A 57,041-nucleotide genomic window follows, 5' to 3' on the forward strand; every position below is an offset into this window, starting at 1 on the left:
CCGTAATACGCACCATTTTCTTCTACATCCGCCTCTAAAATTGACCGCACTTTTTCACGATCAGCCACATCAAATTGGAGTACTCTTGCATTTTGCCCTAAAGCTCTCACCTCTTGTGCCACATTCTCCGCCTCCGCTATACGAGAACGACAATGCACCACAATATCATACCCCTGTGTGGCAAGGTTTAAAGCAATCGCTTTGCCAATACCGCGACTTGAGCCGGTAATAAGCACTGTATTTGCCATTATTGTTGTTCCTCCTTAGGACTAAACACATTCAATGCCCCTTCCAAAATCACATGATTATCGGCTAAATCAATAAGCTGACAATCAAATACACCAAACCCCGTCGCATCTTGAATGGACATGTTTATTTTAATCTGAAGACGGCTACCGATCGCAATCTCATCTTGGTAAATATGTAATTTACGCGTGCCGAGTAAATACCCTAAACGCACCAGCTCATTGGCTTGAACAGCCATACATCCCGCCCAAGCAGCCACACCTTGAGCCATAATTTCGATACCGGAAAATGCACTGAGTTTACCTTCTCGAATAAGAATATTATCGCTTTTAATCCTTGCCTCGGCGATCAAAAAATCTTCGCCAAAATCCGTAATAAGATCAAGCAACACCATATCGTTACTATGCGGCAGCAAGGGAGCCACTTGCGTAATCGGACAATGCAAATTAACCATGCTACTCCCCCAACACCAAAACCGAATTATTCCCGCCAAAGGCAAAAGAACTGCTTACACCAATACGTCTATCCATTTTCCAATAACTATCCCGATCTGTAATAGCAAGTGCGGGCAGATTTTCATCTTTTTCTTGATCCCACAATTGTGCGGGAAGTTTACCCGTTGGATTATAATCTCGACTGATCATACCCCACAAAATCGCCGCTTCAATAGCACCTGCCGCACCCAGCGTATGTCCAGTATATCCCTTAGTTGTGGTACAAGTGGTCTTATCTCCGAAGATCCTTTCAACCGCAAGGCTTTCCATGTGATCATTTTGAACCGTGCCAGTACCATGCAAATTAATCCAACCAACCTGTTCAGCCTTAACATTGGCGTTTTTTAAAGCATTCTCAAAAGCGGAAATTGCTCCCTCGCCTTCAGGATGCGGAGAAGACATATGATAAGCATCACTACTCGACCCATAGCCGAACAATTTTAGGCTTTCATCATTTAACCTTGTTTTCGTCATTAAAAAGACCGCCGCACCTTCACCAATATTTATCCCGTTGCGATAACGAGAAAACGGATTAGTACGCTGTGCAGAAAGCACGGATAAAGAATTGAACCCGCTCACCGTTAGCGGTGAAAGCGTATCTACACCACCACAAATTACCGCATCACACAAATTATTTTTCAATAACCGAGCCGCACTGATTAACGCTCTAGCACCCGAAGTACAGGCGGTAGAAATACCATAGACTAAACCGCTTAAACCATAAACTTCCGCCACAAAATCTGCTGGAGCGGAAAATGAAACTTGCTGAAAATTGAAAGGTGCTAACGACCAATCTTGTTGGCTTGCTCCACCTTTGAAAACAGGGATATTTTCATCTACACCCGTTGTTGAACTACCAATAACCACAGCAATACGTTGCTTGCCAAACTGCTGAACAGCTTGCTCAATTTGCGGTTCAATATCTGCCAATGCATGCCACAACACCTGATTATTACGACTACGGTGTTGTACACTAAGCTTTTCCGGAAATGGGCGTAATGATAAATTTATCTCGCCGAAGACACCGATTTTACCGGCAATGTGATGCCGACTAAACACCTTATCGGAATGCACTAACGGGGAATGCTCCGCATTCAATAACATTTCTATATGCGTTTTCAGCCCTTCGCCCATAGCACTGATTATCGCAGGTTTTGATAAATATAAGGTTTCCGTCATTTTATTTTCTGATAATTAGTACAATTTTAATTCAGTCTCAAAGGTTCGACAAACCAAACAGACTTATCCCCCAACTCAATATTAACGCCGTGTTTTTGCGGAGAAAATCGCCATATTAACCGATGGTTTTGTGCATATTCATTTTCCGAGATCTGCTGGACATCGAAAATCATAGTCGACATAAAATACGTCGCAATCGCAGAAAAAAGCTGTTTTGCCTGCTTATTCGGCATAACGAAACCGTCGTTTTGCCACCCCGCTTTACTCAAAATAAGACGAGCAATAGGTGCACCGAGCGGATCTGTTTGCACCCAACGCCATTGATGAGGTTGAACTTCAATCGCCAGCAAACTTTTTTCCGATTGAGGAAATTGTTGTGTAATCACAAAAAGTCTGCTGTCTGTTTTTACTTGTGGTAATTCAAGCACTTTTAACGAAGATGCACAAGCCGTTAGCAACATCGGGATGACAAGTAAAATGAATTTTTTTAACATATCCTATCGCATTAATATTTAACAACTCTTTTATATCTATATGAATCAAGGCATACTTATTTTGCTCATATAATACAAAAACTCTTGGTAAAAATGCTAGTGAAAAATACATTTCACAAGCAACGTTTTGTTTAGCAACAATATAGTTCATTCAAATAACTTACTCTTTCCATAAAAATGATTAAAAAACTTGACAGTTAGGGCATTTATAATTATAAGAACCATTCTCATTTCTATTATATTTTTTACAGGGAGATTTTCATTTTGAAATCTAAGTATTCTATTATTCTCAACCAATTATTTCTTTCAAGTAGCTTGATGTTTCCTGCATTAAGTTTTGCCGATTCGAATCCAGCAAAAACAAAACCCCACAAAGCGGAAGAATTGGGTGAAATATCCGTTGTGGCGAATGTTGAGCCTATTTTTTCCTCTACTCAATCTTCCGAACAATTGCGGAAAAATATGGTGTCTAATGAACGTGATTTATTTCGTCATGAAGTGGGGATTGGCGTGCCTGAAGGCGGTCGTTCCGGTAGTAACGGCTTTGCAATACGTGGTGTCGACAAAGATCGCGTTGCGGTGATTGTTGACGGTATACCGCAAGCCGAATCAACAATGTCCACTTCCGCACGTTATTCTACCGAACGTCACAATGGCAATATCAATAATACGGAATATGAAAATATTAGCTCGGTAAAAGTACAGAAAGGGGCAAATTCTGTCATGAATGGTAGCGGTGCTTTAGGGGGTGCGGTTTCTTTTACCACCAAAGAGATTGAAGATTTTGTCGAACCTGACCGCACTTTCGGCTTCTTATCCAAAACCGGTTATACCTCAAAAAATAGAGAATGGCGTCAAGTGATAGGGGGGGGGTTCAAGACTGATCGCTTCTTCGGTTTTGCACAATTAACCAAACGTTGGGGGCATGAAACAATCAATAATGGCAAAGGTGCGGATATTACCGGTCCGGGTCGTGGCAAACCCAACCCCCTCAGCTACCACACCACCTCATGGTTAACAAAAATCGGCTACGATATTAATAACACCCATCGCTTTACACTATTTTTAGAAGATCGTGCAGAAAAGAAATTTACCGAAGAAAAAACATTGGGATTGAACGATGAGAACCGATTTGCCACAGACAGAACACCATACCGCCGTTATGGTCTCGAATATCGATATAATGGCTTATATTGGTTAGAAACAGTAAAACTCTTTGTGGCAAAACAGAAAATTGAGCAACTTTCAGCTCTTCGTGGTATTAACTCATATAACAATAACTTATTTCAACTTGCTTCCTATCAGTACATTCAAGATCAAACTATTACTCGTGGAGAATTATCAACTTATCCATTAGCATTATGGCGAACCACGCATCGCTTATCCAGCAAAGTGGAATTTCGTGATCAATTTTTGGAAAACAGTAATTCTCAACGCTACTTTGTCTCGTATTTAATGAAAAAAAATCGCCCAAATTATACGGAAGTTGTTCCGGTAAAATCTCGTATTTTTTCCCTATCGTTGCTTGATGAAGTCGCTTTAACCGATACATTGAAAGCCACTATTGGCGGACGTTATGATCGTTATAATTACGCCCCTCAAAACGTTACAAAAACTCTTAATGGAGCCAAAATCAACTTCCCCTCAAGAAAACTATCCCATCTGTCTTGGCAATTGGGGTTGGAATATCAAGTACACCCATCACATCAAATTGGCTACCGCCTAAGCACCGGTTTTCGAGTGCCTCGTGCTGAAGATTTATATTTTGTAAGTCGTTCTGAGAGTACAGATATTGAGTATATTCCAAATCCGTTTCTACAACCGGAAACTGCACTGAACCACGAATTAACCTACCGTTTCCAAAACCAATATGCCCATTTTAGCGTCGGGCTTTTCCGCACACGTTATCATAACTTTATCCAAGAGCGTGAAAGATGTAAGCCAAATCGGTTTTGGGATCCAGATCCTAAGAAAAGTTATGGGGCAAAGTGTACACATATTTCGTTAGCTCAATTTGTCAATGAGCCTAAAGCGGTAATTAAAGGGATAGAAGTTAGCGGTGCTGTTAACGGCTCGGCATTGGGACTGTCGGATGGATTAACATTCCGCCTTAAGGGGAGTTATAGCAAAGGGCAAAATCATGATGGCGATCCGCTTAAATCCATTCAGCCTTGGACAGTGGTTGGGGGAATTGATTATGAAACGGAAAAATGGAGTATCAGTTTAACCGGTCGTTACAGTGCGGCTAAAAAAGCCAAAGATGCTATAGAAACAGAATATACTCATGATAAGAAAGTTGTCAAACAATGGCCTTTCTTAAGTCCTTCTTACTTTGTAGTGGATTTAACGGGACAAGTTAACCTGAGTAAAAATGTTACATTAAATATGGGGATTTTTAACTTATTCAACCGTAATTATACAACTTGGGACAGTGCCTATAACTTGTTTACCAGAGGCTTTACTTCTCGCAGTGTGTTAAAAAATCAACCGAGCGGACTTAATCGTTTTACCGCACCAAAACGCAATTTTGCCGCTTCCGTGGAAGTTCGTTTCTAGTCTATTGACATCCGCCCTGCCTGAAGGCAGGGCGGACGTCAACACGCTAACAAAATAAAATCACTCCCCAAGTAAATAGTGCAAGGATTATGGCGACAAAAACTGCTGCTGAGCCTTGGTCTTTGGCTCGTCCGGATAACTCATGATATTCCGTTCCAATACGATCAACCACAACTTCAATTGCACTATTCAACAATTCGGTAACCAGCACCAATAATAAAGAACCAATCATAAGCACAAACTCAATTTTGCTTTGTGCAAAATGAAACGCTAAAGGAAATAAAATACAACAAACCACAAGCTCATGACGAAAAGCACTTTCATGTTGAATCGTGCTTTTCAACCCTTTTAAGGAATAGACTATTGATTTTATAAAATGCTCCAATCCGGTTGTTTTTTTCATTATCTTTACCTTTATCTTTACCTAACTTATCTAAAGACGTTTTGCCTCAATTATGTCATCTAATTTCGCTAATCTTGCCAGAATTTTACTTAAAATTTGTACATTATTTAATTCAATTTCCATATTAATAGTCGCAAGTTGTTTTTTCGTATCTGCACGACTTGATACACCCAAAACACTAATTTTTTCATTAGCTAATACTGTTGTAATATCTCGCAATAAACCGTTTCGATCACTGGCGATAATACGAATACTGATGCGGAAACCTGTGGCATAATTTTCGCCCCAAACTGACTCAACAACACGTTCAGGGTGTATATTTTGCAACTCTATAAACTGTTCACAATCGCCACGGTGAATAGAAATCCCTCTTCCCATTGTGATATAGCCCATAATATCATCACCTGGAATAGGTTGGCAGCAACGGGCGATATGGTACATTAAGTTACCTACCCCCTCAACAATCACGTAACCTTTTTTCTCTGTTTTTTGTTTTTGACTCACATAATGAGCACCTTTATTGGCTACATAACGCAAAATTTCTTCATCTGTTTGTTGTGCACTCACCTTAATTAATTTATTTTGTAGAAAGTTAATAAGTTGATTTAGACGAATATCTCCACCACCAATACCGGCATACAAGTCTTCTAAATTCTTCAGGTTATAGCGAGGCAATCCGTGTTGCTCTACCTGCTTTAAGGAAATACCTAAACGGGCAATTTCAACTTCAAGCAATTCTTTTCCGGCAGGAATATTTTTATCGCGATCTTGTTTTTTAAACCAGTTCTGAATTTTAGCACGTGCTTTCGCCGTGTGCGTAAAACCTAAGTTCGGATTTACCCAATCACGGCTTGGATTCGGGGTTTTCTGAGTAATAATCTCAATTTGATCACCCATTTGAAGCTGATAAGTAAAAGGTACAATACGCCCACCAACTTTCGCACCAATACAACGATGCCCAATTTCACTATGAATAGCATACGCAAAATCCAAGGGGGTAGATCCTGTTGGTAAATCCACAACTTCGCCTTTTGGCGTGAAGACATAAACACGATCATCAAAAACTTGACTACGCATTTCCGCCATTACTTCGCCAGAATCTGTAATATCATCTTGCCAAGCTAATAATTTGCGTAACCATGCAATTTTTTCTTCATAGCCGGAACGTCCTCCACTTACACCCTCTTTATATTTCCAATGTGCAGCAACACCTAATTCTGCATCATCATGCATTTGTTGAGTACGAATTTGCACTTCAATAGGCTTTCCACCTTTGCCCAACACGACAGTATGAATAGATTGATAACCGTTCGGTTTCGGGTTAGCAACATAATCATCAAACTCTTTAGGCAAATGTTTGAAATGAGTATGTACAATGCCCAAAGCGGAATAACAGTCTTGCAATTTTTGTACAATAATTCTGACCGCTCTTACATCATATAAGTCACTAAATTCCAAGTGTTTTTTCTGCATTTTACGCCAAATACTGTAAATATGTTTTGGTCGTCCATACACTTCTACTTGATCCAAATTCTCATTCAGATAACCACGTAACTCCTGCACAAAATCCGCGATATATTGTTCTCGGTCCAAACGACGTTCTTTTAATAAGTTTGCAATCGCATGGTAAGTATCGGGGTGTAAAGTGCGGAAACAATAATCCTCTAATTCCCATTTCAATTGACCAATACCCAAACGGTTCGCAAGCGGTGCATAAATATTAGAACATTCTTTTGCAGCCAGTACTTTTTCTTCTTCAGAATACAAGCGGTCTACATCCCGTAAATAGCTAATACGTTCCGCAAGTTTAATGATGACACAACGAAAATCATCCACCATAGCTAATAACATACGACGAACATTATCCACCTGCAAACTGTTGGCTGAATGACTAGCATTAAGTTGGCGAATGTTATCCATTTCCACTACGCCTTTCACTAACTTGCTAATATTACTGCCAAAATCTTCTTTGATTTGCATAAGGGAAGTCATTTTATGGTTCACCAATGGATAAAGCATTGCAGTAATCAAACTTTCCGCATCCATATTCAAACTATGCAGAATTTCCACCATTTCCACACCAGCTTGCAGAGAACAAACAATTTTTTTCTCCGATTCACTTTGTACAATAAGACACTTTTGCTGTGCATAACGCCAAGCCTGTATTAATTTTTGTTCAACATCCTCAGGTAAAGATAAACTTTTACTCCATTGCTCAACCACAAAATCTTGCAAATTAAGTAAATGTGAACCACGCACTGCAACCATAACTTTACTTCCTATCTGTTCCTTTCAAATAAGCTAATACTTTCCAGATGACTTGTATGTGGGAACATATCAATCATTGCAACTTTTTTTAATTGATAACCAAACTTAAGCAAAAGCTCCACATCACGCACTAATGTCGCCGGATTACAAGACACATACAATATTTTTTCAACCATTAAATAACACAATGCATTTAAAGCAAATGCGGCACCGCTTCTCGGCGGATCCAGTAAGATTTTGTCAAAAGGAACCTTTGCCCATTCTTGCTCAGTAAAAGATTGACTTAAATCGCACTGGTAGAATTGGACATTATGACAATGATTTCGTTCCCCATTACGACGGGCTTTTTCGACCATAGGTAAAACACCCTCAATTCCTACCGCACTTTTCACATATCGGCTAATCGGCAAGGTAAAATTTCCCATACCACAAAATAAATCCAACACATTATCCTTCTTCTTCAAATCCAACCAATCCAGTGCAGTATTGACCATGTTTTGGTTAAGTTGGCGATTAACCTGAATAAAATCACGAATATCAAAATGTAAAATAGAACCATCATCTAATTGGTAATAAGGCAAATCTCCTTGTAAATGACAAATCTCTTTTTCATCTTGTACAAATAACATCAGCTGATGATTAAATGCAAAATCCAACAATAAAGTGCGGTCATGTTCAGCCAATTTTTCTGTTACTCTCAATAACATCGCTACGCCATTATCTGCGGCAACTAATTCAATATGTCCTAGTGTTTTCGGTTTAGAGCACGTACTCAACAACTCATGCAATTTAGGTAATAACTCATTTAACAAGGGATCAAGCACATCGCATTGACGAATATTCACGATTTGTTGCGAATTTTTTTGCCGAAAGCCTATCTTCAATTTTTTACTTTTAGCGTCCCAGTACAAACTTAAGCGTACTCTACGGCGATAATGCCATGCTTCGCCACTTATCATCGGCATAAATTCTATAGCCTCTTTTTGCAGTTTGGTTAAACGCTGAAATAACGCTTTTTGTTTCGTTTCACGTTGTAAATGTATAGGGATATGCTGAGATTGACAGCCGCCACAAATTTGATAATAAGCACATCTTGGAGTTTGTCGCAAAGGGCTGGCTTGTAAAATATTTTGAACTCGACCCAGTCCATATTGACGTTTTTCTTCAATAACTTGAACCTGTACTTGCTCTTGTGGTAATGCGTTCTCAATAAACCACGTTTTTCCTTGAATTTTTGCTACACCTAATCCTTGATAATCCAAATCTTGAACAATGGTCGTAAAAGCTGCTCTCAATTTTTTTTGTTTCTTTGGCTGATAAAGTAAAACCATAAATTTATATCTAGTAAAACTTATTTTGTATGTAAAATATTCTGCGTAAATAATTCACGACTTTTTAAAGGTTTATTACCCAAATAATATTTTAAAGCAATACGGCTAAAACGTTTCGCCGCCTGCAAGACGGTCTTATCGACGAATTCTCTACGCTCAAAAGCTAATAATTCACGTCCATAAAAAGTCAGGTTATCCTTAATTAAAGAAGCAATAAAGCCTTTTTCTTCTCGATAGCGATAAGTCATCTTTTCATCAACCGGTTTCCCCGAACCAGCACAATGACAAAAATCCACGGCATAACCCAAAACCTCCAACAGTTGAAATTCAAAAGTGCGTAAACTTTTTTCGATTTCTTGCGGTGAGCTTGCCAATGCAGTTAAGCATTGCAAATAATATTGAAAAAGATCCGGATATGCGGTTTCCGGAGCCAATAGACGAGCAATTAATTCATTAACATAAAATCCACTATAAAGTGCGGTGGTTTGTAGCGGTAAAGTTAATGATATCGCCTCTGCTTTTATTAATATTTTTAATTCCCCACGACCTGACCAATTAAGTAACAAAGGTGTAAAGGGTTGTAGCAAAGATTTCCACGCCGATCGTTTCGCACGAGCCCCTTTCGCCAATACTGTTAAACGTCCGTGTTCTTCAGTGAATAACTCGACCAACAAACTGGTTTCACTATAATCCCGTCGATGTAAGACAAACCCACGTTTTAAGTTACTAATAATTTTATCCTTTAACCCATTTTAAATAGCACACAGTTTAACAGATTTTTCATCTTGCATAGTCTTCATTTTATTTTTATTTACAGAAACCCAAACTGTTGGGAACAGGGAAATTTCAATTTAATTACAGCATCAACAACGAAAAAAAATTGATGATGTTCTTATTTATCGAGCTAAACAACTTTGCTTGATGAATAGCGGACAAGATCCTCAATTGTTACCACTGGGTAATTAAATTTTTTGCCAAATTCTACGATCTCCAGTGTTCTTGCCATGCTCCCATCATCATTGGTTATTTCACAAATTACCCCGGCAGGCTTATGACCTGCCCAAGAAGCTAGATCAACTGCGGCTTCAGTATGTCCCCGCCGTGCTAACACACCGCCCTTTTTAGCCCTTAATGGAAATACATGTCCCGGACGGCTAAGGTCTTGCGGCTTAGCATTATCAGCAATGGCGACTTGAATAGTCGTTACGCGATCTTGTGCAGATACGCCGGTAGATACACCTTGTGCCGCTTCAATACTCACAGTAAACGCTGTTTGATTAATACTTGTGTTATTTTGTACCATCGGTGGCAAATCGAGCTGTTGGCAAAGTTCATCAGTGATACATAAGCAAACAATTCCGCTCCCATAACGAATTAATTTTGCCATCTGTTCAACTGTGATTGTTTCAGCCGGAAAAATAAGATCACCCTCATTTTCCCGATCTTCGTCATCAAGGACAAGAACTCCGTTCCCTCTTTTGAAAGCTTCAATCGCACGTTTAACTCGTTCTTCAGATGTACCAAACTGAGATAATAATGACTGATTCATAGTAAACTCCTTTAAATAAATTAATAGATACCAGAATCAGGGCTGATGATAAAAGGATTTTTTCTATCAGATAAATAGAAAAACAACAACGATAAGTATAATACCTCGCTCTATTCTCTTTCATCCAGACTATCACTGTCGGCTTTGGATTTTCACCAAATCTGCTGACCTTACTAAGATAAGTAAGCGCTCGTGGGCTTATATCGAAATATTTACCACCGGTAGGGAGTTTCACCCTGCCCTGAGAATGCATGTATAGTATATCTTAACGTTTAATAAGAAAAAATGTTTTTATTTTGAATAAGATTGCATACAATGGGGCAATTTATATCAAAATGGAGCTTATTATGCTAAATCCTAAAAAAATAGAACAAATTATGCAACAAATTCAAGATTCTCTCCCTCAAGGTGTAAAAGACTTAGGGCAAGATGCCGAAATGAAACTAAAACAAGTCTTACAATCTCAATTATCTAAACTAGATATAGTGACAAGAGAAGAATTTGATGTACAAACACAAGTTTTAATAAGAACTCGTGAAAAGCTGATTGAACTAGAGAAACGTTTAGAACAATTACAAGAAAAATAAAAAACTTACTAAGTGATTACCACACTTTTTATGCTACTCATTAAATATTCCCTAAATAGAAAAGGAGAAAATAATGTCGAGTTTCAGCTATCTGCAACAAAAACGTAAGCAATTAAATCTGAAGGTTAATGAGCTTTGTACACAAGCCAATATCACTCGTGCTTATTTTAACCAATTAGTGAGTGGAAAAATTAAAAATCCAAGTGCTACAAAACTTTCAGCATTGCATAAAGCACTACAGATCACTGAACAAGATAACAAAAAAATAGGCGTTATTTTCGGCAAATTTTATCCCGTTCATACCGGTCATATTAATATGATTTATGAAGCATTTAGCAAAGTAGATGAGCTTCATGTGGTTGTATGTAGCGATACAGAACGAGATTTAAAACTATTTTATGACAGTAAAATGAAACGAATGCCAACTGTACAGGATCGCTTACGTTGGATGCAACAGATTTTTAAATATCAGAAAAATAAAATTGTTATTCATCATCTTATTGAAGATGGTCTACCAAGTTATCCCAATGGCTGGTCTGCATGGGCTGAACAAGTAAAACGTCTATTCAAGGAAAAAAACGTTAATCCTAGCGTGGTTTTTAGCAGTGAAATCCAAGATAAAGTACCTTATGAAAAATATTTAAATTTACAAGTCGAATTAGTTGATCCAAAACGCCGATTCCTTAATATTTCTGCAACAAAAATTCGTAACAATCCATTTCACTATTGGAAATTCATTCCTAAAGAAGTTCGCCCATTTTTTGCAAAAACAATTGCTATTTTAGGTGGAGAAAGTAGCGGTAAAACAACACTTGTTAATAAACTGGCTACAGTATTTAATACTACATCAGCTTGGGAATATGGACGTGAGTTTGTTTTTGAAAAACTGGGGGGTAATGAACAAGCTATGCAATATTCTGATTATCCACAAATAGCATTAGGTCATCAGCGTTATATTGATTATGCCCTCAGGCATGCACACAAAGTTGCAATTGTAGATACAGACTTTATTACAACTCAGGCATTTTGTATTCAGTATGAAGGAAAAGCACACCCTTTCTTAGACTCCATGATCAAAGAATATCCCTTTGATGTGACCATTTTATTAAATAATAATACCCAATGGGTAGATGATGGCTTGCGTAGCTTAGGAAATGCTAAACAACGTCAACGCTTCCAACAACTCTTAAAAAAATTATTAGATAAGCATAGTGTACCTTATATTGAAATTGACTCACCCAGTTACTTGGAACGTTATAATCAAGTGAAAAATATTGTTGAGAAAGTACTCAACGAAGAAATTTTGGACTTAGCCGTGGAAACAATCACACCTTCAATTTTTAAGGAATAATATTATGATTTTATTTGCTGGTGATCCACATGGAAGTTATTCCCATCTTTACCCTTTTATTCAAGAACATGCAAATGTATCTCTTATTATTTTAGGTGATTTACAATTAACTACTTCTGATGAACTGGATAAACTGGCACAGTTTTGTGATCTTTGGTTTATCCATGGAAATCATGATAGCAAAACAGTTTCAGCATATGAGGCCTTATGGGGTACAAAATGGAAATCACGTAATTTACACGGTAAAGTTGTCGACATTCAAGGAATAAAAATTGCCGGATTAGGAGGCGTGTTTCGTGGACAAATTTGGATGCCACCAAATAAACCGCTCTTTTTTGATCATATCCATTATTGCCAATACGCTCCTCCGGAAAAAATTTGGCGAGGAGGTATTCCATTGCGTCATAGAACTTCAATCTTTCCTTCTGATATTGAAGCATTAGAAAAACAAAAAGCAGACATACTAATATGTCATGAGGCACCAAAACCTCATCCTTTAGGATTTTCTGTTATTAATAATTTAGCCACATCAATGCAAGTAAAGCATATTTTTCACGGTCATCACCATGAGAGCTTTGACTACACAAAACGTCCAAATAAAAATCCTTTTAAAATTACCAATGTTGGATTCAGAAGTTTATGTAATATAAACGGAAATTTTTTATTGATAGGAATTGATGATAGGGAATAGAATAGAAAATAAATATGATTAGTACAAAAAAGCCCACATTTTACTGTGGGCTTTTTAAATGAGTTATAAATTACTCTGTTTTAGCTTCTTCAGCCAAGGCTGGACGATCAACTAACTCAATGTACGCCATTGGAGCATTATCACCAGCACGGAAACCACATTTCAAAATACGAGTATAACCACCCGCACGTTGTGCAAAACGTGGACCTAATTCATTAAATAATTTCGCAACTGTCTCGATGTTGCGTGTACGAGCAAAAGCTAAACGGCGGTTTGCAACACTATCTACTTTCGCTAATGTAATTAACGGTTCAACTACACGACGTAATTCTTTTGCTTTAGGCAAGGTAGTTTTGATAATTTCGTGACTAACCAATGCACTAGCTAAATTACGGAATAGTGCCTGACGATGGCTACTATTACGATTTAGTTGACGTCCACTCTTACGATGACGCATGACCTTATCCTTCTCAGAAAAATCTTTAACCTATGACCAAACTAGTCTTCAGCAATACTTGCTGGTGGCCAATTTTCGAGGCGCATACCAAGTGATAGACCGCGTGAAACAAGCACATCTTTAATCTCTGTAAGAGATTTTTTACCTAAATTAGGTGTTTTCAGTAACTCAACTTCAGTACGCTGTACCAAATCACCGATATAATGAATTGTTTCTGCTTTCAAACAGTTAGCAGAACGAACTGTCAACTCTAAGTCATCAACAGGACGCAATAAAATCGGATCAAACTCCGGTTTTTCTTCCTTAACTTCTGGTTGACGAACATCTCGCAAATCAACAAAGGCATCTAGTTGCTCTGCTAAAATCGTTGCAGCACGACGGATCGCTTCCTCTGGCTCGATTGTGCCATTTGTTTCCAGTTCAATGACCAACTTATCTAAGTCAGTTCGTTGTTCAACACGTGCTGCTTGTACATTATAAGCAATACGATCAACTGGACTATAACAAGCATCAACTAACAAACGACCAATCGGACGTTCTTCATCTAAAGAATGAACTCTAGATGATGCCGGCACATACCCTCTACCACGCTGTACACGAATACGCATATTAATAGACGCATTTTCGTCTGTTAAGTGGCAGATAACATGATCAGGATTTACGATTTCAACATCACCATCATGAGTAATGTCAGCTGCAACAACAGGGCCAATTCCAGATTTGCTTAGTGTCAGAAAAACATTATCCTTATTCTGTACTTTAACCGCTAGACCTTTTAAGTTCAGAAGTACCTCAATAATATCCTCCTGAACACCTTCCTTACTACTATATTCATGCAATACGCCATCTATTTCCACCTCGGTAACTGCATAGCCCGGCATAGAAGATAGAAGAATTCGACGCAATGCATTACCTAGAGTATGACCAAAGCCACGCTCTAACGGTTCTAAGATCACTTTAGCATGAGTAGAACTAATTTGCTCAATATCAACTAAACGTGGCTTTAAAAATTCTGTAACAGAACCCTGCATTTTATCCTCTCTTTGCTACAAAGCCTTAACTATTATTTAGAGTAAAGCTCTACGATCAGATGTTCGTTAATGTCTGCTGATAAATCAGAACGCTCAGGAACACGTTTGAACACACCTTCCATTTTAGCTGCTTCGACTTCCAACCAAGTTGGTTTTTCTCTCTGCTCTGCTAATTCTAATGATGCTTTAATACGTGCTTGCTTTTTAGATTTTTCACGAACAGCAACAACATCATTAACTGAAACTTGGAAAGATGGGATATTAACTACACGACCATTTACAACAATCGCTTTATGACTCACTAATTGACGAGCCTCAGCACGAGTTGCAGCAAAGCCCATGCGATAAACAACGTTATCCAATCGTCCTTCCAATAATACCAGTAAATTCTCCCCAGTATTACCTTTTAAGCGGTTTGCTTCTTTATAATAGTTACGGAATTGACGTTCTAAAATACCGTAAATACGGCGAACTTTTTGCTTTTCACGTAATTGACTACCATAATCTGACAAACGCGGTTTACGAGCACCATGCTGACCAGGTGCTGTATCAATTTTACATTTTGTATCAATAGCACGCACACCAGACTTAAGGAATAAGTCAGTGCCTTCACGGCGGCTTAGCTTGAGCTTAGGACCCAAATATCTTGCCATTTTCTTTCTCCAACTATCCTATGACGTCATTAAACACGACGTTTCTTCGGTGGACGACAACCGTTATGTGGAATCGGAGTCACATCTGTAATATTCGTGATACGAAATCCCGCTGCATTTAAAGCACGGATTGTTGATTCACGACCAGGACCCGGCCCCTTAACCATAACTTCCAAGTTCTTTAAACCGAATTCTTTTACAACTTCGGCACAACGTTCTGCCGCAACTTGTGCAGCAAACGGGGTAGATTTACGAGAACCACGGAAACCTGAACCACCTGCAGTTGCCCATGCTAGAGCATTCCCTTGACGGTCAGTAATTGTAACGATTGTATTATTGAAAGATGCGTGAATATGAGCAACGCCATCTACAACTTGTTTTTTTACACGTTTACGTGCACGAACTGGTGTTTTAGCCATTTAACCTTACCCCGACTATTTTTTGATCGGCTTACGTGGACCCTTGCGGGTACGCGCATTAGTTTTAGTACGTTGACCACGTACTGGTAAACCACGGCGATGACGTAAACCACGATAGCAACCTAAATCTAATAGGCGTTTAATGTTAAGTGTTACTTCACGACGTAAGTCACCTTCAACGGTAAATTTACCAACTTCGTCACGCAGTTTATCAATCTGCTCTTCAGACAATTCTCTGATCTTTACATCTTCAGCAATACCCGCAGCTGCACAAATTGCCTTAGCTCGAGTCTTACCGATACCGTAAATTGCAGTTAAAGCGATTACAGTATGTTTTTGATCAGGAATGTTAATGCCTGCAATACGGGCCACTATGCACTCCTATTATTTTATTGATTAAATTTGATATACTGATCTTGAAAAGCCCGTTTCAGGATACTCAAACAGCATATCAAGGACATAAATGAGCTGAGTATTATATATACCCAGCTGGTTCTTTGCAAGAAAAATATCAATTAACCTTGACGCTGTTTATGCTTAGGGTCGCTACATAATACACGAACAACACCTTCACGTTTAACAATTTTACAGTTACGACACATTTTCTTGACTGAAGCACGAACTTTCATTACTTATCCTTTTTACTATATGGACATTTATTGTCCAAAACCTTTAAGGTTTGCTTTTTTCAACGCAGATTCATATTTGGTTGACATTAAATGACTTTGAATCTGTACGATGAAATCCATAATTACAACTACAACAATCAACAAAGACGTTCCACCAAAATAAAACTGAACATTCCAAGCTGATGTCATAATATAAGGAACTAAACATACAAACGTAATATATAATCCGCCAATTAATGTAAGGCGAGTCATAATTTTATCAATATAACGCGATGTTTGTTCACCTGGTCTAATTCCGGGTATAAATGCGCCAGACTTTTTCAAATTATCTGCTGTATCACGCGGATTATATTGCATTGCGGTATAAAAGAAACTAAAAAATATAATAGCCACAGCATAAACAATCAGATATAAAGGCTGTCCTGGATGTAATAATAGCGATAATTCAGTTAACCATTCCAAATTAGAACCTTGTCCAAACCAAGATGTTAACGTGGCAGGAAAAAGAATAATACTTGAAGCAAAAATTGCCGGAATAACTCCCGCCATATTTACTTTTAATGGTAGATGAGTTGAATGACCACCTACTATCTGACGACCTTGTTGACGTTTTGCATACTCGACTTTAATTCTTCTTTGCCCTCTTTCAAAGAAAACAACAAAATAGGTCACCGCAAAAACAATTACTGCGATCAATAAAAGAACTAATAGATGCATTTGCCCTTGACGAGCTTGCTCAATAGTTTGACCAATTGCTGAAGGCAACCCTGCAACAATACCTGCAAAAATAATTAAAGAAATGCCATTACCTATTCCACGCTCCGTAATTTGTTCACCTAACCACATTAGAAACATAGTCCCTGTTACAAGACTAATTACCGCTGTAAAGTAGAAACTAAAACCTAAATTAGGAACTAACCCAGGTAGCATATTAGGTAGACCAGTAGAAATACCGATTGCCTGAATAGTTGCTAATGCGAGAGTAGAATAACGTGTATACTTACTAATTTTACGTCTTCCCGCATCTCCCTCTTTCTTCAACTCTGCTAAAGCAGGATGAACCGTGGTCAATAATTGAATAATAATCGATGCTGAAATATAAGGCATGATACCTAATGCAAAAATTGACGCACGACTCAACGCACCACCAGAGAACATATTGAACATATCAATGATAGTGCCTTTTTGTTGTTCAAGTAATTGAGCCAGCACGGCCGCATCAATACCAGGAACCGGAATGAAAGAACCAATGCGGAAAACAATCAGTGCACCTAGCACAAATAATAATCTGCTTTTTAGTTCACTAGTACCGCTTTGAGTACTTCTATTTTGATAACCTGGTTGCTTAGCCATTTGTTAATTATTCCTCAATTGAACCGCCAGCAGCTTCAATAGCTACTTTTGCACCTTTAGTTACACCTAAACCACGAATGGTTACCGCAGTTTTAACTTCACCAGCAAGGATTACTTTCGCAAACCGGATATCCTTTGTTAAAACATTCGCTGCTTTTAATGTATCTAAAGTAATAATATTACCTTCTACTTTGGCTAAGTCGTTCAAACGAACTTCTGCTGTTACAGCTGATTTCATTGAAGTAAAACCAAATTTCGGTAATCGACGATACAAAGGCATTTGACCACCCTCGAACCCACGACGAACACCGCCACCAGTACGAGCTTTCTGACCCTTATGACCACGACCACTTGTTTTACCTAAACCAGAACCAATACCACGACCTAGGCGTTTCGCATTGTGCTTAGCACCTTCAGCCGGAGATAGAGTATTTAAACGCATTCTCTTACTCCTCCACTTTGACCATATATGAAACTTGGTTAATCATACCACGTATAGCCGGAGTATCAATTAACTCAACAGTATGATTAATACGGCGAAGACCTAGCCCACGTAAAGTAGCTTTGTGTTTTGGTAAACGAGCAATAGAACTACGAACTTGTGTTACTTTAATAGTTTTTGCCATCATCAATTACCCCAAGATTTCATCAACGGTTTTGCCACGTTTGGCAGCAACCATTTCTGGTGATTTCATATTTGCTAATGCATCAATAGTTGCACGAACAACGTTAATTGGGTTGGTTGAACCATATGCTTTAGAAAGAACGTTACGAACACCCGCAACCTCCAATACAGCACGCATAGCACCACCAGCGATGATACCCGTACCTTCACTTGCTGGTTGCATAAATACGCGAGAACCAGTGTGAGAACCTTTAATTGGATGCTGTAATGTGCCTTCATTTAAAGCCACAGTAATCATATTGCGACGTGCTTTTTCCATCGCTTTTTGGATAGCTGCCGGAACTTCGCGCGCTTTACCATAACCAAAACCTACTCGACCGTTACCATCACCTACTACTGTCAAAGCAGTAAAGCTCATAATACGACCACCTTTTACAGTTTTTGATACACGGTTTACCGCGATTAGCTTCTCTTGCAGTTCACCAGTTTGTTTTTCGATGCTTGCCATCTAAAATTACCTCTATTAGAACTGTAGACCAGCTTCACGGGCAGCATCCGCTAAAGACTGGACACGACCATGATACTTAAAACCGGAACGATCAAAAGCAACACTTTTGATACCTTTTTCTAATGCACGCTCAGCAACAATTTTACCAACCACTGCCGCTGCATCTTTATTTCCAGTATATTTAACTTGCTCACTAATTGCTTTCTCAACTGTAGAGGCAGTAGCAAGCACTTCTGAACCGTTTGGTGCAATAACTTGTGCATAAATATGACGCGAAGTGCGGTGAATAACTAAACGAATTACACCTTGCTCTCTCATCATATGACGTGCACGAGCTGCACGACGGATACGAGCTGATTTCTTATCCATAGTGTTACCTTAATTATTTCTTCTTGGCCTCTTTCATACGTACAACTTCATCAGCATAACGTACCCCTTTACCTTTGTAAGGCTCAGGACGGCGATAAGCGCGAATATCAGCTGCAACCTGACCAATCAATTGCTTGTCAGCACTCTTCAGAACAATTTCTGTTTGTGATGGACATTCAGCAGTTACACCAGCTGGTAACACATGGTCAATAGGATGTGAAAAGCCTAAACTTAGCACAAGTACATTGCCTTTCATTTGTGCTCTATAACCAACACCCACCAACTGTAACTTTTTAGTAAAACCTTCATTAACACCGATAACCATCGCATTGACCAATGCACGTGCTGTGCCTGATTGTGCATCAGCATTAGCAATACCTACACGAGGAGAGAATGTTAATTGATTATTATCTTGTTTAACTTCAACTGAGTTATGAATGGTGCGAGATAACTCACCATTTTTACCTTTTACTGTTAGTAGCTGACCGTCAAGTTTTACCTCAACGCCGGCAGGAATACTAACAGGTGCTTTTGCAACACGAGACATTTTCCTACCTCTCTTCTTAAGCTACGTAACAGATTATCTCACCGCCCAAGCCCGCTTGACGAGCTTTACGGTCAGTCATAATACCTTTAGATGTAGATACAACAGCAACACCCAATCCGCCCATCACTTTTGGCAATTCGTTTTTACGTTTGTAAATACGAAGGCCAGGACGGCTTACGCGCTGAATACTTTCTACAACCGGTTTTCCTTGGAAATATTTTAATGTAATTTCCAATTCAGGCTTAACGCCTTCCGAAACTTTAACGTTAGCAATATAACCTTCTTCCGCTAATACATTGGCAATAGCCACTTTTAGCTTGGATGAAGGCATACTAATCGCAACTTTATTCGCAGCTTGACCGTTACGAATACGAGTCAACATATCTGCGATTGGATCTTGCATACTCATTGTGCTTTTACTCCGATTCCAAAATAAAGTGGTAAATTACCAACTTGCTTTCTTAAGACCTGGTATTTCGCCACGCATAGCAGCTTCACGAACCTTAATACGGCTTAAACCAAACTTACGAAGAACTCCGTGAGGACGACCAGTTTGACGGCAACGATTACGCTGACGAACTGGACTAGAATCACGTGGAAGCGTTTGTAACTTCAACACTGCAGCCCAACGTTCTTCATCAGATGTATTTACATCAGAAATGACTTTCTTTAGTTCTTCACGTTTTTCGTAGAATTTATCAGCTAATTTAGCACGTTTTACATCGCGTGCGATCATTGATTGTTTTGCCACGATAACCTACCTTATTTACGGAATGGAAAATTGAAAGCCGCTAATAACGCTTGACCTTCTTCATCACTTTTCGCTGTTGTGGTAATAGTAATATCTAAACCACGCACACGATCTACTTTATCGTAGTCGATTTCAGGGAAAATGATTTGTTCACGAACACCCATGCTGTAATTACCACGACCATCAAATGACTTGGTGTTTAAACCACGGAAGTCACGGATACGTGGAACAGCGATAGTAATCAATCTTTCAAAGAATTCCCACATACGTTCACCACGTAGGGTTACTTTACAACCGATTGGATACCCTTGACGGATTTTAAAGCCTGCAACAGATTTGCGAGCCTTAGTTACTAAAGGTTTTTGACCACTGATTGCTGCTAAATCCGCTACTGCGTTATCTAGCAACTTTTTGTCGGTCAATGCTTCACCCACTCCCATATTCAGGGTAATCTTTTCGATTCGTGGGACTTGCATGACAGATGAGTAGTTGAATTTTGCTTTTAATTCATTGACTACCGTATCTCTGTAGTAATCATGCAGTTTCGCCATCACATTACTCCAGTTATTTAAATAATTTCATTATTAGATTTGAAGAAGCGTACTTTCTTACCATCTTCAATTCTAAAACCTACACGGTCAGCTTTATTTGTTGTCGGATTAAAGATTGCAACGTTTGATACATCAATTGCCGCTTCCTTTTTCACTAACCCACCAGCTTTACCTAAAGCAGGAACTGGTTTTTCGTGCTTAGTGATAATATTAACACCCTCAACAAAAACTTTACCGTTTGGTAACACTTTAGTTACCTTACCACGTTTGCCCTTGTCTTTACCTGCAAGAACAATTACTTCATCGTTTTGACGGATTTTTGCAGCCATTACATTTTCTCCTTATAGTACTTCTGGAGCTAAAGAGATGATTTTCATAAACTTCTCAGAACGAAGTTCACGAGTCACCGGTCCAAAAATACGAGTACCGATTGGTTGCTCAGTGTTATTGTTCAAAATCACACAAGCATTACCATCGAAACGAATAACTGCACCATCTGGGCGACGAACACCCTTCTTGGTGCGCACAACAACTGCTTTTAACACATCACCTTTTTTAACTTTACCGCGTGGAATTGCTTCTTTCACAGTAACTTTGATGATATCACCGATAGCAGCGTAACGACGGTGCGATCCACCTAGAACCTTGATACACATTACGCTACGAGCCCCTGAATTATCAGCAACATCCAGCATAGTCTGTTCTTGGATCATATTAGTGCTCCGTTAAAATAAAAAACACCCTTTCGGGACGAACCCATCTACCCTATGGTAAACAGGTCGCAGAGTTTAGCACAATAGCACCGCACTTATCAAGTAACTTTTGGAAAAAGATAACAGGTTTCGTTAAAGAAAACATACTGCGGTTATTTTGCAAAAAACAACCGCTCTTTGATATCCTCACGAACAACTAGAATGTTACCCCGACATTCAAAATAAAATTTCTGCCCATTTGCGGTACATAAGGCAAATAGGAGTTATGAATATAGATTTTTTGATTCAACAAATTATTCGCACTTAATGTCGCACTATATTCTACTCCATCTATTTTACGTGAATAATTGAGAGAAAGATTCAGTAAGTGATAGCCTTGGGTAACATCTTCAGGGACAAGTTCTGTATAATGACCGTCATACCCAAGCCCTTTCGCATTTTCTCTTCGCTTCTCTGCTTCCTCACGATCAATCTCTTTGATCACGGTATTAATGGATATGCGTTTTTGTGCAAACATTCTCGTATATTCCAATGAACCGGACCAATTATCGTTAAACTGGCTCTTTAGACGAAATCCCAAGCGCATAGGGGGAACACGGGCTGCATTGCGGTTGGGACGTTCGATAGTTTGCTCTCCAATTTTATGATAGCTCCATTCCTCCCCCCATTCTTCGTTCTCAACACATTTCTCGAGATTATTTTTTCTATCATTCTCAAGTTCACATACCCTTTTAAACTTCGGATTACCATAGAATTTTTTAAAACCAAAGAGTTTACCATTGACATAATCGCCAAAGAACGTAATTCTATGATTAGGCGTTATCTGATAACCGATTTCGCCCTCAAAACCATAGAACCTTGCCTGAGATTGGTTATAGCGACGCATAAATAAGTTGCCCTCGCGATACAAATTCTCATTGTGGATATAATTCTTAAAGCGTTGGTAATAAGCACTGACTTTAAAATCCCATTTGTCGGAAATACGCATCAGACCGATTTCTACATTATTTGACCGCTCTTTCTTTAAATCCTTATTGCCATATTGAAAGGAATTTGTTGCAAGATGTTTACCATGATAATACAGCTCCATTGGTGATGGAATTCTTTCATTATGCGAGCCAGTGATAGACAGTCGATAAGCCGGATGAAAATCCCACATTAGAGTACCTGAATATGACAAAGCATTTTCAGTATAAGGAGATAAATCTGGTAGACGAACTTTAGAACCTGCAGCTTTATCAAGACGTAATTTATGCGGATCATATTTGATTGGAATGCGTTGTTTCTCCCATCTTGCCCCCACTTCAACAATAAAATTACGCCAAGTAAATTGCTCTAATGCAAATACACTGAATTGCTTATTCGTGTGCGGTACCAATGGATTACGTTCAGACTCTTTTCTCTCACCACTTAAATCTTGTCCATTATTATTTAAACTAGGCGCTAAACGCTGCACTTTAGTTTTTTGTGTTTGATACTGCATCCCTACTACACCATTAAAATGCTCTGTAGGTTGATGATAAATCTCTAAACGGCTATTAAATCCACGATTAGCATAAAAAGCTTCTGGTTTTCCTGACATAATGGCAGCCGTATATTTCTTTCTATCTTTTATGCCCTGCGAATCATTCTTATCAATATGTGCCTTGCCATCATGCTTTTCATCGTGATAATAGTCTGCATAAGCAAGCGAGAGTTTTACTTTGCTAATCCCTGGAATAGGTGATTTCCACTCTCCTCTTACATCATAACGCTTAGAACGCATATCCACAACAGGACCTGCTTCACTAATATCATGATCATGTCCATAAATACTTTCATGGCTATGCTTATGCCCTTGGATATCCGCACCACAATGGAAATGTAGAGAAGAAATCATATCAGCATCTGTCATCAAATGTGGGTAAGCATTAAGATAAGGTGCCTCACCATCCCCCCCTGTAATGGCTTTCAAATTATCTGTATCAAACAAATGCCCTGAACAATAATCAAACGCATGATTATGCCCAGGAATACCGTAACGGTCTTTACGATAACTTACGGAGGCGCCTAAATAGCCTTTATCGCCTATCCAAGTTGTGCCTAGCGTTCCTACTTTTGATTTATGATGACTATCCGGTAGGTAGTTTAATTTTTGACCAATAAATACCTCTGGCACATGGTAATTCTCTGATTTGCGTGTCAGCCCCTCGGCACGAATCAGGAAATTATCGCCTGCTGCTAAGGTAACCCCTGCGGTCAAGACTTTTTCTTTACTCGCTGTATCAAAACGTGAAACGATCTCTCCCTCATACCCTTTCTCAGGACGAGAAGTCGGAATACGGTTATCGACAATATTCACTACACCAGCAGGTGATGCCATACCATACATTAAGGTAGATGTCCCTCGCACCAATTCGACCTGCTGTGCTAAAAGTGTATCAGCGACTACAGCATGGTCAGGCGAAATATTGGACATATCGACAATATCCGACCCATTTTGCAAAAGCTTAATACGCACCCCTTCTTGCCCTCTAATCACAGGAGCACTTGCTCCGCCTCCAAAGGGGTTAGAATGCACGCCCAATTCTCCGGCTAAAGCATTACCTAAGGTGGCAGAACGTGTTTTAAACTCTTTACCCTCAATAAATACATCACTAGCTTTACGACCACCTTGGAAAGCGAGTGATTGAAAATCAGCTACACTGCTACTATCAGATACGACAACTTCATCTAATTCCGCAATGATCTCTGCTGAGATACTGTTGCCGGAGACTAAAAGAGTCAATACAAATAATTCTTTTCTAAATTTATATAGTTTCATTTTTTATCCTTAAATAATTTTAAGGTTAGAATCAGATTTTCTTACAAAACTAAAAAACAATAATCATTTTTAAAATATAGTTATAATTTATATTAAATATCGTGCTTATCAGCAGTAAAATTTTAAAAATTTCTATAAATCAAAAAAACCAAAAACCTAGCATTTCTGCTAGGTTCTTACTTATATACGTTGTCAATTAAGCCTGTGCTTTCTCAACAACACGAACTAAAGTGTGCGATTTAGTTTTGGAGAGTGGACGACACCCTCTAACTTCAACTACATCACCCAATTTTGCTTCGTTATGTTCATCATGTACGTGCAGTTTAGTAGTGCGACGGATAAACTTACCATAAATAGGATGTTTAACTGTACGTTCGATAGCAACCACAAATGACTTATCCATTTTGTCACTAATCACTTTACCCTGTACTGTACGAATTTTATCAGTCATTATGCGCCCGCCTTTTCGGTTAATACAGTTTTTACTTGTGCAATACTGCGACGCACTTGTTTTAACTGATGGGTTTGTTGAAGCTGACCGGTGGCTGCTTGCATACGCAATTTGAATTGCTCACCTAACAAGTTAACCAATTCAGCATTCAGCTCTTCAACAGTTTTTGTACGTAGTTCTTGAGCTTTCATTACATCACCGTTTTAGTTACGAATGTTGTCTTAATTGGAAGTTTTGCAGCTGCCAATGCAAACGCATGACGAGCAACTTCTTCAGATACACCATCCATTTCATACATTACTTTACCCGGCTGGATTAAAGCTACCCAGTACTCAACGTTACCTTTACCTTTACCCATACGGACTTCTAATGGTTTTTCAGTAATTGGTTTATCTGGGAATACACGAATCCAGATTTTACCTTGACGTTTAACCGCACGAGTCATCGCTCGGCGTGCAGCTTCAATTTGACGTGCTGTCAAACGACCACGACCAACTGCTTTTAAACCAAAGGTACCGAAACTAACTTCTGTACCAGCAGCAATACCACGGTTACGACCTTTGTGGACTTTACGAAATTTTGTACGTTTTGGTTGCAACATTTAGCAAATCTCCTTACTTACGACCTTTACCACGTGGAGCCTTTTTAGGCGTGGCTGGTTGTTGTTCCGGTTGTTGTGCAATTGCAGCCATTCCACCAAGAATTTCACCTTTGAAGATCCATACTTTAACGCCAATTACGCCGTATGTAGTATGAGCTTCTGAGGTGTTATAATCGATGTCCGCACGTAATGTATGTAGTGGTACACGACCTTCGCGATACCATTCAGAACGTGCAATTTCTGCGCCACCTAGACGACCACTTACTTCAACTTTGATGCCTTTAGCACCTAAACGCATTGCGTTTTGTACTGCTTTTTTCATAGCACGACGGAACATTACTCGACGTTCAAGTTGTGAAGCAATACTACCTGCAACTAATTTTGCATCTAATTCAGGTTTTTTCACTTCAGCAATGTTGATTTGAGCCGGAACGCCTGCAATAGCAGCTACTGCGTTACGTAATTTTTCAACATCTTCGCCTTTTTTACCAATTACGATACCTGGACGAGCTGTGTGAATTGTTACACGGATGCTTTTCGCCGGACGCTCAATAGTAATGCGTGAAACTGAAGCATTCGCTAATTCTTTATTCAAGAATTGACGTACTTTGAAATCACCGTCTAAATTATCAGCGAAATCTTGTGTATTCGCAAACCAAGTAGAGTTCCAAGGCTTAACAATACCTAGGCGAATACCATGTGGATGTACTTTTTGACCCATTGTTATTCCTCTACTATTATCGATCTGACACAACCACTGTAATGTGGCTTGTACGTTTTAAAATACGATCTGCACGACCTTTAGCACGTGGCATAACACGTTTCATGCTTGGACCTTCATCAACAAAAATCTTCGCAACTTTAAGATCGTCAATATCTGCACCATCATTATGCTCTGCATTAGCAATTGCAGATTCAAGCACCTTTTTCACCAAAGCTGCCGCTTTTTTGTTAGTGAAAGTGAGAATTTCTAAGGCTTGTGCAACTTTCTTACCACGGACTAAGTCCGCAACTAAGCGAGCTTTTTGCGCTGAAGTGCGAGCGTAACGATGTTTAGCAATAGTTTCCATCTCTTACCCCTTACTTCTTAGCTTTCTTATCCGCAGCGTGACCGCGGTATGTACGAGTCGGTGCAAATTCACCTAATTTATGACCGATCATTTCATCAGAAACATAAACAGGAACGTGCTGACGACCATTATGGACTGCGATGGTCAATCCGATCATTGAAGGAATGATCATTGAACGACGGGACCAAGTTTTAATTGGTTTTTTATCCCCGCTTTCCACCGCCTTCTCTACCTTCTTCAACAAGTGTAGGTCAAGGAAAGGACCCTTCTTGAGAGAACGTGGCATGGCATATCCTCTTAATTTAATTAATATTATTTGCCACGACGACGTACGATATATTTATCGGTACGTTTGTTGTGACGAGTTTTCTTACCTTTGGTTTGAACACCCCAAGGTGTAACAGGATGCTTACCGAAGTTACGACCTTCACCACCACCATGAGGGTGATCTACTGGGTTCATTGCTGTACCACGAACTGTTGGACGAACACCTCTCCAACGGTTAGCACCAGCTTTACCAAGTACGCGAAGCATATGCTCTGAATTACCAACTTCGCCAATAGTAGCTACACATTCAGATAATACTTTACGCATCTCGCCTGAACGAAGACGTAAAGTCACATAATTACCTTCACGAGCGATAATTTGTACATAAGCACCAGCAGAACGAGCAATTTGTCCGCCTTTGCCTGGTTTTAACTCAACGTTATGTACTGTTGAACCAACCGGAATATTACGCATCGGTAACGAGTTACCAATTTTAATTGGTGCATTAATACCTGATTGGATTTGATCGCCTGCGGATAAACCTTTAGGTGCCAAAATATAGCGACGTTCGCCATCTTTGTAAAGCACCAAAGCAATGTTTGCAGAACGATTCGGATCATATTCAAGACGCTCAACAACCGCTGGGATATCTAACTTGTTACGTTTGAAATCGATTACACGGTAATGTTGTTTATGACCACCACCAATATGACGAGTAGTGATACGTCCTAAATTATTACGACCGCCAGTTTTAGATTTGGTACCTAATAACGGTGCGTAAGGCTTGCCCTTATGTAATTCAGGGTTTACGATTTTAACAACGTGACGACGACCAGCGGAGGTCGGCTTACATTTAACGATAGCCATTTATTTTTTCTCCTCCGAAATTACTCAGCTGCACCTTCAACGAAGTCAAGCGATTGACCTTCTTGAAGAGTAACATAAGCCTTTTTCCAGTCACTACGCTGACCCATTTTAGCACCGCGACGTTTAGTTTTACCTTTAACAACCACTGTACGAACTGAGTCTACTTTCACTTCAAACAATTGCTCAACAGCATTTGCAATTTCGACTTTATTTGCATCTAAAGCAACTTTGAAAACAATTGTATTTGATTTTTCAGTATTATTTGTTGCTTTTTCTGATACGTGAGGGGCTCTCAACACTTTTAACAAACGTTCTTGTTGAATCATGCGAACATCTCCTCAATTTGTTTTACCGCTTCTACAGTTACAACAACTTTATCGAATGCGATTAAGCTAACCGGATCAATAGCTTGCACATCACGAACATCAACTTTATATAAGTTACGTGCCGCTAAGAATAGATTCTCATCTAAACTTGCAGTGATGATAAGCGCGTCAGTTAACGCCATATCTTTTAATTTTTGTACTAAAACCTTAGTTTTTGGTACATCGATCTCAAATTTTTCAACAACCACTAAACGATCTTGACGAACTAATTCAGAAAGAATACTTTTGATTGCGCCACGATACATTTTCTTGTTTACTTTTTGGCTATGATCTTGTGGTTTAGCTGCAAAGGTCACACCACCTGAACGCCAAATTGGCGATTTAATGTCACCTGAACGAGCACGACCAGTACCTTTTTGACGCCAAGGCTTTTTACCTGAACCAGACACTTCAGCACGCGTTTTTTGTGCACGAGAACCCTGACGAGCACCTGCTGCATAAGCAACAACCACTTGGTGGATTAACGCTTCGTTAAACTCACGTCCGAAGGTAGTTTCAGAAACAGTGAGTGCGTTTGCACCTACAACTTGTAATTCCATCTCTATCTCCTAGACTTATGCTTTAACTGCTGGTTTAACGATAACATCACTATTAGTTGCACCAGGTACAGACCCTTTCACTAATAATAATTTACGTTCAACATCAACACGAACAATTTCAAGTGATTGAACAGTAACGCGTTCAGCACCTAAATGTCCAGCCATTTTTTTACCTTTAAACACACGACCTGGAGTTTGGTTTTGACCAATAGAACCAAGCACACGATGTGATAAAGAGTTACCATGAGTTGCATCTTGAGTACGGAAATTCCAACGTTTAACACCACCTTGGAAACCTTTACCTTTTGATGTCCCAGTAACATCTACTTTTTTAACATCTGTAAAGATGTCAACATTGATTTCTTGACCTAAAGTGAATTCTTCACCCTCAGTACGAAATTCCCATAAACCGCGACCAGCTTCAACACCTGCTTTCACGAAATGACCTGCTTCAGGCTTGGTTACACGACTTGCTTTTTTAAAACCAGTAGTAACCTGAACTGCAGTATAGCCATCGTTTTCAAGAGTTTTAACTTGAGTCACACGGTTGGCTTCAATTTCGATTACGGTAACTGGAATTGACACCCCATCTTCATTGAAGATACGAGTCATACCAACTTTACGACCGACTAAACCAATCATTGTAATAACCTCTTAATTAACCTAGGCTGATCTGCACGTCAACGCCGGCAGCCAAATCTAAACGCATTAATGCATCAACAGTTTTTTCTGTTGGCTCTACAATATCGACTAAACGTTTATGTGTGCGAATTTCATATTGATCACGTGCATCTTTATTTACATGTGGAGAAATCAATACTGTGAAACGTTCTTTGCGAGTTGGCAAAGGAATTGGCCCACGGACTTGTGCACCAGTACGTTTAGCTGTTTCTACGATCTCCGCTGTAGATTGATCAATTAAACGATGATCAAAAGCTTTTAAGCGGATACGGATTCTTTGGTTCTGCATTAGACCAGAGCTCCAATAAAATTAGCTATAAAAAAACTGACACCATCACCTTTAACATCTTAAATAAAGGGAAGTGCAGCGAACCTACTTAGTCCTCCAAATTGGGGACATTTTATCTATTACATACCGTAATAGTACGTTCAATAAATGATTACATCAAACGACTTTCATATCGAAAGTGGTGAGATTATACTCATGATCTCAAAAAAAGCAAGTTATTTTATAAAAATCACGAAATAATCACCGCACTTTTTATTGATGTCACATAATACTGGACTTCCATACTTTTAAATTTGTTTTTAATTCTCCACTAAACAACGCAGAACCAGAAACAATCCAATCAATTTGATGAGTTCCTTGCTTGAAATATTTTGCAAGTTCCAGCGTCATTGAGCCGTCTATATTGATTAATTTTTCCACACGTCGATTACCCAATCGCTTTTCTACCTGTATTACACGATCTAAAATCAACTCGGAAGGGTATTTTGTTCCGTTTCTCGGATCTAAAGTTAATAATTGAATTACATCAATTTGATCCAAATAAGGTTCCAATTCAGAAATCGGCGTTTCCGGACATAAGCAGGCTCCAATTAATACAGGATATACCTGATTGGCATAAGTTGTTTTCTGTTTAGCAAGCCATTCTATCGTTAAAGCAAAATCATGATATTGCTCTAACTGCAATGTCACTAAATTTGCACCATTTGCTACAACAGCTTTTGCTACTTCCAACTGATCTCTTACCATTAAATGCACATCTTTAAAACAATGTGTTGGAAAATATTTAATTCCTATTGCTCCAACTGTAAATAACGAACTAAATTGCCCATCAGCAATATCGAAGTGCAGTACATTAATCTGATTCTCCAACAATGTTGTTACCTCTTCATTAAGTTGAAGCCAATTTGCAGATAAGATACCAACACTCAGTTTTTGCTGCTTTAACTGCTGAATAAGTGATAATTTAGACATAAGGATTCGGTAATATCCATTCAAAGATTTTCTTACTTCTTGAACCAGTCATTAAAGATTCTAATTCTCTTACACAACGGCGATAATGTTCAGTTTGCCGATGAAAATTTAGTGCTGTTTCATTTTCATACACTTCGTATGCATAAAAACGAGTACGTATTTCCGGATCTCGTAATATGTCAAAACGCAAATTTCCCAGTTCTTGGCGAGTGCCAATATGGTTACGTTCAAAAACCTCAAGAAATTCTTTTTCTTTACCTTCTTTTATATTGATTTCAACAAGCATAGCAAACATAAGCTTCTCCTTATCATAGAAAACGTGGGAAAAATAGGTTGGCTAACTTAGCCAACCTAATTAACTTAGTTGTTTTTCTCACTTAAATAGAGTTGGTAGGCATCTTTTGCATTTTCTCCACCGTGAACAACCGCTTGCACCGCCTTGATCATCGCAATTGGTGCTTCAGATTGAAAAATGTTTCTGCCCATATCCACACCAGCTGCACCTTGATCAATCGCTTGATAGCACATTTCAAGAGCATCCAATTCCGGTAATTTTTTACCTCCGGCAATTACAATCGGTACAGGGCAACCTGCTGTAACCCGCTCAAATCCCCTATCAACATAGTAAGTTTTAATAATGTGAGCCCCCATTTCTGCGGCAATACGAGTCGAAAGTGAGAAGTAGCGTTGATCACGAGCCATATCCTTCCCTACACCAGTTACTGCCATCACAGGCATTCCATAGCGATTACCCTGATCGACCAATTGAATAATATTTTTAATCGATTGATGTTCATATTCAGAACCGATATAAACCTGTGCAGCCATGGCGGATACATTTAATCTCAAAGCATCCTCAATACTAACTGCAACTGCTTCGTTAGAAAGTTCTGTCAAAATAGAATTTGCACCAGACGCTCTTAAAGCAATAGATTTCCGGGTATCCGGCGGTACAACGCTTCTTAAAATACCACGGGTACACATCAATACATCGGTATAATCAAAGAGCGGTGCAATATTGAGGTCAATGCGCTCAAGACCCGTCGTCGGACCTTGGAAATAGCCGTGATCAAAGGCTAACATAATTGTCTTACCTGTTTTGGGATTAAAGATATTGGCAAGACGTGATTGCATTCCCCAATCTAATGCACTGGAACCTTTGACGAAAAAAAGCTTGTTAGTTTGAGGAATACCAATACCAAAATCTTTACCGTCTTTAATATCATCTAAATCTGCCATAGATTGTCTCCTATATAATTAGAAATCATAGTTATCAATATTATCTTTAGTGAATACAACACGCTCAGGTAGTAACACAATACCGTTTCCCTTTGCTTCAAACTCATAGCCTTGTACTTTATTTGCTGATACTTCTACTTCACCAATACCATCAACATTCAATTTATCGCCAACCTTAAGAGAATTACCTTTTAACAATTCATTAGCTACTGCAACAGAGAGTTGACCTTGCTTCACAACATCCCATAAACCAAACTGATTTACTGTGCCTCGTTTTACGTAAGGACGCATTACATTCGGCGTACTGAATCCGACAACGATTGTACCTTGTCGTTTAAGGTTCTCAACTGCTTGAGCGGCAGCCGGCAAAGCATTGGCATCTGGAGCAATAATCGCATCTAAATCAGGATAGGCTTTTAAGATCCCCTCGGCAGTTTGCAGCGATTTAATTGCATCGTTATAGCCAAATTGTGTCGTCACAATTTCCCATTTGGGATGTTCTTTTTCAATTTTTGCTTTGGCCTCTTTAACCCACTGGTTTTGGTCAGTCACTGTTGGACTGGAATAGAAAAATGCAACTTTTGCTTTTGGTTTAGAAATTTGACTTGATACCATTTCAACTAGCATTGAGCCAAGTTGAGTAGGTGTTCCTTGATTAATATAGTAGCTTCGGCACTCAGGCTGAGTATCGGAGTCCCAAGTTAATACTTTTACACCTTTTTTCATCACTCTTTTTAAGGTAGAGCACAATCCATCAGGCGATACTGCTGAGACGATAATGGCATTATAACCCTGGTTCACAAAGTTATTGATCATCTGAACTTGGTTCGATACGCTCGGTTCTGCCGGACCGTCATAGGTTACATCCAAACCTAATTTTTTTCCCATTTCGACCGCACCTTGCCCACCACTGGTAAAAAAACCAACGCCAACTAATTTTGGGATAAATGCCACCTTATCCATAGCCTGTGCTATGTTAAAACCGGTAAAACCTAACGCTACGGCAAGAGCGGTTGTTTTTAAAAGTGAGTATTTCATAGAACGTCTCCTCAATTGAGTGTATGATTAAAAAACATACCAAAACAACAAGTATGCAGGGGTTTTATCGCAGTCAATTTTGACAAAAATCATCATAAACTAACCGCTTATTTTAAACTGCTCGGATTCGATTCCACCATTGAATCACTACTGCCCGATGTGTATTAAGCGATTTCCCGATAAGTACAATAATCAACAATGCTCCGGACAAGGCACTGGATGTTTCATTCGAAATTCCAACCATCTGCAACCCTTGTTGTAAGTAGCCAATCAATAATGCAGCTATTGCTGTACCAATCACTGAACCTGAACCACCGTAAATATTCGCACCACCAAGTACAACTGCGGTTAGTGCCGGCATTAACAACGAACTCCCTAAGTCCGAACGAGCTGAACCAAAGTAGGATACCAGCAACACACCGACAAAAGCCGCAATCAAACCAATTAACGGATAAATAATAAATAGAGTTTGATTAACTGGTACAGCACTATACTTAGAGACCCGTAAATTTTGCCCAATTAAAAATGTGCTACGACCAATACGAGTACGATGCATCAACAGCCAAAACAGTGATGTCATTATTAAGAAATAAATAATCGGTGTTGGAATAATACCAAAACTGAGATTTGCAAAATCAAGTAACACATCGGGAAATCCACCAATACCCTCATAGCCCGTTGCACCAGCAAAACCTGATAATAACAATGCACCACCACCAAACAGATACATTGTGCCAAGCGTAATAACCAGCGGGTTAACTTGAGTATAGATAATGAGTACAGCATTAATCGCACCACACAATGATCCGACTGCAAATGTCACCGCAATTGCTACACTTAACGGTATTCCTAGTCTAAATAATACGCCGAGAGTAATGGCACATAGCCCCACTACAGATCCAAATGAAATATCCATCCCTCCACTGACTATAATCAGTGTTAGAGGCAATGCCAACATTCCGATATAAATAAAATCGCTGGTGCTGTTAAATAAGACATTGAGATCCAATAACCGAGGATTAACCAAACCGAACCCGATAATTTCCAGTATCAGTAGACAAAAGAGAGCTATTTCCCAGCTGTATTTCTTAATCATTTTTGATTCTCCTGCAATGAATTATCTTTAAGAAAACGGGCATAACGCTGTTGTTTGATATTATTAACAATCATTACTCGGATTCTACCGTCAAATACCAATACAGCTAATAGAACCACACCAGCAACAAAGTTATTCCAATAGGCAGGCACTTTCATCAGTACTAAAATCGTATCAATTTGAATCAGGAAATATGCCCCTAATACAGCACCAATAATATTACCTGCACCACCCAGTAAACTTATTCCACCTAATACACAAGCCGCAATTGCTTTCATTTCCAGCCCATTACCAGTTGAATTTGGCACAAAACCGATTTGAGAAGCAAAAATAATTCCAGCTAAAGCAGCCATTAGACCGTTTACTGCAAATGCACTAATGCGAATAACATTCACCTTTACACCTAATTGCAAGGCACCTTGTAAATTATCCCCCACTGCATAAAAACAACGACCAATATAAGTGTGAGTAAAAAAGTAGTACGTGACTAAAATGAGGAAAAGAACAGCTAACCCAATAGGCGAAAACCCCAATACAATTTCTTCTGACAATGTTTTCAATGAATGTGGCAAACCTTCAATCCACTTACCGCCAGTTAATACTAACATTAAGCCTTTATATAAACCCAATGTCCCCAATGTCGCCACAATAGCTGGTATTCTAAGTACTGAGACTAATACACCGTTTACCCCACCTGCAATAATCCCGCACAGTAAAGTAATAGTGCACGCAATCAGTAGGGAATAACCTGAATTTAGCACTAATCCAACAACTACTGCACTTAATCCCATAATTGAGCCGACAGAGACATCAATATTACGAGTTAAAATCACAAAGGTCGCACCAATAGCTAACAAAGCTAATATTTGGGTCGAGTTAAAAATCATCATGAGAGTTTGTAAGCTAAAGTCATCCGCCACACCTAGCAATCCAAATAACAACAAAATGGCAGCTAAAATAGTTAATTCACGATTGTTCTGAATAAATTTCCACATAATGCCTCCTAACTACTGAATGCCAGTCGCATAATATTATCAGTATTGATATCTTCACCTTTCAACGATTGACTAAGCTTACCGTCGTGCATTACCAAAACTCGACTAGACATTTGTTCTATTTCCTCCAAGTCAGATGAAATGAACAACACGGCTACATTTTGTTTGGCAATACTTTTTATTAATTGATAAATATCTGCTCTCGCACCAATATCAACGCCACGAGTTGGCTCATCAACAATCAACAACCGAGGATCGGCTTCCAAACATTTTGCGATCAAAATTTTTTGCTGATTACCACCTGATAAGGTACGTACCGATTGCTCAACATGATTAAATTTTATTCCGATAGCATGGTAATAGCGTTCTAAAATTGCTTTCTCCTTGGACTCATCAATCCAAAAGCCCATATCATGATAGGTTAATCCGCAGGTATTCCAACTTAATGGTGAATCCAAATGCAATCCAGAGGCTTGCCTATCTTCGGGCAAATACACTAAGCCTCGTTTAAGCCGTTGCTTAACGGACAGTGAATTAATTAGCTCATCACAAAATATCACTTTACCGGATTTGGCTTTACGCAAACCATACAGCGTTTCAGCTAATTCGGTTCTACCTGAGCCGACTACGCCTGCTAATCCTAAAATCTCGCCAGGATAAATTTCAAAGTTGATATCTCGGAATCCTTCACCAGTGAAATTTTCTACTGTCAATAATGGAAATTCGGTCGATTTCACCCTCTTATGCCCTGGTAAATCCAACCACAACTGCTGACTTTCTGTTAATGATGCATTTTTAGCTCGAGGAGTAATCGCCTGAATAACATCGTCGTGATTGATCTTGTCAATTGGCTCGCTTAAGGCAATGTAACCATCTCGCATTACACTCACCCAATCAGCAATTTGCCAAACTTCAGACAATTTATGCGAAATAAAAACAATCCCTACCCCTTTGACGAGTAAGGAATTTATCTGTCCGAATAAATTTTCGGTTTCCACTGGTGTTAATGAGGCGGTAGGTTCATCTAAAATCAGAATCTGAGCATCTCGCATTAAGCCTCGCATAATTTCAACTAACTGCTGATCAGCAACATCTAATAAACCAGCCTGCATATCCAAATTTAAATGTGAGTTTAGTTCCGTCAACAACGCTGTGAGCTTTGACTGTAAATCCATTGTTCTTGGCAAACCGAATAAAATATTCTCTTTGACACTCAAATTAGAAAATAACAAAGGTTCTTGCGGAACAAGGTAAATACCTAATTGATGTGCCTTGCTTGGTGTTAAATTGGTTCGGACTTTGCCATGAATTTTTAACGTACCGGTATCTTGCAGCTGAATACCGGCAATAATTTTCATCAAGGTTGATTTGCCAGCACCGTTTCCACCAAGTAGAGTATGCACCTGCCCAGAATAAAGGGAAAAGTTAATGGATTTTAGTACTTCAACACCAGAGAAAGCTTTACTTACATCACAAGCTTCCAGTAAAGGCGTAGGATTAGATTCTGTCTCTTTCATTTTCGCCCCTTCAAATTGAACAAATGAAAATTTTAATTGTCATTTGTTCCAAATCATAACCCAAAAAATTCTATTTTTTTGTGATAAACTTCACATTTTTAAGAATTTTATGTCTTTTTTTCACATTAAATGTAAAATGTGATCGAATTCACACTTTAGAAAAAGAACATTTGATTAAAATTAAAATCAGATGAATAATAAAAACAGGGTAAAAAAAATGATAAATTTAGATAATCACTACGAGTCTGGCTTTAACGAGGAAGAGTTATTAGCACGCATTGCGTGGTTCTACTACCACGATAATCTGACACAAAATGAAATTGGTGAGAAATTGGGCTTGCCCCGTTTAAAAGTTTCACGCTTACTGGAAAAAGGGCGACAAATCGGCTTAATCAAAGTTCAAATCAACTCTCGTTATAAAGGATGCTTGGAACTAGAAGAAGCTTTAAAACAGCGATTTCATTTACAGCATATTCGTGTGTTGCCAGAGTTACAGAATTATGAAGTCAATGCCCGCTTAGGTGTCGGAGCCTCTCAAATGTTGATGGGATTACTCAAAGCAAAGCAAGTTCTCTCTTTTGGGTTTGGTGACACCGTGATGCACACGGTAAAGCACTGCAATGATTTTATTAAACAAAACCAGATTAAGTTAATCACCTTAACCGGCGGTGTTGGACCTTATATGCAAAGTATTGGGCAACTTGATAGTAGCTGTGCTATCAGTATTATTCCCGCCCCTCTACGAGCTTCTTCACCTGAAGCTGCACAACTTTTCCAAAAAGAGGGGTATGTACGAGATATTATGTTAGCAGCCAGTATGGCTGATGTTGCCGTCGTTGGTATCGGATCTACGGTTCAGAAAACACGCTCCACTTTGCTTCAAACAGGTTATATCATCAATGAAAAACAACTAGATGAATTTCGTCAAAAAGGTGCTGTGGGGGATATTTTAGGCTATTTCTTACAAGAAAATGGAAACATTCAACCGGATATGCCGATTCACGAGGAATTAATCAGCGTTTCATTAGATAGTATCAAGCGAATACCGACTATTATTGGCGTTGCCGGTGGTGAAGATAAAGTTGAAGCAATTATTGCCGCACTTTTAGGACAGCATATCAATTCATTAGTCACAGAGGAAAAAACCGCACGCACTATTTTAGCTAAAGTAGTGTAACGATTTTCCTCAGATAATCGGAGGAAAACATAATGCAATTATCCCGTTATTTAATGGCATTAGATGCCGGCACAGGTAGTATTCGTGCAGTTATTTTTGATCTTGAAGGAAATCAAATCGCTACGTCACAAAAAGAATGGACACATATTTCCGACCAAAATATCCCAGGCTCAATGGGCTTTGATTTACAAAATAACTGGCACCTTGCTTGCTTATGTATTCAAGAAGTTTTAGCTACCAGCCAAATAGATGCTAAACAAATTATAGCTATATCGACTTGCTCTATGCGTGAAGGCATTGTTTTATACGATGCCAATAAAAACCCGATTTGGGCGTGCGGTAATGTGGATGCCAGATCTGTAGAAGAAGTTATTCAATTAAAGTCTCTAAACCAGTATCAGTTTGAACAACAAGTTTATCAATCCTCCGGTCAAACACTGGCATTAAGTGCATTACCCCGTTTACTTTGGCTTGCACATCATCAACCTAATCTTTATGCTCAAGTCCATTTTCTCTCTATGATTAGCGATTGGTTAGGATTTATGCTTAGCGGAGAACTGGCCGTCGAACCTTCAAATGCTGGCACAACCGGCATTCTCAACCTAAAAACCCGAAAATGGGAGCACACTTTACTAGAGATGGCTGGACTCAATCCTGCTATTTTACCGAAAGTAAAAGAGACAGGTGAAATACTCGGTCAAGTAACCGCCCATTCTGCACAGCAAACCGGGTTAATAGTCGGCACGCCTATTGTTGTTGGTGGTGGTGATGTGCAATTAGGTTGTATCGGACTAGGGATCACAGAACCGGGGCAAGCTGCTATTATTGGAGGAACTTTCTGGCAACAGGTCGTAAACTTACCACAAGCAATGACAGATCCTAAAATGAATATACGCATCAATCCGCATGTCATTGCACCGATGGTACAAGCAGAATCTATCAGCTTCTTTACAGGGCTTACTATGCGTTGGTTTAGAGATGCTTTCTGTGAAGAAGAAAAAGCCGTCGCTCATCGCTTAGGTGTTGATGCTTACACATTACTGGAACAAATGGCAGAAAAGATACCCGTAGGTTCAAATGATGTTATTCCTGTATTCTCTGATGCTATGCATTTCAAATCTTGGTATCACGCAGCCCCATCATTTATTAACCTTTCGATTGATCCTGAAAAATGTAACAAATCAGTCCTGTTTAGGGCATTACAAGAAAATGCAGCAATTGTATCTTCATGTAATCTTGATCAAGTCCAGCAATTCAGCCAAGTTAATCTTACCAGTATTGTTTTTGCCGGAGGTGGTGCAAAAGGGAAATTATGGAGCCAAATTCTAGCCGATGTAACAGGATTGGTTGTTAATGTACCTGTAGTAAAAGAAGCAACTGCTCTAGGATGTGCCATTGCAGCTGGAGTAGGTGCTGGTATTTATACTTCATTACATGAAGCAGGTAAAACATTAGTAAAATTTGAAAGACAACATCAACCAAATGCAAGAAATCATAATTTATATCAAATACATAAAGAAAAATGGCAAGAAATATACCAGCAGCAATTGAAATTGGTTGACAGAGGACTAACCATTTCGCTTTGGAAAGCTCCTGGGATTAAATAAATATCTAAAACGACAGCAACGTAAACTTAAAAAGAGTATACCAATTTTTCTTTACGTTGCTACTTCACTTTTCCAGTCAAGTGACTAAAATCTACCGGAATTTCTTCACCTCATGAAATTACCTTTCATATTAAATCTAAGCAATAACCCGATTATTCTCTCTTAGACATACCGTATTAGCTCAGATATTGAGTGGTAAGTACGCAATCCTTAAACCAACAATAACAACTCATCAAATTGGCTTGATTTAAGCATTCATTGATTGTATTGTAACGGCTTTTGTTTCACGCCAAATTAATCCTGTATTACTTTATCATTTAGGCGTGGGCGTTTCCGTCGGCATGCACAAAAAGAGAAAAGCTCACGAAAACGCTAAACCCTAACCGTTTCAATTATCAAACAAGTAAAAAATGAAGCAAAATCAACCGCACTTTTATCGAGGTCGTTTTTCCGTTGCTCCTATGCTGGACTGGACTACACGCCACTGCCGTTTTTTCCATCGGCAGTTCAGCCGGTATACCTTACTCTATACAGAAATGGTTACTACCGGTGCAATTATTCATGCCAAATACGATCATCTTGCTTATGATGTATCGGAAAACCCCGTGGCATTACAACTCGGCGGAAGTGATCCTGAAAAACTGCAATATTGTGCAAAAAAAGCTGAAGAACGTGGCTATCAAGAAATAAACTTGAATGTAGGTTGTCCATCCGATCGGGTGCAAAATGGGATGTTCGGTGCTTGCCTGATGGCAAGGGCTGCTCTAGTAGCAGAATGTGTGAACGCAATGCAAAGTGCGGTCAATATTCCAGTCACAGTAAAAACTCGTCTTGGTATTGATGAGTTTGATAGCTATGAATTTCTATGTGATTTTATCGAAAAAGTACATAATATCGGTTGCCAAGAATTTATTATTCATGCTAGAAAAGCATGGTTATCAGGGTTAAGTCCAAAAGAAAATCGTGAAATTCCGCCACTTAATTATGAGCGAGTTTATCAGTTGAAAAAGGATTTTCCTGATTTATTGATCAGCATTAATGGCGGAATTAAAACGCTTGAAGAAATTCAACGACATCTCAATTATGTGGACGGAGTAATGGTTGGGCGTGAAGCTTATCAAAACCCGTCTTTATTGGGCTATATTGATCAAGCGTTATTTGATCCGTCTTGTGCAATTATCACGCCAAGACAAGCAATAGAAAATATGTTTCCTTACATAGAGCAACAATTGAGTCAAGGCGTTTATCTTAATCATATTGCTCGCCATTTATTAGGTGCATTTCAACAATGTAAAGGGGCAAGGCAATGGCGACGCTATATGAGTGAAAACATCCATAAATCTCATGCCGGTGTGGAGGTTATTGAAAAAGCCTTAACTTTCATTGAGGAAAAATAAAACCTATAAAAATGCCCTTAACAATGATTTTTAAGGGCATTTTTAACAATATACTTAGGATTTTTGTTCTAAAAGGGCGGTCGGATTTTCTGCTGTTTTTTTGGTTTTATTTTCCGACTCTTTAATTGACATCGCATTTCTCAATCCTTCCTCACGAACTTTTTGTGCTAATTCAAGCTCTCCAACCTGTTCGAAAACATAAGCCGCCATAGTAATATCATTTGCTTGTAAGCTCGCTTTATTCTCTATCACTTTCTTGAATGCTTCTGCCGCTTTAGCGAAATCATCATTACGCACATAAAGGTAACCTAACGCACGTTCAACACAGCAACAATCTTTACTGTTTGACTGTTTTGCACGTTTTTCCAAAAGTTTTAATAACTTACTGTTATCTTCTGGTTGTAAACGAGTAATTTGAGTACAAAGAGCAACATTAGCTTCAACACTATTTTCAACTTTTTTCAGAGCATCAATAGCTAACTCATAAGCACTTTCATGATCATCACTATCTAGTAAACGACGAATTAAACCAACCTTAACATATAAATCATTACGGCGTTTACGAGGCTGTTCATCCCACCAACGTAATAACCCATCAACACCCTCTTCGTTCATTTTCTCGTCTAATAAACCATCTTCGACTTTACGTTGAAGTGCGGTGAATTCATCGGAAGAATATAATCCAACTTTTTCAATTTGATCTAGAATTTTATCCAATGCGTGGAAGGCGGCAGATTTCAGGTAAATTTTCACTGCCAGCTTTAATACTTCTTTATTACGAGAGGTCATCTCCAGTAAACTATCCACCGAACTACGAGCTGCCGGAAGTTTATTTTGTTGCAATAAAATTCTAGTACGTGCAATTTCGACAATTAAACTGTCTGTACCTGCTAATTCTGTTGCTTCAATTAAATAGCGATTGGCAACAAAATCATCGCCTCGCTGTTGTGCCGCTTCCGCCGCTTTAATTAAATTCAATATCGGTTTATCTGAATGTCTAGCATTTTTTCCAATCAATTTCTCAGCTTTGGAATAATCGCCCTCATTCATCTTCACTAAACCTTCCAAAGTTTGACGTTGTGCCTTAACACGTTTACGACGAGAGAACCAACTATAGGTATTATTACTCAAACGGAAGAAACGTGTAACCACCCATTCAATCAGATAAACAATGGCCATTAAAATCACAAAGAAAATAACCAACATCGTGATTGACATTTCGATGTTATAGCTTGCCGTTTGAATTAACACATATCCCTGTTTACCTGATAAATAGGGACCGCCAATTAATCCAGCCAATAAAACCAGCATTAAAAATAGAACTCTGAACATACGCTATTCTCCTATTACTGTGCTTGCTCAACAGGCTGTTCAATTGGCTTTTCATCAGATTTTTCAACAGCTTGATCTGTTTTCCCTTCCTCAGATACTTGATCTGTTGAGCTAACCAAGTCTTTATCTACTGTCATTTCAATTTTTTGTACAGATGACTGTTCCTTATTCAATAACTTATCCAACAAAAGCAAACTTTTTAATTGGTTAGGAACATCAACATAGATAGATTTCTCAGCAAGTTCATCAATCTCTTTCAAGAAATTTTGTGCCACTTCAGTGCTTGTATCAAAATAGCTTCTTATCCAAGAACCTACAATTTCAAGTGATTGTTTATATAAATCATTTTGCTGACGAGGTACTGCCATAATCGCAATTTGCAAACGTAAACGAATATTTTCACGTAAATAAATATCTTGATTTGGTGCAAGTAATTCCTTTGAGTTCACATGGCGAGGTTTTACACGAATAAAATGATTTAAAAAAGATACCGCACTTTTTTCTACGTTTTCTTTCCAATCCTGTAAGGAATCGCTTAATTGAGTATTTTCTTGCTCATCGAAATTCACATTTAATACAACTAATTCATCAATACCGTTTGCTAATTGAGATAAATGTTGCATGATGGCATTTTGATCTACATTATTTACTGATAATAACTGTTTTAAATCTGCATTAATTGCCTGACGAATGTTAATGACTTTAGGATCATTAACCTTAACGAGTGTTTCATCCGCCACTTTCAATAACGCAATAGCTGTCTCCACATCATTATCCAATACGATTTTACGTAAAGCATTATTCAACAAATAATCTGTTTCAAACAACAACCAATCCGTCGATTGTTCAACTTTACCAACCGCATCCAATTTATTTACTTGTGCTTGTAAACTTTGAATAAGCTGGTTTTGTTTTGTCATTTCATTTTCCAGTCGCTCAATCTTCTGTATAAAAGTTTGCTTATATTCTTCAACTGTTGCCAACAAAGTATCATTGTTTTCCGGCGACACAGCTTCCGACGGTTGGCTAAGTGCGGTCAACTTTTGCTGAATTTCTTCTACTTTTTGTTGACCAAAATAATAGCCAGCTCCCCCAATACCCAATGCAATAAGCAAAGCTAATAGAGCAATGACTGTCCCTCCTTTTTTCACCACTACAGTTTCAACTTGAGCTGCTGTTCTTTTTTCGCCAACTTGTTCATTCTCTCTTTCCATAAAATGCTCCTGATTTGAAAAAGTTTCCTGTTTAGCCTTACTTTCTTGCTTTACAATATCCTCAGCCGGTACTTCCTCATATTGCAATTCTGCCTCCAAAGGAGGATTTTGCACGGATATATTATCCTGTTTTTCTGTGCTAACCTTTGAATGTTTCTTCGTCATAATTTTTATTCCTTAATCAAATGAAATTCCAGCCTTCATTGTTGCAATGCAAGGAAAAGACTCAAGTTATCCGCTTTATCTGCCACAACAATATTTGTCCACCCAACACTTTTTGCCAATGCCGCTATACGTTGACTTACCGTTACTAAACGACAACTGAATAACCAGCCTGTTTCATTGGTTGGCACAAGTTTCACTAAGTAATTTAGCATCTCTTGACTTGTTACAACAATGGTATCTACCCCAATACGTTGGCATAAACTAATTTTTTCCAACTTATTATATTCAATGGGCATTCGTTGATAACATTCCAGAGTTTCAACTTTAGCTCCTCGCAAAATAGCCTGCTCAGTAAAAAATTCCCGTCCTCCATTCGCTCTCAAAATCAAAATATTCCGTGCCTGAAGGTCTTGCATTTGAGGTAAATTAAGTAATCCTTCACTACTTTCTTGCTCAACAGGATAATACACCGAATTTTCTATTTGGCTCGCAAAATATTCTGCAGTTCGTTGCCCAACCGTAAAGTAATATAAGTCCGAACGCCAACAAAAACCTACCGCACTTAAGGTTTTTTGTGCATATTCCACCGCATTTTTAGATACTGCAACTACATAATCACCGCAATTTAATTGTTGTAATTTATTGGGTAATCGATTTAATTCTTGCCCCGCTATAATGGAAATAAGCGGTAAATGGAGTGCCATAATTCCGGCTTTATTAAGCATCTCAACAAGTCGCTCTCCTCGCTCACCGGGTCGTGTAATTAAAACTGCCATTGCCTCTTACTCAATTATGATTGATAAACAGCCTGTAAGATTTTATCTGCACCTTGCTGTAATAATTGTTCAGCAATACTCACGCCTAATTCTTCCGCTTTTTGCACCGCACTTTGCGATGATTCAAAATCAAGAGATAATTCAAATTGCCCTTCTGCCGATAGAATTTGTGAACCGTGAACATCTCCCACTAAACCACGCAAATATAACTGATTATTCTCTAAAATTGCATAAGCACCAATCGGAACTTGGCAACCACCTTGCAAATGAAAATTCATTGCACGCTCTGCCAATACGCAATAAGTGGTCGTCTGATCAGCCAACGGCATCAATAAAGATTGCACATCTCGATCATCTACCCGACACTCAATTCCTACCGCACCTTGTCCACAAGCAGGTAAAATCGTATCAATTTCAATAAAAGAGCGAATACGTTCAGTCAATCCTAACCGAATTAATCCTGCCGAAGCTAAGATAATCGCATCATAATCACCCTGATCTAACTTATTTAATCTTGTTCCAACATTACCACGTAAAGAACGGATATCGAGATCCGCTCGCCAGTTTTTGAGTTGACATTGCCTACGTAAACTCGATGTTCCTACAATAGCACCTTGCGGTAACTCGTCTAAAGTGCGGTACTTATTTGAAACAAATGCATCACGAGGATCCTCTCTCGGACAAATCACACTTAGCTCTAATCCTTTCGGAAATTGCATTGGCACATCTTTCATCGAATGCACCGCAATATCCGCTTCACCATTTAACAACGCATTTTCTAATTCTTTTACAAATAATCCCTTTCCGCCAATTTTAGCTAAAGGTGTATCTAAGATAACATCGCCTTTTGTGATGATAGGGACAAGTTCGACACTTAAATGAGAATAACGTTGTTGTAGGCGATTTTTAACGTAATTTGCCTGCCATAATGCTAACGGACTTTGACGTGTCGCAATTTTTAGGGTCTTGTTGATACTCATATGTAGAAATATAGATTAGACTCGTAATCGCAATATCCTATCACTGTTACTCTGAAATGTCAGTGTAGATTTAATTTTTTACTTGATTTTTTTGCTTTCATACAAGGGGAGTGATAGAGTAAGCAACGATTAATTTATCTAGATAGAGAATAACTTGAAATACGATCTCCAACAAGCGAAGAAACAAGTTGAATTTGTTGATCAGTTACGTTTAGAAAGAGCACTATCTTCAACTTCAGTAGAGTTCCAACGTGTATTACAACTTCTTACCTTATTGTTACACATAAATCATCCCTTGATGGGCGGTTACCTACCGAATGCCCCACATGGCATTGCTCGTTTTCAATTATCAAAATACCAACAGGAATTTTTAACTACACATCTCCCTCAGGGAGATTTGGAGCAACTTAGTACACATTTGGCAGCATTACAACATCTCACAGACACGCCTATTTTAGGTGTTTACGTTATGGGAAGTATCGGTTCTATCAGCCAAACACCAAGCTCAGATTTAGATATTTGGGTATGCCACCGAGAAGATCTTAGCTTAGAAGATAAAGAACAACTTTCAAAAAAAAATCACTTATTGCAACAATGGGCAAGAAGTCTTGGCGTAGAAATTAATCTTTATTTAATTGACCAACAGCGTTTTCGTAGCTTTCGTTATGCCGATGCACTTACTTCTGAAAATAGTGGCTCCGCACAATATATGTTATTACTGGAGGAGTTCTATCGTTCTGTTATTCGCCTTGCCGGTAAACCGCTACTTTGGTTACATCTAAAGGTAGCAAATGAACAAGATTATAGTTCTGAAGTCAATCGACTCATCAAAACAAAGCAAATCAATATAGATGATTGGGTAGATTTTGGTTGTCTGAGTGCGTTTTCAGCGAACGAATATTTTGGTGCAAGTCTATGGCAACTATATAAAGGTATCGATTCCCCCTATAAATCGGTACTCAAAATCTTATTACTCGAAAGTTATTCTTATGAATATCCAAATACTCACTTAATTGCACAAGAACTCAAACAACGTCTGCTGAATAACGATCTTGACTATCACTATGACCCATACTTAGCAATGTTGGAGCGAGTGAGTTCTTTTTTAACAAAACTGAATGAATTCAAAAGATTAGATTTTGTGAGACGTTGCTTTTATATGAAAGCCAGTGAGTATATCGTTCAACAACAAGAAAATAATTGGCGTTCAGAAAAACTGCATCAACTTACACAGCAGTGGAATTGGTCAGATAATCTTCTTCAAAATCTAAATCAACGTACAACTTGGAAAATCAAAAAAGTTAAGGAAAGTCACAATGACCTGATGCAATACCTTATGTTGAGCTATCGAAATCTAATTAACTTCGGGCGTAAACATAATGTAAATGCCAGTATCATGCCACAAGATGTTTCTATCTTGACCAGAAAACTTTACACCGCTTTTGAAGAATTACCGGGAAAAATCACCTTGCTCAATCAAGCTATTTCTCTTGATTTATCGGAACCGCACTTAACATTCATTGAAGTGAAACAAAATAAATTCTTCAAAGCCGGTTGGTATTTAGTAACACAAAAACCGGATGTACAAGGACTTTGTCAAAAACGCCACATAGAATATGGCGAAAATCTAAATAAATTAGTTTCATGGGCCTATTTTAATGGGTTGCTTACACCAATCACTTCGCTTTATATTCATAGTGATACTGTATCTCTTAAAACGCTACGTAATTTCGTTGCTGATTTGCGTTTATCTTTCCCTATTACCCGTACTAAAAAAGCAACAAATAAGGAATTAACTCAACAATGCAAAATAAAACATCTCTCCGTTACAATCAATTTAACTAACGATCCAACTGCTCATTTGTTGCAAAGTAAGTCGACTATTTTACCAAGTGACTTATTCAGTTTTGGGCCTTCAGAAGAAAGTCTCGTAGGAAGTATTGACCTCACTTATAGAAATATCTGGAATGAGATCCGCACTTTGCATTTTGAGGGTGCCAATGCCATTCTATTAGCATTAAAAGTGTTATCAAACAAAATTTATCCCGGCTCAACACCGCCAAAATCAATTAACGTCTTTTGTTACAGCCAACACTACCAAAAAACCTTATGCAATATTGTCCATGCACTTATCAAAAAATATATTGATATACGAATTGGTGATACCGATGCCCCCAAAAATAATATGTTGAGAATAGCGGGTAAAAACTGGCAATTATTCTTTGAAGAGCGTGGACTCAGCTTACAGGAAATGCAAAACACTTCGATAAATAATAGTGTATTTGATAATGAACTACGTAATACTATTGAGGAAAAAGAAACCGCACTTTTAGCAGAACAGAAACATTATCCTTATGAAATGGATGCTTTTGCGAGCGAAGGTTTCTTACAATTTTTCTTTGAAGATAATGAAGATAAAAGTTTTAATGTCTATATTTTAGACGAACAAAACCACATTGAAATCTATCGACATTGTGAAGGCTCAAAAGAACAGAAAATTCGTGAGATAAATCAAATTTATCAATCGGCGAGCTTGGATAAAAACAACAACCCATATAAAATCGTGCAGCATAATTTTAACTATCCGCAATTTTATCAATTATTACCGGACTGCAACGGTGGAACAAAAATTGTGCCTTTTCATAGCCGCCTTGCACTCTCATGATGAGGACAAAATCGATGTCTGACAAAACAAAAGTACTCTTAATAGACGATCATCCTTTGATGCGACGAGGTATTAAACAATTGCTTGAGCTGGATGAATCTTTTGAAGTCATAGGTGACGCCGGAAGTGGAAGTGAAGGTGTAAATCTGGCATTGCAGTTAGAACCTGATTTGATCATTTTAGATCTAAATATGAAAGGATTATCCGGACTGGATACATTAAAGGCTTTACGCACAGAAGGAATTGATGCAAGAATTCTAATACTTACCGTTTCTGATGCGAAAAATGATATTTTCACATTAATCGATGCAGGAGCTGACGGTTATTTATTAAAGGATACGGAACCGGATACCCTACTCTCTCAGATAAAACGAGTTACACAAGGCGAAGTCATTCTCAGTGAATCGATCAAAAATTTACTGTTAGAACGTCAACATAAAGATGATCCTATTTATTCCCTCACAGATCGGGAAATGAATGTACTGGCACTCATTGCGACAGGATTAGCAAATAAACAAATTGCAGGACAATTATTTATTTCAGAGGAAACTGTAAAAGTACATATTCGCAATTTATTACGTAAATTAAACGTTCATTCTCGGGTTGCCGCAACAGTTTTGTACTTCCAACATAAAGGCGTATAACACAATTCCCCAAAAAAGAGCGGTAGAAATTACCGCTCTTTTGCCGGTAAATCGCTCTCGCTGAAGTTTTTTACGCATCTCAGTTGAGATATTTTCCCATTTCCTTATTTTATTTCTTAAAAAAGCCTATAAAAACGAGTAAAATGAATTCAATTTGAATTTATAACATAAAATATGAAAGGAACTTATGGCATTATTGAATGTATTAATTTATCCCGATGAACGCTTAAAAACGGTCGCAGAACCTGTAAGCGTTTTTGACGAAGAATTACAAACCTTTATTGATAATATGTTTGAAACAATGTATCACGAAGAAGGGATTGGTTTAGCCGCAACACAAGTAAATGTACATAAGCGTATTATCACGATCGATATTGAAGGAACTAAAGAAAATCAAATTGTGTTGATTAACCCTGAGATTCTTGAAAGTTTCGGTGAAACAGGTATTGAAGAAGGTTGCCTATCATTACCCGGTTTACGTGGTTTTGTGCCTCGTAAAGAGACTGTAAAAGTAAAAGCACAAAATCGTCAGGGAGAAGAGTTTATGCTAGATGCAGATGGTTTGTTGGCCATTTGTATTCAACACGAGATAGATCATTTAAATGGTATTGTTTTTGCTGATCATTTGTCGCCATTAAAACGCCAACGCATGAAAGAAAAACTACTCAAATTGCAAAAACAAATCGCAAAAAATCGTTAAATTAAACAATAGGTGGACGGATTGTCCGCCTTTTATTTTTATCAATTACATAACGTAGAACATTAGCTTATCTTATGAAACCATTAAATATTATTTTTGCCGGTACACCAGATTTTGCCGCACAACATTTACAAGCGTTACTCCAATCTCAACATAATGTCCTTGCTGTTTACACGCAGCCCGATAAACCTGCAGGAAGAGGACAAACATTGCGGGCAAGTGCGGTTAAAATTTTAGCCGAAAAACATCATATTCCCGTTTATCAACCTAAATCCTTACGTAAAGTTGAGGTGCAAGAAAATCTGAGTAATTTGAATGCCGACGTGATGGTAGTTGTTGCTTATGGGTTAATTTTACCTTTGGCTGTGTTACAAACATTTCCTTTAGGTTGTCTCAATGTACACGGTTCGCTTTTACCTCGTTGGCGTGGTGCAGCACCTATTCAACGTGCAATTTGGGCAGGAGATAAAAAAACAGGGGTAACCATTATGCAAATGAATGAGGGGCTGGATACGGGCGATATGTTACATAAAGTCTGTTGTGATATTACACCGACAGAAACCTCAACCTCCCTTTACACTAAATTGGCTAACATTGCACCAAAAGCCTTACTTGAGGTTTTGGACGGTTTAGAACAAGGTCTATTTAAAGCGGAAGTACAAGATGAAAGTCTGAGTAATTATGCAGAAAAACTTTCTAAAGAAGAGGCTAAACTGGATTGGTCTTTATCCGCTGAACAATTAGAACGTTGTATTCGTGCGTTTAATCCATGGCCAATGAGTTATTTTGTAACACAAGACAGTCAAGGCACGCTACAAACGTTAAAAGTTTATCAAGCCTCAGTGTTACCTCATCAAGATAAGCCTTGTGGCACCATTCTTGCAGCAGATAAACGAGGTATTCAAGTAGCGACAGCAAATGGTGTATTAAACTTGGAGCAATTACAACCTGCAGGCAAAAAACCGATGTCGGCACGAGATTTATTAAACAGCCGTGCGGATTGGTTTAAGATAGGACAAGTCCTATGAGCAAATCTCAGCACAACAAAACTAAAAGAGCGGTCAAATCTACCGCACTTTTCACGCCTCGCTCAGTCCGTGTGCTTGCGGCAGAAGTAATTTTACAAGTTTTAGTTCAAGGTAAATCTCTTTCTACCTTGCTGCCTGAGCAACAAAGTGCGGTCAAACCGCAGGATTTTCCGCTACTACAAGAAATTTGTTTTGGTATTTGTCGTGTGTTACCTCGATTAGAACGCATCATTCAACTCCTACTGGATAAGCCTTTGAAAGGTAAAACTCGGATCGTACACTGCTTGTTGTTGGTCGGTTTATACCAAATTTTATATACCCGAATTCCTGCTCATGCTGCAGTGGACGAAGTCGTTTCTGCCACGAAAAGTTTAAAATCCGATAGTTTCCGTGGCCTGTTAAATGCTGTTTTGCGTCGCTTTTTGCGGGAACAAGAACAAATTCTGGCGATAGTGGATAAGCATTGGCAAACCTTACATCCGGAATGGTTAGTGAATAAACTAAAACAATCTTATGCTAATTGGCGTGAAATTGTTGAAGCGAATAACCAAAAACCTCCGATGTGGCTACGCATTAATTTACAACATTGTTCTATTGCGGATTATCAACAACTTTTAATGGAGCGAGGAATATCTACATCAACAGCGAATCACCCGCAAGCATTACGCCTACATCAAGCAAGTGCGGTCAATTTATTACCCTATTTTGAACAAGGATGGGTGAGCGTTCAGGATCTACACGCACAATGGTCAGCCTTATTACTCGAACCGAAAAATAACGAACTTATTTTAGACGCTTGTGCGGCACCGGGCGGAAAGACTACACATATTTTAGAACAAGCACCCAACGCAAAAGTCATCGCTTTAGATATTGAACCTGCTCGTCTACAACGTGTGAAAGAAAATTTAGTTCGTATGAAACAACAAGCTATAATAATTTGTGGTGATGCAACCCAGCCGGAGCAATGGTTATCAGAGATTGATTTTAATGCTATAGGACTGACCTTTAAATCTGAAAGTGCGGTGCAATTTGACCGAATTTTATTAGATGCTCCTTGTTCCGCTACCGGTGTTATTCGTCGACACCCTGATATAAAATGGCTACGCCAAGAAAGTGATATTACTCCCCTAGTGCAATTGCAAGGACAAATTTTAGAAGCCCTTTGGAAAAAATTAAAACCACAAGGTATTTTAGTTTATGCGACCTGTTCTTTATTACCTGAAGAGAATAGTCAACAAATTCAGCATTTCTTAGCCAAGCACAATGATGCAAAATTAGAACCTTTGCCTTTTACCATTGGGGAGGAAATTGGTCATCAATTTGTTCCAACAGAACAGGGAGGTGACGGTTTTTATTATGCCAAATTAAGAAAACTGCCCAATTAATCATAAAACTTATCAGAAATTAATGTGAAGTTGAAATATGAAAAATAAAGGTATTCAATCTGTATAAATTAAAAGAGGGAATTGATGAGAATTATTATTCTGGGTGCCGGTCAGGTAGGAACAACACTTGCTGAAAATTTAGTGAGTGAAGACAATGATATAACGTTAATTGATAATGACGCTGTTCGTTTGGCACATTTACAAGATAAACATGATTTAAAAGTGATTAACGGCTCTGCATCATCACCGAGAATTTTACGAGAAGCAGGAGCACCTGACGCAGATTTATTAGTAGCTGTTACAAGTTCAGATGAAACAAATATGATTTCTTGCCAAATAGCTTATACCTTATTTAACACTCCGACAAAAATTGCACGTATTCGTGATGCAGAATATTGGCGTGAAAAAGATAAATTATTTCAACCGCACATGATCCCTATTGATCATATCATTTCACCGGAACAACTTGTTACTGAAGAAATCTCTCGCTTAATTGATTACCCCGGTGCATTACAAGTAGCTCATTTAGCTAATGAAAATATTAGTATTGTTGTAGTAAAAGCCTATTATGGTGGCCCTTTGGTTGGCTATTCTCTTTCCGCCCTAAAAGACCATATGCCGCATATTGATTGCCGTATTTTATCTATTTTACGTCAAGATAAAGTGATTCGTCCGCAGGGTTCGACAATTATTGAAGCCGGCGATGAGGTAACTTTTATTTGTGCAACAATTTATATTAAAGCGGTCATGTCAGAACTGCAACGCTTGGAAAAACCTTATAAACGAGTGATGATTATTGGGGGAGGTAATATCGCCGTGGGTGTTGCAAAAAAACTGGAAAATCACTGCACAGTCAAACTTATTGAACGTAATGCAGAGCGTGCAACATCACTTGCGGAAAAATTATCTAAAACCTTAGTATTGCATGGAGATCCTTCCGATAAATCGTTATTGTTTGAAGAACATATTGAAAACATTGACGCTTTCTTATGTTTAACCAGTGATGATGAAACAAATATTATGTCGGCATTCTTGGCTAAGCATCTTGGAGCTAAAAAAGCAATGGTGTTAATACAGCGTATGGCGTACATCAATTTAGTTCAAGGCGGAACAATTGATATTGCAGTTTCTCCACAACAAGCTACCATCTCCGCTTTACTGGGGCATGTACGTAAAGGAGATATTGCAAATGCGATCTCTTTGCGTCATGGCATTGCTGAAGCATTGGAAATTATTGTGCATGGCGATGAAACAACATCACAAGTAATTGGACGTAAACTTAGAGAGTTAAAATTACCCAATGGTGCAATTATTGGTGCGATTTTGCGACAAGATACTGTGATCATCGCAAGAAAAGATGTAGTCATTGAAAGTGGCGATCATATCATTGTTTATTTAAGTGATAAAAAATATGTAACAGAAATAGAGAAACTTTTTCAACCTAATGCTTTCTTTATTTAGAGAATAATATCAATTTTCTATACATCAAACTGAAAGTTTTTACGATCTATTCAAACTTATATTTGTTTATTTTAGGAGTATGTGATGAGTTTTATTAAAGAATTTCGTGAGTTTGCCATGCGGGGCAATGTTATCGATATGGCTGTCGGTGTGATTATCGGTGGGGCATTCGGTAAGATTGTCAGCTCATTAGTAGCAGATGTCATCATGCCGATATTAAGTTTTTTCACCAGTAGCGTAGATTTTAAAGACTTACATATTGTTTTAAAAGAAGCAACCGATAAAACTCCGGCTATGACGTTAAAATATGGTATGTTTATCCAAAATATATTTGATTTTATCATTATTGCATTTGCAATTTTCTTAATGATCAAAGCATTAAATAAATTGAAGAAAGAAGAACCAAAAGTAGAAAAGGTAATTACACCTTCAAACGAAGAAAAATTACTAACAGAGATTCGTGACTTATTAAAAAAATAGCCTAAAAACAAACTGGAATTAATAATTGCTATAGCGGACTTAAAGGCCAACAGAATTATCCCTGATGTAATTTTAGTTTTTCCAAACAATTAGATATTTATACAGCTATTATATAGCTGTTATACCTCAATTACCGTTTTTTCTATTATTTAGTAAAGGTTTTATTATTTCACTAACTTTATTGGCTATTCGCTCATATCGCCCTCTTAGAGGGGAGCCTGGACGATAAACAAGAGAAATACCTCTAGATGGCTCAGGAGAGAAACATGGCAGATATTTTATTCCTTTTCTCGAACCTTCGTTTAAGAGTGCCAGTTCAGGAATGAGAGTAATACCTGTATTGGCAGATACCATATTACGTAATGTCTCTAAACTTGTGGCACGAAAATTCTGATTTTCTTTTGCCCCAGCAGCAAAACAGTAATCTAAGGCTTGATTTCGTAAACAATGCCCATCATCCAGCATAAGCATTTCATATCCTTTCAGCTTATCCATTTTTATCGAATCTTCTTTTGATAAAGGGTGTTCGTCTGAAACTGCCAGTAGCATTCTCTCATTAAACATCGGTACTTCAATAAAGGCTTCAGCCTCATCAACTGATGCCAATATGACACAATCTAAGTGACCTGTTTCCAATTGTTCTAAAAGCTTTTGCGTTTGAGCTTCATACAAAAATAGCTCTAGGTCAGGAAAAGTATTTTTTAGTGCCGGAACAATATAGGGTAATAAATAGGGTCCAATAGTTGGAATGACACCCATATGTAGTGGTCCATTCATTTCTTTACCTTGATTACTTGCCATTTCTTTCAATAGCTTTATTTCTCGTAAAACAGTTTTAGCTTGTTTGACTAAAAGCAACCCAGATTGAGTAAATAAAACTTTTCGGCTTGTTCTCTCTAGTAATACGATACCCAACTCATCTTCTAATTTTCTGATTTGCCCACTTAAAGTAGGTTGACTAACATAACAAGCATCGGCAGCACGACGAAAATGTTTATGTTCAGCTAAAGAAACTAGATATTCTAAATCTCGAATATTCATTCTGTACACCTATCATAGAAATTAACAATTAAATAACTTTTTTTGATTGTTTTTGACTATAACATAGTTTAAACTTAAAATCATATTTTTTATCAACTAATCTTTATATAGGAGAAAAAATTATGACTATGGAAGGAAAAAAAGTTCCTCAAGTAACATTCCGTACACGCCAAGGAGATCAATGGGTTGATGTTACAACCGCCGATTTGTTTGACAATAAAACGGTTGTATTATTTTCTTTACCGGGTGCGTTCACTCCAACTTGTTCAGCAACACATTTACCTCGTTATAACGAACTTGCATGTGAATTTAAAGCGTTAGGTGTTGATGATATTATTTGTGTATCAGTTAACGATACATTCGTTATGAATGCTTGGAAAGCTGATCAAGAAAGTGAGAATGTAACAGTAATTCCCGATGGTAATGGTGAATTCACAAGCGGTATGGGCATGCTTGTTGATAAAACAGAACTTGGTTTCGGTAAACGCTCTTGGCGTTATTCTATGCTGGTAAAAAATGGCGTAGTCGAAAAAATGTTTATTGAACCACAAGAACCCGGCGATCCATTTAAAGTCTCTGATGCAGACACAATGATTAAATACTTAAACCCAAATTGGACAGAAAAACCTTCAGTTTCCATCATCACAAAACCCGGCTGTCCATTCTGTGCAAAAGCAAAAACATTGCTAAAAGAAAAGGGCTATACCTTTGAAGAAATCATACTGGGTCGTGATGCGAGTACAATTTCTGTTCGTGCAATCACAGGTAAAACAAGTGTGCCACAAGTGTTTATCGGTGGGCAATATATTGGCGGAAGTGACGATCTAGCACAATATTTTGCATAATCATACACGTAAAAATCAATCTGCCCTAACAGTTAAGTAACATTATTAACCAATTATGGGCAGATGTTCTACAACCGATTCAGCCCGTCACAACATAAGCTTTTTTCTATGTGCTTGTAACTTTACTGATTCAAAAAAAGTGCACTTTCCACAATTGAAATACCTTGTTTATAACGTTGCATAAATCGTTCATAGCCTTCACTCATTATTTTATCCGGTTGAATAAGATTAAGTTTAGTTGTGTTGAAAATACAATTATCTAAATATTCTTCCAAATTATATCTTTTAGAAATGGTAAGAAAATTCGCCAGCAGTGCAATACCCCAAGCTCCTCCATTTGAAGCTGTGCTTGCAGTTGCTAAAGGAATATTAAGTGCAGAAGACAATATTTTTTGAGCGACCCCTTCAGTTTTAAAAATACCTCCGTGCCCTAGAATACGAGAAATTTCCACTTTCTCTTGATTAATCAAAATATCCATTCCTAATTTCATTGCACCAAAAGCAGTATAAAAATGCGTACGCATAAAGTTAGCCAAATTAAAACGAGCTTTGGTTGGATGCAAAAAAACGGGACAACCTTCCGATAAACCAACATTATGTTCGCCAGAATAAAAACCGTAAGATAGTAATCCACCACAATCCGGCTCACCTTGCAAAGCATGCAGAAAAAGCATTTCATATAACTCTTCCATACACACATAAACACCAAAAGTAGCTAAACATTCACCGAATAAATTTATCCAAGCATTAATATCGGAAGTACAGTTATTTGCATGTGCCATTGCGACTAGTTTACCTGCCGGAGTAGTTACAATATCCAGTTCTGAATAGACTTTCGATAAGGCTTTTTCCAAAACAATCATAGCAAACGCTGATGTACCAGCAGATATATTACCTGTTTTTTCTTTGATACAATTGGTTGCAATCATTCCTGTGCCTGCATCACCCTCTGGCGGACAAAGTGGAATACCAGCCTGTAAGTTACCTGTTGGATCAAGTAATTTAGCCCCTTTAAAAGTTAATTTACCCGCATGTTCTCCAGCTACTAATACTTTTGGCAAAATGGCATCTAATCTCCAAGGCATCTGATATTCAATAATAGCCTGCTCAAATTGAGTCAGCATAGTTTTATTGTATGATTGCATCTCAGTATCTATCGGGAACATACCAGAAGCGTCTCCAATTCCTAAAACTTTGTTCTCGGTTAGTTGCCAATGCACATAACCTGAGAGAGTTGTAATATAATCAATTTCAGATAAATGCGGTTCTTTATTGAGTAATGCTTGGTATAAATGGGCAATACTCCAACGTTGAGGAATTGGATATTGAAAAAGTGCGGTTAATTTTTCCGATGATTTTAAAGTTATATTGTTTCGCCATGTTCTAAAAGGCACCAGCTGATTTCCCTGTTTATCAAAAGGCAAATAACCGTGCATCATTGCACTAATTCCCAGTGCTTTTGCAGTACGAATTGTGGTGTGATATTTTGCTTTTACAGTCTTACTCAAATCTACATACGCCGCTTGTAGTTTTTCCCATATCTCATGCTGATGGTATGTCCAAACTCCTTCAATTAAC

66 protein-coding genes and 1 riboswitch (2 of these 67 running past the window's edge) are annotated in these 57,041 nt (G+C 38.3%); of the genes, 15 read left to right on the forward strand and 51 right to left on the reverse strand.

Annotated elements, in window-relative coordinates; all coding sequences use genetic code 11:
* The 4 genes in view from fabG to HNR69_RS01770 are tightly spaced (at most 26 nt apart) and all read right to left on the reverse strand, a layout consistent with a single transcriptional unit that may run on beyond the window.
* Positions 1–248, reverse strand: the beginning of a protein-coding gene (gene fabG, locus HNR69_RS01755; protein ID WP_075293557.1) for a 3-oxoacyl-ACP reductase FabG. 481 nt of this gene lie to the left of the window's left edge; the window shows 248 of its 729 coding nt (coding positions 1–248); the start codon lies at positions 246–248; the stop codon falls past the left edge of the window.
* Positions 248–700 (reverse strand): hotdog family protein, encoded by a 453-nt coding sequence (locus HNR69_RS01760; protein ID WP_075293558.1) that lies wholly within the window; start codon positions 698–700, stop codon positions 248–250. Before HNR69_RS01760 ends, fabG begins: the two co-directional genes overlap by 1 nt.
* Before the next feature lies 1 nt (position 701).
* The gene (locus tag HNR69_RS01765; protein WP_136122232.1) at positions 702–1,919 is read right to left on the reverse strand and encodes a beta-ketoacyl-ACP synthase; all 1,218 of its coding nucleotides are present in this window, start codon (positions 1,917–1,919) and stop codon (positions 702–704) included.
* A 26-nt stretch (positions 1,920–1,945) separates the two neighbouring features.
* Complete coding sequence (locus HNR69_RS01770; protein WP_075293560.1) at positions 1,946–2,413, reverse strand: hypothetical protein; 468 nt, start codon at positions 2,411–2,413, stop codon at positions 1,946–1,948.
* 264 nt (positions 2,414–2,677) lie between these two features.
* On the opposite strand from HNR69_RS01770, the gene HNR69_RS01775 reads away from it, so the two are divergent.
* Positions 2,678–4,969, forward strand: a complete 2,292-nt coding sequence (locus tag HNR69_RS01775; RefSeq protein WP_081376617.1) for a TonB-dependent hemoglobin/transferrin/lactoferrin family receptor — start codon at positions 2,678–2,680, stop codon at positions 4,967–4,969.
* Positions 4,970–5,015: 46 nt separating this feature from the next.
* Here HNR69_RS01775 and HNR69_RS01780 read toward each other — a convergent pair whose 3' ends face one another.
* From HNR69_RS01780 to ribB, 5 genes are all read right to left on the reverse strand, one after another.
* Positions 5,016–5,372 (reverse strand): diacylglycerol kinase, encoded by a 357-nt coding sequence (locus HNR69_RS01780; protein WP_011608251.1) that lies wholly within the window; start codon positions 5,370–5,372, stop codon positions 5,016–5,018.
* 30 nt (positions 5,373–5,402) lie between these two features.
* Positions 5,403–7,640, reverse strand: a complete 2,238-nt coding sequence (gene relA, locus HNR69_RS01785) for a GTP diphosphokinase (RefSeq protein ID WP_075293562.1) — start codon at positions 7,638–7,640, stop codon at positions 5,403–5,405.
* Between the two features lie 11 nt (positions 7,641–7,651).
* The gene (gene rlmD / locus HNR69_RS01790; protein ID WP_075290600.1) at positions 7,652–8,971 is read right to left on the reverse strand and encodes a 23S rRNA (uracil(1939)-C(5))-methyltransferase RlmD; all 1,320 of its coding nucleotides are present in this window, start codon (positions 8,969–8,971) and stop codon (positions 7,652–7,654) included.
* Positions 8,972–8,991: 20 nt separating this feature from the next.
* Positions 8,992–9,705, reverse strand: a complete 714-nt coding sequence (gene recO / locus HNR69_RS01795; protein WP_041603920.1) for a DNA repair protein RecO — start codon at positions 9,703–9,705, stop codon at positions 8,992–8,994.
* Positions 9,706–9,875: 170 nt separating this feature from the next.
* Positions 9,876–10,520, reverse strand: a complete 645-nt coding sequence (ribB, locus tag HNR69_RS01800) for a 3,4-dihydroxy-2-butanone-4-phosphate synthase (RefSeq protein ID WP_012341040.1) — start codon at positions 10,518–10,520, stop codon at positions 9,876–9,878.
* Between the two features lie 108 nt (positions 10,521–10,628).
* A riboswitch (FMN riboswitch) is annotated at positions 10,629–10,773 on the reverse strand.
* 94 nt (positions 10,774–10,867) lie between these two features.
* On the opposite strand from ribB, the gene ubiK reads away from it, so the two are divergent.
* The 3 genes from ubiK (at position 10,868) to HNR69_RS01815 (ending at position 13,149) form a co-directional block, all read left to right on the forward strand.
* Positions 10,868–11,107, forward strand: coding sequence for a ubiquinone biosynthesis accessory factor UbiK (gene ubiK / locus HNR69_RS01805; RefSeq protein WP_075290602.1), 240 nt, complete (start codon positions 10,868–10,870; stop codon positions 11,105–11,107).
* Positions 11,108–11,180: 73 nt separating this feature from the next.
* Positions 11,181–12,458 carry a multifunctional transcriptional regulator/nicotinamide-nucleotide adenylyltransferase/ribosylnicotinamide kinase NadR gene (gene nadR, locus HNR69_RS01810; protein ID WP_075290604.1) on the forward strand — a complete coding sequence of 426 codons (1,278 nt, stop codon included), beginning with the start codon at positions 11,181–11,183 and terminating at the stop codon, positions 12,456–12,458.
* A 4-nt stretch (positions 12,459–12,462) separates the two neighbouring features.
* Positions 12,463–13,149, forward strand: a complete 687-nt coding sequence (locus tag HNR69_RS01815) for a metallophosphoesterase family protein (protein WP_011608241.1) — start codon at positions 12,463–12,465, stop codon at positions 13,147–13,149.
* A gap of 70 nt (positions 13,150–13,219) precedes the next feature.
* Here the strand turns inward: HNR69_RS01815 and rplQ are convergent, their stop codons facing one another.
* The 36 genes from rplQ to lsrA all read right to left on the reverse strand — a co-directional run bounded on the left by rplQ (position 13,220) and on the right by lsrA (position 36,566).
* Positions 13,220–13,606 (reverse strand): 50S ribosomal protein L17, encoded by a 387-nt coding sequence (rplQ, locus tag HNR69_RS01820; RefSeq protein ID WP_011608240.1) that lies wholly within the window; start codon positions 13,604–13,606, stop codon positions 13,220–13,222.
* 41 nt (positions 13,607–13,647) lie between these two features.
* The gene (locus HNR69_RS01825; protein WP_011608239.1) at positions 13,648–14,637 is read right to left on the reverse strand and encodes a DNA-directed RNA polymerase subunit alpha; all 990 of its coding nucleotides are present in this window, start codon (positions 14,635–14,637) and stop codon (positions 13,648–13,650) included.
* 32 nt (positions 14,638–14,669) lie between these two features.
* The gene (gene rpsD / locus HNR69_RS01830) at positions 14,670–15,290 is read right to left on the reverse strand and encodes a 30S ribosomal protein S4 (RefSeq protein ID WP_012341035.1); all 621 of its coding nucleotides are present in this window, start codon (positions 15,288–15,290) and stop codon (positions 14,670–14,672) included.
* A 29-nt stretch (positions 15,291–15,319) separates the two neighbouring features.
* On the reverse strand, positions 15,320–15,709 hold the full coding sequence (rpsK, locus tag HNR69_RS01835) for a 30S ribosomal protein S11 (protein WP_005701868.1): 390 nt from the start codon (positions 15,707–15,709) through the stop codon (positions 15,320–15,322).
* A gap of 15 nt (positions 15,710–15,724) precedes the next feature.
* Positions 15,725–16,081, reverse strand: coding sequence for a 30S ribosomal protein S13 (gene rpsM, locus HNR69_RS01840; protein ID WP_012341034.1), 357 nt, complete (start codon positions 16,079–16,081; stop codon positions 15,725–15,727).
* Positions 16,082–16,224: 143 nt separating this feature from the next.
* Positions 16,225–16,338, reverse strand: a complete 114-nt coding sequence (gene rpmJ, locus HNR69_RS01845) for a 50S ribosomal protein L36 (protein ID WP_005625868.1) — start codon at positions 16,336–16,338, stop codon at positions 16,225–16,227.
* A 27-nt stretch (positions 16,339–16,365) separates the two neighbouring features.
* The gene (gene secY, locus HNR69_RS01850) at positions 16,366–17,691 is read right to left on the reverse strand and encodes a preprotein translocase subunit SecY (RefSeq protein WP_075293563.1); all 1,326 of its coding nucleotides are present in this window, start codon (positions 17,689–17,691) and stop codon (positions 16,366–16,368) included.
* 7 nt (positions 17,692–17,698) lie between these two features.
* Positions 17,699–18,133 carry a 50S ribosomal protein L15 gene (rplO, locus tag HNR69_RS01855; protein ID WP_011608234.1) on the reverse strand — a complete coding sequence of 145 codons (435 nt, stop codon included), beginning with the start codon at positions 18,131–18,133 and terminating at the stop codon, positions 17,699–17,701.
* 4 nt (positions 18,134–18,137) lie between these two features.
* Positions 18,138–18,317, reverse strand: coding sequence for a 50S ribosomal protein L30 (gene rpmD, locus HNR69_RS01860; RefSeq protein WP_041604457.1), 180 nt, complete (start codon positions 18,315–18,317; stop codon positions 18,138–18,140).
* A gap of 6 nt (positions 18,318–18,323) precedes the next feature.
* Positions 18,324–18,824, reverse strand: a complete 501-nt coding sequence (rpsE, locus tag HNR69_RS01865) for a 30S ribosomal protein S5 (protein ID WP_011608232.1) — start codon at positions 18,822–18,824, stop codon at positions 18,324–18,326.
* A gap of 15 nt (positions 18,825–18,839) precedes the next feature.
* The gene (gene rplR, locus HNR69_RS01870) at positions 18,840–19,193 is read right to left on the reverse strand and encodes a 50S ribosomal protein L18 (RefSeq protein WP_011608231.1); all 354 of its coding nucleotides are present in this window, start codon (positions 19,191–19,193) and stop codon (positions 18,840–18,842) included.
* Between the two features lie 13 nt (positions 19,194–19,206).
* Positions 19,207–19,740 (reverse strand): 50S ribosomal protein L6, encoded by a 534-nt coding sequence (gene rplF, locus HNR69_RS01875; protein ID WP_075293564.1) that lies wholly within the window; start codon positions 19,738–19,740, stop codon positions 19,207–19,209.
* A gap of 16 nt (positions 19,741–19,756) precedes the next feature.
* A complete protein-coding gene (rpsH, locus tag HNR69_RS01880; protein WP_011608229.1) occupies positions 19,757–20,149 on the reverse strand; it encodes a 30S ribosomal protein S8 in 393 nt (130 codons plus the stop codon).
* A gap of 36 nt (positions 20,150–20,185) precedes the next feature.
* Complete coding sequence (gene rpsN / locus HNR69_RS01885) at positions 20,186–20,491, reverse strand: 30S ribosomal protein S14 (protein WP_011608228.1); 306 nt, start codon at positions 20,489–20,491, stop codon at positions 20,186–20,188.
* A gap of 11 nt (positions 20,492–20,502) precedes the next feature.
* Positions 20,503–21,042 carry a 50S ribosomal protein L5 gene (rplE, locus tag HNR69_RS01890; protein ID WP_011608227.1) on the reverse strand — a complete coding sequence of 180 codons (540 nt, stop codon included), beginning with the start codon at positions 21,040–21,042 and terminating at the stop codon, positions 20,503–20,505.
* A 17-nt stretch (positions 21,043–21,059) separates the two neighbouring features.
* Complete coding sequence (gene rplX, locus HNR69_RS01895) at positions 21,060–21,371, reverse strand: 50S ribosomal protein L24 (protein ID WP_011608226.1); 312 nt, start codon at positions 21,369–21,371, stop codon at positions 21,060–21,062.
* 12 nt (positions 21,372–21,383) lie between these two features.
* Positions 21,384–21,755 carry a 50S ribosomal protein L14 gene (gene rplN, locus HNR69_RS01900; RefSeq protein ID WP_005711998.1) on the reverse strand — a complete coding sequence of 124 codons (372 nt, stop codon included), beginning with the start codon at positions 21,753–21,755 and terminating at the stop codon, positions 21,384–21,386.
* Between the two features lie 196 nt (positions 21,756–21,951).
* Positions 21,952–24,558: a TonB-dependent receptor gene (locus HNR69_RS01905; RefSeq protein ID WP_075293565.1), complete on the reverse strand. Its 2,607-nt coding sequence runs from the start codon at positions 24,556–24,558 to the stop codon at positions 21,952–21,954.
* 196 nt (positions 24,559–24,754) lie between these two features.
* Complete coding sequence (rpsQ, locus tag HNR69_RS01910) at positions 24,755–25,009, reverse strand: 30S ribosomal protein S17 (RefSeq protein WP_011608224.1); 255 nt, start codon at positions 25,007–25,009, stop codon at positions 24,755–24,757.
* The gene (gene rpmC, locus HNR69_RS01915; RefSeq protein WP_011608223.1) at positions 25,009–25,200 is read right to left on the reverse strand and encodes a 50S ribosomal protein L29; all 192 of its coding nucleotides are present in this window, start codon (positions 25,198–25,200) and stop codon (positions 25,009–25,011) included. Before rpmC ends, rpsQ begins: the two co-directional genes overlap by 1 nt.
* A complete protein-coding gene (gene rplP, locus HNR69_RS01920) occupies positions 25,200–25,610 on the reverse strand; it encodes a 50S ribosomal protein L16 (protein ID WP_011608222.1) in 411 nt (136 codons plus the stop codon). Before rplP ends, rpmC begins: the two co-directional genes overlap by 1 nt.
* Before the next feature lie 13 nt (positions 25,611–25,623).
* On the reverse strand, positions 25,624–26,331 hold the full coding sequence (gene rpsC / locus HNR69_RS01925; protein WP_011608221.1) for a 30S ribosomal protein S3: 708 nt from the start codon (positions 26,329–26,331) through the stop codon (positions 25,624–25,626).
* Between the two features lie 16 nt (positions 26,332–26,347).
* A complete protein-coding gene (gene rplV / locus HNR69_RS01930) occupies positions 26,348–26,680 on the reverse strand; it encodes a 50S ribosomal protein L22 (protein WP_009500761.1) in 333 nt (110 codons plus the stop codon).
* Positions 26,681–26,690: 10 nt separating this feature from the next.
* The gene (gene rpsS / locus HNR69_RS01935; RefSeq protein WP_005539416.1) at positions 26,691–26,966 is read right to left on the reverse strand and encodes a 30S ribosomal protein S19; all 276 of its coding nucleotides are present in this window, start codon (positions 26,964–26,966) and stop codon (positions 26,691–26,693) included.
* A 26-nt stretch (positions 26,967–26,992) separates the two neighbouring features.
* Entirely contained in the window at positions 26,993–27,814 is an 822-nt protein-coding gene (gene rplB / locus HNR69_RS01940; RefSeq protein WP_012341028.1) for a 50S ribosomal protein L2, read from the reverse strand.
* Between the two features lie 20 nt (positions 27,815–27,834).
* Positions 27,835–28,140 carry a 50S ribosomal protein L23 gene (gene rplW / locus HNR69_RS01945; protein ID WP_011608219.1) on the reverse strand — a complete coding sequence of 102 codons (306 nt, stop codon included), beginning with the start codon at positions 28,138–28,140 and terminating at the stop codon, positions 27,835–27,837.
* Positions 28,137–28,739, reverse strand: a complete 603-nt coding sequence (rplD, locus tag HNR69_RS01950; RefSeq protein ID WP_075293566.1) for a 50S ribosomal protein L4 — start codon at positions 28,737–28,739, stop codon at positions 28,137–28,139. Before rplD ends, rplW begins: the two co-directional genes overlap by 4 nt.
* Before the next feature lie 15 nt (positions 28,740–28,754).
* Positions 28,755–29,381 carry a 50S ribosomal protein L3 gene (gene rplC, locus HNR69_RS01955; protein ID WP_011608217.1) on the reverse strand — a complete coding sequence of 209 codons (627 nt, stop codon included), beginning with the start codon at positions 29,379–29,381 and terminating at the stop codon, positions 28,755–28,757.
* Between the two features lie 16 nt (positions 29,382–29,397).
* The gene (gene rpsJ, locus HNR69_RS01960) at positions 29,398–29,709 is read right to left on the reverse strand and encodes a 30S ribosomal protein S10 (RefSeq protein ID WP_001181005.1); all 312 of its coding nucleotides are present in this window, start codon (positions 29,707–29,709) and stop codon (positions 29,398–29,400) included.
* Positions 29,710–29,970: 261 nt separating this feature from the next.
* Positions 29,971–30,681 (reverse strand): beta/alpha barrel domain-containing protein, encoded by a 711-nt coding sequence (locus tag HNR69_RS01965; RefSeq protein ID WP_075293568.1) that lies wholly within the window; start codon positions 30,679–30,681, stop codon positions 29,971–29,973.
* A complete protein-coding gene (gene lsrG, locus HNR69_RS01970; RefSeq protein WP_011608215.1) occupies positions 30,674–30,976 on the reverse strand; it encodes a (4S)-4-hydroxy-5-phosphonooxypentane-2,3-dione isomerase in 303 nt (100 codons plus the stop codon). The genes HNR69_RS01965 and lsrG overlap by 8 nt, the downstream gene beginning before the upstream one ends.
* Before the next feature lie 65 nt (positions 30,977–31,041).
* Complete coding sequence (gene lsrF, locus HNR69_RS01975; protein ID WP_011608214.1) at positions 31,042–31,920, reverse strand: 3-hydroxy-5-phosphonooxypentane-2,4-dione thiolase; 879 nt, start codon at positions 31,918–31,920, stop codon at positions 31,042–31,044.
* An 18-nt stretch (positions 31,921–31,938) separates the two neighbouring features.
* A complete protein-coding gene (lsrB, locus tag HNR69_RS01980; protein WP_075293569.1) occupies positions 31,939–32,958 on the reverse strand; it encodes an autoinducer 2 ABC transporter substrate-binding protein LsrB in 1,020 nt (339 codons plus the stop codon).
* A 112-nt stretch (positions 32,959–33,070) separates the two neighbouring features.
* Positions 33,071–34,054 carry an autoinducer 2 ABC transporter permease LsrD gene (lsrD, locus tag HNR69_RS01985; protein WP_075293570.1) on the reverse strand — a complete coding sequence of 328 codons (984 nt, stop codon included), beginning with the start codon at positions 34,052–34,054 and terminating at the stop codon, positions 33,071–33,073.
* Positions 34,051–35,049 (reverse strand): autoinducer 2 ABC transporter permease LsrC, encoded by a 999-nt coding sequence (lsrC, locus tag HNR69_RS01990; RefSeq protein WP_075293571.1) that lies wholly within the window; start codon positions 35,047–35,049, stop codon positions 34,051–34,053. The genes lsrD and lsrC overlap by 4 nt, the downstream gene beginning before the upstream one ends.
* Positions 35,050–35,057: 8 nt before the next feature.
* A complete protein-coding gene (lsrA, locus tag HNR69_RS01995) occupies positions 35,058–36,566 on the reverse strand; it encodes an autoinducer 2 ABC transporter ATP-binding protein LsrA (protein ID WP_011608210.1) in 1,509 nt (502 codons plus the stop codon).
* 217 nt (positions 36,567–36,783) lie between these two features.
* Here lsrA and lsrR point away from each other — a divergent pair, with 217 nt between their 5' ends.
* The 3 genes from lsrR to dusA all read left to right on the forward strand — a co-directional run bounded on the left by lsrR (position 36,784) and on the right by dusA (position 40,747).
* On the forward strand, positions 36,784–37,743 hold the full coding sequence (gene lsrR / locus HNR69_RS02000) for a transcriptional regulator LsrR (RefSeq protein WP_075293572.1): 960 nt from the start codon (positions 36,784–36,786) through the stop codon (positions 37,741–37,743).
* Between the two features lie 53 nt (positions 37,744–37,796).
* Positions 37,797–39,350 (forward strand): autoinducer-2 kinase, encoded by a 1,554-nt coding sequence (gene lsrK / locus HNR69_RS02005; protein WP_075293598.1) that lies wholly within the window; start codon positions 37,797–37,799, stop codon positions 39,348–39,350.
* A 410-nt stretch (positions 39,351–39,760) separates the two neighbouring features.
* Positions 39,761–40,747, forward strand: coding sequence for a tRNA dihydrouridine(20/20a) synthase DusA (gene dusA, locus HNR69_RS02010; RefSeq protein ID WP_075293573.1), 987 nt, complete (start codon positions 39,761–39,763; stop codon positions 40,745–40,747).
* Between the two features lie 54 nt (positions 40,748–40,801).
* Here dusA and HNR69_RS02015 read toward each other — a convergent pair whose 3' ends face one another.
* The 4 genes from HNR69_RS02015 to hemC form a co-directional block, all read right to left on the reverse strand.
* Positions 40,802–42,079, reverse strand: coding sequence for a heme biosynthesis protein HemY (locus tag HNR69_RS02015; protein WP_011608206.1), 1,278 nt, complete (start codon positions 42,077–42,079; stop codon positions 40,802–40,804).
* Positions 42,080–42,093: 14 nt separating this feature from the next.
* The gene (locus HNR69_RS02020; protein WP_232451470.1) at positions 42,094–43,293 is read right to left on the reverse strand and encodes a uroporphyrinogen-III C-methyltransferase; all 1,200 of its coding nucleotides are present in this window, start codon (positions 43,291–43,293) and stop codon (positions 42,094–42,096) included.
* A gap of 200 nt (positions 43,294–43,493) precedes the next feature.
* Positions 43,494–44,234, reverse strand: coding sequence for a uroporphyrinogen-III synthase (locus tag HNR69_RS02025; protein WP_041603898.1), 741 nt, complete (start codon positions 44,232–44,234; stop codon positions 43,494–43,496).
* A gap of 14 nt (positions 44,235–44,248) precedes the next feature.
* Complete coding sequence (hemC, locus tag HNR69_RS02030) at positions 44,249–45,214, reverse strand: hydroxymethylbilane synthase (protein WP_011608203.1); 966 nt, start codon at positions 45,212–45,214, stop codon at positions 44,249–44,251.
* 154 nt (positions 45,215–45,368) lie between these two features.
* On the opposite strand from hemC, the gene HNR69_RS02035 reads away from it, so the two are divergent.
* The 7 genes from HNR69_RS02035 to mscL all read left to right on the forward strand — a co-directional run bounded on the left by HNR69_RS02035 (position 45,369) and on the right by mscL (position 53,577).
* The gene (locus HNR69_RS02035) at positions 45,369–47,879 is read left to right on the forward strand and encodes a class I adenylate cyclase (protein WP_075293574.1); all 2,511 of its coding nucleotides are present in this window, start codon (positions 45,369–45,371) and stop codon (positions 47,877–47,879) included.
* Between the two features lie 14 nt (positions 47,880–47,893).
* Entirely contained in the window at positions 47,894–48,523 is a 630-nt protein-coding gene (locus HNR69_RS02040) for a response regulator (RefSeq protein WP_011608201.1), read from the forward strand.
* A gap of 187 nt (positions 48,524–48,710) precedes the next feature.
* On the forward strand, positions 48,711–49,223 hold the full coding sequence (gene def, locus HNR69_RS02045; protein ID WP_075293575.1) for a peptide deformylase: 513 nt from the start codon (positions 48,711–48,713) through the stop codon (positions 49,221–49,223).
* Between the two features lie 74 nt (positions 49,224–49,297).
* Positions 49,298–50,251: a methionyl-tRNA formyltransferase gene (fmt, locus tag HNR69_RS02050; protein ID WP_075293576.1), complete on the forward strand. Its 954-nt coding sequence runs from the start codon at positions 49,298–49,300 to the stop codon at positions 50,249–50,251.
* Entirely contained in the window at positions 50,248–51,636 is a 1,389-nt protein-coding gene (gene rsmB / locus HNR69_RS02055; RefSeq protein ID WP_075293577.1) for a 16S rRNA (cytosine(967)-C(5))-methyltransferase RsmB, read from the forward strand. Before fmt ends, rsmB begins: the two co-directional genes overlap by 4 nt.
* An 84-nt stretch (positions 51,637–51,720) precedes the next feature.
* Positions 51,721–53,097, forward strand: coding sequence for a Trk system potassium transporter TrkA (gene trkA / locus HNR69_RS02060; RefSeq protein ID WP_012341010.1), 1,377 nt, complete (start codon positions 51,721–51,723; stop codon positions 53,095–53,097).
* Positions 53,098–53,181: 84 nt separating this feature from the next.
* The gene (mscL, locus tag HNR69_RS02065) at positions 53,182–53,577 is read left to right on the forward strand and encodes a large-conductance mechanosensitive channel protein MscL (RefSeq protein ID WP_011608196.1); all 396 of its coding nucleotides are present in this window, start codon (positions 53,182–53,184) and stop codon (positions 53,575–53,577) included.
* A 126-nt stretch (positions 53,578–53,703) separates the two neighbouring features.
* Here the strand turns inward: mscL and oxyR are convergent, their stop codons facing one another.
* Complete coding sequence (gene oxyR, locus HNR69_RS02070) at positions 53,704–54,618, reverse strand: DNA-binding transcriptional regulator OxyR (protein ID WP_011608195.1); 915 nt, start codon at positions 54,616–54,618, stop codon at positions 53,704–53,706.
* 122 nt (positions 54,619–54,740) lie between these two features.
* Between oxyR and HNR69_RS02075 the strand changes: the two genes are divergently transcribed.
* Positions 54,741–55,463, forward strand: a complete 723-nt coding sequence (locus HNR69_RS02075) for a glutathione peroxidase (RefSeq protein WP_012341008.1) — start codon at positions 54,741–54,743, stop codon at positions 55,461–55,463.
* A 122-nt stretch (positions 55,464–55,585) separates the two neighbouring features.
* Here HNR69_RS02075 and HNR69_RS02080 read toward each other — a convergent pair whose 3' ends face one another.
* Positions 55,586–57,041 carry the 3' portion of a xylulokinase gene (locus HNR69_RS02080; protein ID WP_011608193.1) on the reverse strand. It continues 137 nt past the right edge of the window, so 1,456 of the gene's 1,593 nt are visible here — the last part of the coding sequence; the start codon falls outside the window, past its right edge — the gene reads right to left on this strand; the stop codon is at positions 55,586–55,588.

The organism is Histophilus somni (assembly GCF_014202395.1).
In the GTDB taxonomy this organism is placed as follows: domain Bacteria; phylum Pseudomonadota; class Gammaproteobacteria; order Enterobacterales; family Pasteurellaceae; genus Histophilus; species Histophilus somni.

What these genes read in the sequence shown, in the direction of transcription:
- rpsS (WP_005539416.1), bottom strand. Translation starts at nt 26,966, where the DNA reads ATGCCACGTTCTCTCAAGAAGGGTCCTTTCCTTGACCTACACTTGTTG.
- rpmC (WP_011608223.1), bottom strand. Translation starts at nt 25,200, where the DNA reads ATGAAAGCTCAAGAACTACGTACAAAAACTGTTGAAGAGCTGAATGCT.
- rplX (WP_011608226.1), bottom strand. Translation starts at nt 21,371, where the DNA reads ATGGCTGCAAAAATCCGTCAAAACGATGAAGTAATTGTTCTTGCAGGT.
- rsmB (WP_075293577.1), top strand. Translation starts at nt 50,248, where the DNA reads ATGAGCAAATCTCAGCACAACAAAACTAAAAGAGCGGTCAAATCTACC.
- rpsC (WP_011608221.1), bottom strand. Translation starts at nt 26,331, where the DNA reads ATGGGTCAAAAAGTACATCCACATGGTATTCGCCTAGGTATTGTTAAG.
- lsrG (WP_011608215.1), bottom strand. Translation starts at nt 30,976, where the DNA reads ATGTTTGCTATGCTTGTTGAAATCAATATAAAAGAAGGTAAAGAAAAA.
- relA (WP_075293562.1), bottom strand. Translation starts at nt 7,640, where the DNA reads ATGGTTGCAGTGCGTGGTTCACATTTACTTAATTTGCAAGATTTTGTG.
- lsrK (WP_075293598.1), top strand. Translation starts at nt 37,797, where the DNA reads ATGGCATTAGATGCCGGCACAGGTAGTATTCGTGCAGTTATTTTTGAT.
- HNR69_RS01965 (WP_075293568.1), bottom strand. Translation starts at nt 30,681, where the DNA reads ATGTCTAAATTATCACTTATTCAGCAGTTAAAGCAGCAAAAACTGAGT.
- trkA (WP_012341010.1), top strand. Translation starts at nt 51,721, where the DNA reads ATGAGAATTATTATTCTGGGTGCCGGTCAGGTAGGAACAACACTTGCT.
- secY (WP_075293563.1), bottom strand. Translation starts at nt 17,691, where the DNA reads ATGGCTAAGCAACCAGGTTATCAAAATAGAAGTACTCAAAGCGGTACT.
- ribB (WP_012341040.1), bottom strand. Translation starts at nt 10,520, where the DNA reads ATGAATCAGTCATTATTATCTCAGTTTGGTACATCTGAAGAACGAGTT.
- fmt (WP_075293576.1), top strand. Translation starts at nt 49,298, where the DNA reads ATGAAACCATTAAATATTATTTTTGCCGGTACACCAGATTTTGCCGCA.
- hemC (WP_011608203.1), bottom strand. Translation starts at nt 45,214, where the DNA reads ATGAGTATCAACAAGACCCTAAAAATTGCGACACGTCAAAGTCCGTTA.
- rpmJ (WP_005625868.1), bottom strand. Translation starts at nt 16,338, where the DNA reads ATGAAAGTTCGTGCTTCAGTCAAGAAAATGTGTCGTAACTGTAAAATT.
- lsrR (WP_075293572.1), top strand. Translation starts at nt 36,784, where the DNA reads ATGATAAATTTAGATAATCACTACGAGTCTGGCTTTAACGAGGAAGAG.
- rplD (WP_075293566.1), bottom strand. Translation starts at nt 28,739, where the DNA reads ATGGAATTACAAGTTGTAGGTGCAAACGCACTCACTGTTTCTGAAACT.
- oxyR (WP_011608195.1), bottom strand. Translation starts at nt 54,618, where the DNA reads ATGAATATTCGAGATTTAGAATATCTAGTTTCTTTAGCTGAACATAAA.
- rplQ (WP_011608240.1), bottom strand. Translation starts at nt 13,606, where the DNA reads ATGCGTCATCGTAAGAGTGGACGTCAACTAAATCGTAATAGTAGCCAT.
- HNR69_RS01780 (WP_011608251.1), bottom strand. Translation starts at nt 5,372, where the DNA reads ATGAAAAAAACAACCGGATTGGAGCATTTTATAAAATCAATAGTCTAT.
- rplO (WP_011608234.1), bottom strand. Translation starts at nt 18,133, where the DNA reads ATGCGTTTAAATACTCTATCTCCGGCTGAAGGTGCTAAGCACAATGCG.
- rplB (WP_012341028.1), bottom strand. Translation starts at nt 27,814, where the DNA reads ATGGCTATCGTTAAATGTAAGCCGACCTCCGCTGGTCGTCGTCACGTT.
- rpsE (WP_011608232.1), bottom strand. Translation starts at nt 18,824, where the DNA reads ATGGCAAGCATCGAAAAACAAACTGGTGAACTGCAAGAGAAGCTAATC.
- rlmD (WP_075290600.1), bottom strand. Translation starts at nt 8,971, where the DNA reads ATGGTTTTACTTTATCAGCCAAAGAAACAAAAAAAATTGAGAGCAGCT.
- rpmD (WP_041604457.1), bottom strand. Translation starts at nt 18,317, where the DNA reads ATGGCAAAAACTATTAAAGTAACACAAGTTCGTAGTTCTATTGCTCGT.
- HNR69_RS02015 (WP_011608206.1), bottom strand. Translation starts at nt 42,079, where the DNA reads ATGTTCAGAGTTCTATTTTTAATGCTGGTTTTATTGGCTGGATTAATT.
- HNR69_RS02020 (WP_232451470.1), bottom strand. Translation starts at nt 43,293, where the DNA reads ATGGAAAGAGAGAATGAACAAGTTGGCGAAAAAAGAACAGCAGCTCAA.
- rpsK (WP_005701868.1), bottom strand. Translation starts at nt 15,709, where the DNA reads ATGGCTAAAACACCAGTTCGTGCACGTAAACGTGTAAAAAAACAAGTT.
- ubiK (WP_075290602.1), top strand. Translation starts at nt 10,868, where the DNA reads ATGCTAAATCCTAAAAAAATAGAACAAATTATGCAACAAATTCAAGAT.
- mscL (WP_011608196.1), top strand. Translation starts at nt 53,182, where the DNA reads ATGAGTTTTATTAAAGAATTTCGTGAGTTTGCCATGCGGGGCAATGTT.
- nadR (WP_075290604.1), top strand. Translation starts at nt 11,181, where the DNA reads ATGTCGAGTTTCAGCTATCTGCAACAAAAACGTAAGCAATTAAATCTG.
- lsrD (WP_075293570.1), bottom strand. Translation starts at nt 34,054, where the DNA reads ATGATTAAGAAATACAGCTGGGAAATAGCTCTCTTTTGTCTACTGATA.
- rpsJ (WP_001181005.1), bottom strand. Translation starts at nt 29,709, where the DNA reads ATGCAGAACCAAAGAATCCGTATCCGCTTAAAAGCTTTTGATCATCGT.
- HNR69_RS01825 (WP_011608239.1), bottom strand. Translation starts at nt 14,637, where the DNA reads ATGCAGGGTTCTGTTACAGAATTTTTAAAGCCACGTTTAGTTGATATT.
- rplN (WP_005711998.1), bottom strand. Translation starts at nt 21,755, where the DNA reads ATGATCCAAGAACAGACTATGCTGGATGTTGCTGATAATTCAGGGGCT.
- rplP (WP_011608222.1), bottom strand. Translation starts at nt 25,610, where the DNA reads ATGTTGCAACCAAAACGTACAAAATTTCGTAAAGTCCACAAAGGTCGT.
- rplW (WP_011608219.1), bottom strand. Translation starts at nt 28,140, where the DNA reads ATGATTCAACAAGAACGTTTGTTAAAAGTGTTGAGAGCCCCTCACGTA.
- HNR69_RS02025 (WP_041603898.1), bottom strand. Translation starts at nt 44,234, where the DNA reads ATGGCAGTTTTAATTACACGACCCGGTGAGCGAGGAGAGCGACTTGTT.
- lsrB (WP_075293569.1), bottom strand. Translation starts at nt 32,958, where the DNA reads ATGAAATACTCACTTTTAAAAACAACCGCTCTTGCCGTAGCGTTAGGT.
- rpsQ (WP_011608224.1), bottom strand. Translation starts at nt 25,009, where the DNA reads ATGACTGATAAAATTCGTACAGTACAGGGTAAAGTGATTAGTGACAAA.
- def (WP_075293575.1), top strand. Translation starts at nt 48,711, where the DNA reads ATGGCATTATTGAATGTATTAATTTATCCCGATGAACGCTTAAAAACG.
- rplR (WP_011608231.1), bottom strand. Translation starts at nt 19,193, where the DNA reads ATGGATAAGAAATCAGCTCGTATCCGTCGTGCAGCTCGTGCACGTCAT.
- HNR69_RS02075 (WP_012341008.1), top strand. Translation starts at nt 54,741, where the DNA reads ATGACTATGGAAGGAAAAAAAGTTCCTCAAGTAACATTCCGTACACGC.
- rpsD (WP_012341035.1), bottom strand. Translation starts at nt 15,290, where the DNA reads ATGGCAAGATATTTGGGTCCTAAGCTCAAGCTAAGCCGCCGTGAAGGC.
- lsrA (WP_011608210.1), bottom strand. Translation starts at nt 36,566, where the DNA reads ATGAAAGAGACAGAATCTAATCCTACGCCTTTACTGGAAGCTTGTGAT.
- HNR69_RS01815 (WP_011608241.1), top strand. Translation starts at nt 12,463, where the DNA reads ATGATTTTATTTGCTGGTGATCCACATGGAAGTTATTCCCATCTTTAC.
- lsrF (WP_011608214.1), bottom strand. Translation starts at nt 31,920, where the DNA reads ATGGCAGATTTAGATGATATTAAAGACGGTAAAGATTTTGGTATTGGT.
- HNR69_RS01760 (WP_075293558.1), bottom strand. Translation starts at nt 700, where the DNA reads ATGGTTAATTTGCATTGTCCGATTACGCAAGTGGCTCCCTTGCTGCCG.
- lsrC (WP_075293571.1), bottom strand. Translation starts at nt 35,049, where the DNA reads ATGTGGAAATTTATTCAGAACAATCGTGAATTAACTATTTTAGCTGCC.
- rpsH (WP_011608229.1), bottom strand. Translation starts at nt 20,149, where the DNA reads ATGAGTATGCAAGATCCAATCGCAGATATGTTGACTCGTATTCGTAAC.
- HNR69_RS01770 (WP_075293560.1), bottom strand. Translation starts at nt 2,413, where the DNA reads ATGTTAAAAAAATTCATTTTACTTGTCATCCCGATGTTGCTAACGGCT.
- rplE (WP_011608227.1), bottom strand. Translation starts at nt 21,042, where the DNA reads ATGGCGAAACTGCATGATTACTACAGAGATACGGTAGTCAATGAATTA.
- HNR69_RS02040 (WP_011608201.1), top strand. Translation starts at nt 47,894, where the DNA reads ATGTCTGACAAAACAAAAGTACTCTTAATAGACGATCATCCTTTGATG.
- HNR69_RS01905 (WP_075293565.1), bottom strand. Translation starts at nt 24,558, where the DNA reads ATGAAACTATATAAATTTAGAAAAGAATTATTTGTATTGACTCTTTTA.
- rplC (WP_011608217.1), bottom strand. Translation starts at nt 29,381, where the DNA reads ATGATTGGTTTAGTCGGTCGTAAAGTTGGTATGACTCGTATCTTCAAT.
- rplF (WP_075293564.1), bottom strand. Translation starts at nt 19,740, where the DNA reads ATGTCTCGTGTTGCAAAAGCACCTGTTAGTATTCCTGCCGGCGTTGAG.
- HNR69_RS01765 (WP_136122232.1), bottom strand. Translation starts at nt 1,919, where the DNA reads ATGACGGAAACCTTATATTTATCAAAACCTGCGATAATCAGTGCTATG.
- dusA (WP_075293573.1), top strand. Translation starts at nt 39,761, where the DNA reads ATGAAGCAAAATCAACCGCACTTTTATCGAGGTCGTTTTTCCGTTGCT.
- rplV (WP_009500761.1), bottom strand. Translation starts at nt 26,680, where the DNA reads ATGGAAACTATTGCTAAACATCGTTACGCTCGCACTTCAGCGCAAAAA.